Below are 57,671 nucleotides of genomic sequence, written 5' to 3'. Positions count from 1 at the left end.
AAGACGCGCAAAATCCAATGAGGCACAAATGCAAGTGGAACTAGCACAACTTCAATATATGCTACCGAGACTTGTCGGACTGCGAGCCTCCCTTGGTCGTCAGGGTGGTAGTACGGGCGGGGGAGTTAGTAACCGTGGTGCTGGGGAAACAAAGCTAGAATTGGATCGTCGTAAAATTGAAGACCAAATAGCAAAGCTGAAGAGAGAGCTAGAACTAGTTAAGGATCAAAGGGAAACGCAAAGAAAACAACGTAAAAAAAATAATATACCTGTTGTTTCTCTAGTTGGCTATACCAACGCCGGAAAGTCTACGATTATGAACCAACTGCTTCAAAAGATTGGACAAGAACAATCGAAGCAAGTATTTGAGAAAGACATGCTCTTTGCTACATTGGAAACTTCCGTCCGTCAAATTAAACTACCAGACCAAAAGGAATTCCTATTAACTGATACAGTAGGATTTGTCAGTAAACTACCCCATCATCTAGTGAAGGCATTCCGATCAACACTTGAGGAAGCAAGGGATGCTAATCTACTATTACATGTGGTAGACGTTTCTAATGATGAACACCGCTATATGATGGATGTGACGAATGAAACTCTACTTGAAGTGGGAGTAAAGGACGTTCCAACAATTTTTGTTTACAATAAATCGGATTTAGCAGACATGATGTACCCACACGTTGCAGGAAGTAATATCTGGATATCTGCAAAAGATGGGAAAGGTTTAGATGAACTGTTAGATATTATTAAAAAGTATATATTCTCTGACTATGTTCAGTGCGATCTGCTAATTCCATTTGATCGAGGAGATATCGTTTCATATCTTAATGAGAAAGCCACAGTTAAGTCGACCTCATATGAGGAAGAAGGAACGCTAGTGCACGTGGAATTAAAAAAATCAGATTATGATCGTTTAGAGGGATTTGTGTATAACCCATAAAAATAAGAAGCTCCGAAAAATTTTCGGAGCTTCTTTTTTATGCTGTTTTTTTCAAATTAGCTAAGTATATTTTAGTTTAAACTTGTTGAAACTGTATGTTATGAAGTCTTGCAAAAATACCTTCTTTAGCCACAAGCTCGTTGTATGATCCATCTTCGGCAATTCCGTCCTCAGTTACTACAATTACCCGGTCCGCGTCTCTAATTGTTGCTAAGCGGTGTGCAATTATAAGAGTTGTACGATCCTCTGCTAGCTCCATTAGTGATTGCTGGATAATTTTTTCTGTTTCTGTATCGAGAGCAGAAGTTGCCTCATCCAAAATGAGAATAGGCGGATTCTTTAAAAACATTCGAGCTATTGCCAGTCTTTGTTTTTGTCCACCTGACAATTTTAGTCCACGTTCACCTATTTGTGTTTCATACCCGGCTGGTAAGGAAGCGATTAAGCTTTCTAAATGTGCTTTCTTAGCTGCACTTCTAATCTCCTCTTCCGTAGCATCCTTTTTTCCATAAGCAATATTTTCTCGAATGGTGCCGGTAAACAAAAATACATCCTGTTGGACTATTCCGATTTGTGAGCGGAGTGATTGAAGAGATAAATCTTGTATATTGATCCCATCAACAGAAATTGCCCCGTCACTGACATCGTAAAAACGAGGTATTAAGGAACAAATGGTTGTTTTCCCTGCCCCGGAAGGACCAACAAATGCTACTGTTTCACCAGCACGTATGGAAAGGTTAATATCCTTTAACACAGTTTTATGCTCATCGTATTGGAAGCTAACATGACTAAAGGAAATATTACCGTTTAAATGATTTACTTGAATTGCATTCGGTTTATCTTCTATTTCCGGCTCTTGCTCCACTAATTCTAAGAAACGCTTAAATCCAGCCATTCCTTTAGGATATAATTCCAATAAAGCGGTAATTTTATCCACTGGCTTAATTAGTACATTTACATATAAAATAAAACTTACTAGCTCTCCATAAGTTATGTAGTTTTGAAAAGAGAACCATGCTCCTACTACCAGGACAACTAAAGTTACTAGCCTTGTCATCATATAGATGGTAGAATGAGTACCTGCCATGACTTTGTAAGCTTTTAGTTTCGCTATTCGGAATTGTGAATTATCTTCCTTGAATCTTGAAATTTCAAAATTTTCATTTGTAAAGGATTGGACAACTCGTACACCGGAAACGCTGTCTTCTACTCTTGCATTGACGTCAGCTATTTTCCCGTACATATTTTTCCAAGCTTTATTCATCATGATATTCCCATAGGTTGCTACAATAGATAAAAAAGGAACCATTATAATAGCAATAATAGCCAACTCGGGATTAATGTTGAACATAATAGTGAAGGTACCTATAATAGTCATTATGGCAATAAATAGGTCCTCGGGTCCATGATGTGCTAGTTCTCCGATATCAAACAGGTCATTTGTGATTCTACTCATAATGTGGCCCGTTTTCGTGTTATCAAAAAACCGGAATGATTGTCGTTGGACATGGTTAAATAGTTTTTGTCTCATATCCGTCTCAATGTTAATACCTAACTTGTGCCCCAAGTAGCTCACGATATATTGGAGTACAGTACTAATAATATAGACGAATAAGAGAACTATACCTACACGCACGATTGTTTCCCAATTTCCTGAGGGCAGAAGGTCATCGATAAACCATTGCACAGCTACTGGGAATGCTAGTTCTAAAATTGCAACAAAAACGGCACTGCTAAAATCAATAATAAATAATCGTTTATGTGGTTTGTAAAATGAAAAAAATTTCTTGAGCATTTCGTATCCCCTTTTCATTATCATAACGACTATTATAACGAATAATTTCAGTTGTCGAAATATTATAATGTTTCTTTTTTGAAAGAATAGGAAATATTTTAATTATTATTTTGTAGAAATGAGGCGTAATTAGATGTTATCGAAAGAAGAAATAGTAAAATCCGTACCACAAACAGGATTTTTTGGACAGCCGAAAGGTCTTCTATCCTTGTTCTTTACGGAGTTTTGGGAGCGTTTTTCATACTACGGTATGCGCGCAATTTTAATCTATTATATGTATTACGAAGTGACTCAAGGCGGTTTAGGGCTAGAACGATCAACAGCGAACTCTATTATGGCTGTTTATGGTTCCTTAGTTTATATGTCTGGGATTATTGGTGGTTGGATAGCCGATAGACTATTCGGTACTACAAGAACAGTGTTCTATGGCGGAGTATTAATTATGATCGGTCATATTGTACTGGCATTCCCAGGTGGTTTAACTACCTTATTCATATCCATGGCATTTATCATTATTGGTACTGGTTTATTAAAGTCTAATATTTCTACTATTGTCGGTGATTTATATTCCGCTGAGGATGCTCGTAGAGATTCAGGTTTCAGTATTTTCTATATGGGTATTAATATGGGAGCTTTCATTGCACCATTAATCGTTGGGACAATCGGCTTAGAGTATAACTTCCATTTAGGATTTGGTTTGGCAGCTGTAGGTATGGCAATAGGTTTAGTAGTCTTTTTACTAACTAAGAAAAAATATTTAGGCTTGGCAGGATCTTATGTACCAAATCCGCTTACTAAAGAAGGAAAGAAAAAATTCTTTACGAGATTAGTAATAGCCGTAGTAATTATTGCAGCACTTGGTTTTTATCTGATTCAAGCTGGTATTATGACGATTGACGTTTTCACTATGACTATCTCCATACTTGGTATTTTAATCCCAACTCTATACTTCATTATTATGTATAGAAGTGATAAGTCAACGGAAGATGAAAAGTCTCGTTTACTTGCTTACATTCCACTTTTCGTAGCAGCAATGATGTTCTGGGCAATTCAAGAGCAAGGTTCTAACATTTTAGCTCAATATGCAGATGAGCGTGTAGATCTAACTCTTGGGTCATTTGAAATTTCACCTGCGTGGTTCCAATCGTTGAATCCATTATTTATCATCGCCCTTGCTCCAGTCTTTGCATGGTTATGGGTGAAACTTGGGAATAGACAACCGTCAACCCCTCGTAAATTTGCATATGGGTTATTCTTTGCGGGTCTGTCCTTTGTAGTAATGATTTTCCCTGCTTACTTTAATGGTACTGATACGTTAGCTAATCCTATGTGGCTTGTTCTAAGCTTTTTCTTAGTAGTACTTGGTGAGTTACTTCTTTCACCAGTTGGTTTGTCTGCAACTACAAAGCTAGCTCCAGCTGCTTTTGCTGCGCAAACGATGAGTTTATGGTTTATGACAAATGCTTCTGCACAAGCAATTAATGCGCAGGTTGTAAAATTGTACAAGCCAGAAACAGAAATTATGTACTTTGGAGTAATAGGTGCAATTGCAATAGGGTTAGGGGTAATTCTTTATCTAATGACACCGATTATCCAAAAATACATGCGTGGTATTCGTTAATTGTTAAAAAAGTGAAACCTTTCAATAATTTGTTCGTATGTTAAGTGTGAAACAAAGAAGGGATGGGACTAACATGAAGAAATGGAAAATGCTATTAGCGGCTACTACGATGACTTTTGCATTAGCTGCTTGTAACGACACTGCTACGCCGGCTAATAAGGAAGTAAAAGAAACTACTGATATGACTTTGGAAGAAGTATATAACAAATCATTGGCGGTGTCAGAAGAACTGTCAAGTGTTTCTGCTAAAGTGAATCTACACCAAAAAATGAATATACCAAGTGAAGAAACAAACGTGGAGCTTAAGGCTGACATGGACATGGATATAGTTATTGAGCCAATGCAAATGTACCAAAAAGGAACAACTTCTATGAAAACAGAAGATGGTTCAATGGACGAGTCTATGGAAGCAGAGATGTACTTCAATGGAACTGAATTTTATATGTATGAGGGAACAGGGAAGCAATGGATGAAGGTACCAGTAGATGCGGTTGGTGACATCATGGCTCAAACAAATTCAGCTAACCCTGCTAGCTCGCTTTCTGAACTTGAAGACTATATTAAAGACTTTAAGTTTGAACAAGATGACAAAAATTATATTTTGACACTTGATGCATCAGGTGACAAATTTAATGAATTAGTACAAGCTCAAATAGATGAAACGCTTCAAAGCATGGCACAGGCTGGAGAAGACGTACAACTAGATGTGAAAATTAATTCAATCAGTTACTTAATTCATATTGATAAAGAGAGCTTCCAAACTACTAAGGTTGATGTTACTGTAGATATGGATATGGAAGCAGAAGGCGAATCTATTAATATGAATCAAGATATGAAGACAGATTTCTCTAACTTTAATGGAGTAGAAAAAATTGAAATTCCTCAAGAAGTTATTGATAGTGCGATAACTATATAAAAATGAGTAAAGCCTGCCTATAATTGTTGGATAATTCAACATTTATAGGCAGGCTTTTTATATTTCCTTCAAGCCCTTTAGTTTTTTAAAAGTTTTCTTAATAAAGTAATGTTAGGAAACATTGAATTTAGGGAACACTAAAAGGGGAAAATTATTTAATAAAAGGAAGGTTAGCATGCTAACCTCTTTGACTTGGCTTATGTAAGGAGGCAATATCAATGTATGACTGTATTATTATCGGAGGCGGCCCCGCAGGCTTGGGTGCTAGTTTAACTTTAGGAAGAGCACGAAGAAAAATTGCCTTATTCGACGATGGGACAAATCGTAATAGAGTAACTCATGAATCACACGGCTTTATAACAAGAGATGGCATAAAACCACATGAATTCAAAGGGATTGGGCTAAGTGAATTAAAAAATTACCCGAATGTAAGTTACTTTAATAAGACCATTATTGAAGTAAGGAGAGAGAAAGAGGAAGGTAATTTTATCGTAAAAACAAGAGACAATAATGAATATGTTTCCGAAAAATTATTGCTTGCAACAGGTATTCAAGAAGTGTTTCCGATTGAAAGTATTCGGAAGTTCTATGGAAAAAGCCTCTTTAGTTGTCCTTATTGTGATGGGTGGGAGTTACGGGATAAGCCACTTCTGATTCTAGCTGAAAAGGAAGAACACATCCTACATATGGTTAAACTCATTTATAATTGGTCAAATGACCTGTTGGTGCTAACTAATGGAAATAACTTATCAGAGGAAGGTATGCGCGAGCTTGCCAAGCATAATATTGAAATAAAAAATGATCGAATAGAGGAACTTGTGGGTGAAGAGGGTTATCTCAAAGAGGTAAAGTTGGCGTCCGGTGAGATTATTAATAGAACTCTTGGATTTGTTGCTCCCACGTATTATCGCCCAAACTACTTTGCTGAGAAATTAGGGTGTGAAATAGATGAGAAAGGAAGAGTGATGACTGACCCACGTTGTCGAACAACACAAAAAAATGTATATGTTGCTGGAGAATCTAGAAAGCCTATACCTTCATCTCTTTTGATTGCAGCTGCAGATGGAAATAAGGCGGCAGTCTCCATTAACACAGATTTGACAGAGGAACGATTCTAGTTTTTTTATAAATGCATCTTTGACTCATTAAAACCTGTCTATTCCCCTAATCGATTATCCTTAAAAACAGAGGTTGCTTAGAACCTCTGCCCCCTCTCTAAAATTAGCTTATGGATTTATATCATTCGCTAATTCTTTGTACTTGTAAGCTATCTGGCTTATAATTTTTATAACAAATAGGAGGGATTCTGTGAAAAAATGGTTTTATCCACTAGGACTTGTTACATTACTTGGGTTTACAATGCTGTTTTTGAATATAGCTAAAGATAAGGTAGTGTCGTTAGATCAAAAAATGGGCAATCTTCTTGAAGGTAATTCATTCATCACAGCATTTCACTATTTTGGTGATACAAAATTTATTTTACTTATCGCGTTATTAATTATTTTATTATTATGGATACGTTCTCATAATTATCGAGGCATGCTATATGTTTTATTTACGGTTGGGGTTGGAAATGCCTTGAACCAACTGCTTAAAAGAGTGATTCAACGAGAACGTCCCGACGTCCCTTCCCAATTAGAAACTTATAGTTTCCCCTCAGGTCATGCGATGGTTGGCCTGCTCTATTTGTTTACAATTGCTTATTTAGCTACTGAGCATCAGACTAATAGAAAAATCACCGTAACCATTTGGTTGGGGGCCATATTCATGTCTATCATGATAGGACTTTCTCGAATAGCAGAATCTCGCCACTATGCATCCGATGTGTTTGCTGGATGGATGGTCGGGTATACATGGTTTGTATTGGTGGCTCTGTGGTACGAATATAGAAAGCGTAATAGAAAAAATAAAAATAATAGATTATAAATCCTTTCCGATTCGTGGAGAGGATTTTTTGTAAGGAGGAAAGAAAGTGTTTGAGATACCGAACCATTTAATGGATATATGCATAAAAAGAATAGAGGGATCACCGGTTGAAGGTTTTGTAAAAGGTAAAGGACCGAGAAAGCCTACTCTTATGCTAGTGGGAGAAGCGCCAGGAGAGAACGAGGCGATACAAGGTCTCCCTTTTGTAGGTAGAGCAGGGGAGGAGCTAAAAAAATCGTTAGCTAGTATAGGGCTCACAAGAGAAGAAGTGTATATGACAAGTGCTGTAAGAAGCCGTCCATTTATCTGGAAAGAAAAAAAACAAAGAAATGGTGAGACAGTAAAAAAGAAGTATAATCGTCCTCCTACTCAAAGTGAAATCATTGCCCATGCTCCAATTTTAGATTTTGAACTATTAAATATTTCTCCATTACTAATTGTTACGTTAGGAAATGTGGGATTACAACGCTTACTCGGAAAAAGTGCGACTGTTTCTAAATTACACGGTCAATTATTGCAAAGACCTGTTCAAATTTTAGAGTCTTTAAACTCCACCCAGTATACTTGGTCTAGTGAAACCTATACAATTATTCCAACCTATCATCCTGCTTCTGTTTTCTATCGCCCTTCCAACAGAGAATTTCTAGAAGACGATTGGAAAACGATAGGGGATTACATTAAAAAGCAAAGATTTTGACACTTTCTTTGGTTGAAGAAAGTTGCTTAAAGGAAACTTTTTAAGTATAATAAGCTTAAATTAGAGAGAAAGAAGATGGGTCAATGGATGGAAATGTAGTTTTTGCATTATTACTTACTTTATTTGCTGGCCTAGCTACTGGGATAGGGAGCTTATTGTCTTTACTTACTACTAGAACAAACAAAAAGTTCCTATCTGTAGCACTTGGGTTTTCAGCTGGAGTGATGATTTATGTTTCCCTCGTAGAGATATTTGTTAAGGCCAAAGATTCATTAGTAGAAGAGCTAGGTTCTACTAATGGCTATTGGGTTACTTTAGCTGGTTTCTTCGGCGGGATGTTTTTCATCGCTTTAATAGATAGGTTGATTCCTTCACATGAAAATCCGCATGAAGTAAAAGGTGTTGAGGATATGAAACTCAAACCAGCGAATGCAGAAGATGCTCGTTTAATGAAAATGGGTATGTTTACTGCTCTTGCTATTGGTATTCATAATTTCCCAGAGGGGATTGCAACCTTTGCTTCAGCATTACAGGATCCTAACCTTGGTATAGCAATAGCTATTGCAGTAGCTATTCATAATATTCCAGAGGGGATTGCCGTAGCGGTTCCTATATTTTATGCTACGGGTAGTCGAATGAAAGCATTTAAACTTTCATTCCTATCCGGGCTGGCAGAACCAGTAGGTGCTTTAGTTGCCTTTCTAATATTGATGCCATTTTTAAATGGTGTAATGTTCGGGATAATTTTTGCGGCAGTTGCCGGTATTATGGTATTTATTTCGTTAGATGAGCTATTGCCTGCTGCGAAGAAGTATGATGAAACTCATTCTTCAATGTATGGGGTTGTAGCTGGGATGCTTGTGATGGCTTTAAGTTTAGTATTAATGGCATAAAAAAGGCAGTGAAGGTCTCCTCGTGATGAGAGACTTTCACTGCTTTTTATATGAACGGAGACTCCTATTTAAATAGAGGAAAGCTGAGGTGGCCGTTTTGATGCCTCTTTGCTTGGTTTTTGTTTTAAAGAAACAATTCCTGTTTTATTGATAGAGGTTGGTACAAATTCAAAGCTAGGAAAAGAGTCTTTCATTTGAGAAATGAACTCCATCTCCTTTCCTTTTTGTACAAGAGACAACAGGGTAGGGCCAGCACCACTAATACAAGTACCGAAAGCACCTGCTTTTTTTGCTGCAATTTTTAGAGCTCTACTATGTGGAATCAGGTCTAAGCGATAAGGCTCATGAAACAAATCCTCTTCCATGTATATACCTGCCTGCTCAAAGGACTGAGAGAGGAAGGCAGCTACCAATAAATTTGCAGAAGCACTAGCCTGTGTCGCGATTGGTCGTGTGTAATGCTCAGGTAAGACATTTCTAGCTAGTTCTGTTTTGAGTTCGAATGAAGGAATAGCTAATACAAAACTAGCATTTATATGGTATGAATGAAAAACGTGAATTTCTCCATAATCAGTACTAGAAGATATAGTAAAGCCTCCAAAAATAGAGGCAGCGGCATTATCAGGATGTCCTTCTATCATTGTAGCTATTTTTAGCTTGTCATGAGCAGTCAGCTGAAGCTGTAGCAATTGATTGGCTACCTCAATTCCAGCAACTACAGCAGACGCACTACTTCCCATACCGCGGGCTAGAGGGATTTCGCTTTTTAATCTTAATGCACAAGCTGGTAGTTCCAGTCCATGCATAGCTGCTGTTTTAGAAGCAGCCTGGACAATCAGATGATCCGCTGGGTCGGAGACGACTGGCAGATTCTCAGTAAAATTTTCGATAGAAAGCTGGGGGGCAAGTTCTACCTCAACCTCTAAATATTTGTCTAATGCAATACCTATTGAGTCAAAACCAGGACCTAAGTTTGCTGTGCTTGCTGGTATTGAAATAGTCCATGACATTATGCAAGCACCCCCTCTATAAATGCACTTAGTGCAGTTGCGTTACTTTCAATTTTATGTGGTGGTTCCACTTTTACATCAATTGCAGTTTGCGGATCCTTTAACCCATTTCCAGTTAGAATTGCAACGACCTTGCTGCCAGGTTTTATCTTACCTTCATTGACAGATCTTAAAACTCCAGCGATGGATGCACAGGATGCAGGTTCTGCAAAGATACCCTCTCTACTAGCAATTAGCTTATATGCCGCAATCATCTCATCATCAGATACAGCTTCTATAAGTCCTCCTGATTCATCTCTTGCGGCAACAGCATACTCCCAGCTTGCCGGATTACCTATACGAATTGCTGTAGCAATTGTCTCAGGGAATTCTATAGGTTTCCCTTGAACTATAGCAGCAGCACCTTCGGCTTCAAATCCATATATTTTGGGTAGCCCAGTTTGCTTTTTATCGTTGTATTCCTTAAAGCCCTTCCAATAGGCTGTGATATTTCCGGCATTTCCAACTGGAATTGCTAAATAATCTGGAGCAGCTCCAAGTACATCGCAAATCTCAAAAGATGCAGTTTTTTGTCCTTCTATTCTATAAGGATTTACAGAGTTTACTAGAGTAATGGGAGAAGATTCGCTAATAGTACGAACCATGTCTAATGCCACATCAAAGTTCCCTTCTATTTGAATTACCTCAGCTCCATACATATAAGCCTGAGCTAACTTGCCAGCCGCGACCTTTCCTTCAGGTATAACAATTACTGCGCGCATTCCTGCTCTTGCTGCATAGGCCGCTGCCGCCGCTGAAGTGTTCCCAGTAGAGGCACAAATTACTGCTTTGCTACCTTCCTCTTTAGCCTTTGCTACTGCGAATACCATTCCTCTATCTTTGAAGGACCCTGTTGGATTTGCTCCTTCTATTTTTGCAAATAATTCGATTCCTAATTCTTCTGATAAATTTTCTAATTTAATAAGAGGGGTGTTCCCCTCTAATAATGTAAGTTTAGGTGTATTTTCTGTAACAGGTAAGAATTCTTTATATTGTTCAATAAGTCCTTGCCAAGCCATGTGGATTTCCGCCCTTCTGTTTTTCTTGAAGAAACATTTGTATTTGTATAAAGGACATTTTACTCTAAATATTTTAAAAAAACAATAAGAAATTTGTATTGTAAGTTACCTAAACAATGAGTATACTAATCATGTAAACTAAAAACATTACATGTGTAAAGACAGGAGTAAAAGATGACTACAACTAAAGAAGAAAAAGTTAGTGTACAAAAGCCATTATCTAAAAATAAATTGCTTGGTATAGCAGGACTGGCATGGATGTTTGATGCAATGGACGTCGGAATTTTATCCTTCGTGATTGCGGCATTAGCTACAGAATGGGCGCTAACTCCAAATGAAATGGGCTGGATAGGAAGTGTTAACTCCATTGGAATGGCAGTAGGTGCTCTTGTATTTGGAGTATTGGCTGATAAGGTCGGTAGAAAGAAGATATTTATGATAACGCTAATCTTGTTCTCAGTTGCAAGTGGTTTATCTGCTCTAACTACCACGTTACTTGCATTTTTAGCTCTACGCTTTCTTGTAGGTATGGGGCTTGGGGGAGAGCTACCTGTTGCATCTACTTTAGTGTCAGAAAGTGTGGAGGCAAAGGAAAGAGGACGAGTAGTTGTCTTACTAGAAAGCTTCTGGGCAGCTGGTTGGATTATTTCCGCATTGATTGCTTACTTTATAATTCCTGACTATGGTTGGAGAGTTGCACTATTAATCACTGCGTTACCTGCATTTTATGCGATCTATTTACGTTTAAAGCTACCTGATTCTCCAAAATATGCTGAAAAAAATACTGAAACTAGATCTATCCTCCAAAATATGAAGGGTGTATGGGCAAAGAAGTATGCAAAAGCAACACTCATGTTATGGATTGTCTGGTTTACTGTCGTATTTTCTTATTACGGGATGTTCTTATGGCTACCGAGTGTGATGGTCATGAAAGGTTTCTCTCTAATCCAAAGCTTTGAGTATGTTCTAATTATGACCTTAGCTCAATTACCTGGTTATTTTTCTGCTGCCTGGCTAATTGAGAAAGCAGGGCGTAAATTTGTTCTTGTTACTTATTTGTTAGGGACTGCAGCTAGTGCTTTTGTATTTGGGTCTGCGGAAACAACAGCAGTCTTGATTGTATCTGGTATGCTGCTGTCCTTCTTTAACTTGGGAGCATGGGGAGCATTGTATGCATACTCACCAGAGCAATATCCAACTGTTATTCGTGCAACAGGATCAGGCATGGCTGCATCTGTTGGACGTATTGGTGGAATACTTGGCCCATTATTAGTAGGTTCTCTAGTGACTGCTGGGTATGAAATTGGATGGATCTTTGGTATCTTCTGTATTGCCATTATCATAGGCGTGATAGCAATTATATTTTTAGGTACGGAAACTAAACAAGTGGAACTAGAATAAGAAGGTAAAAAGCTGCTTCCTATGAGGCAGTTTTTTTATTGTTTAGGAAATTCTTCCTCGCTTTTCCCCATTTGCCTGTCGGGACAGACATAGGCGCTTGCGCTTTTCTTGTTTGTCTCTTGGTTAAAAAATAGTACAATGAAGTTATCACATATAAAGGGGGATATATAAAATGCCAGGCTCAAAACACAAAAAGATACTAATAATTGGGTCTAGTGGAGCAGGTAAGTCTACTTTTTCAAAGCAGCTCGCTAAAAAGTGGGATTTGCCATTGGTTCATTTAGATTCCCTCTATTGGAACGAGGGGTGGGTCCCAGTTTCAAAAGATAAGTTCATAGAAAAGGTAAAAAAGAAGCTAGAAGATGATCAATGGATTATAGATGGAAACTTCAACTCAACACTTGAGTGGAGAGTGAAGTATGCTGATTTAATCATATTTTTGGATTTCCGACGAACACTCTGTACATATAGAGTATTAAAACGGGTTTGGAAACACCATGGGAAGACTAGAGATGACATGGCTTCCGGCTGTAATGAGAAGTTGGATTGGGATTTTCTAAAGTTCGTCTGGGGCTTTCCAAGTAAAGTCAGGCCTACCATACTCAAGGTACTGTCTGAAGCTGGTAAGAGCAGGGACATATGCATATTAAGAAATCCTAAGGAACTAAAGACATTTTTAAATACTGTTTCACCAGTAAAATGAAATATATTAGGGGTGTAAAAAATGAAAGAAAAAATATTGAGTGACAGGCAAATAATCGAGTTAATACCTCCGAATGCAGATATCATTCTACCTTTAACAAATGGAGAACCACATAAGCTTTTAGATATATTAGAAGAAAATGCTCATGACTTAACGAATGTAAAGGTGCATCAGCTGTTGGCATTAAAGCATCGTCCTTATATGGAAGGTGCCTATCCTGGAAAGTTAAAGCATGTTTCTTACTTTCTAAGTGGAGCAACGCGAAAGGCATTCCATCAAGGTCTAGTCGACTTAGTGCCAAATCACTTTCATGAGATGCCTAGAATTCTACGGTCATCCACGAATCTTTCGATGGTTATGGCAGTTGCATCTCCTATGGATGAATTTGGGTACTTTTCCTTGGGGACACAGGCAGATATAGTGAGTGAGTTTATTGGAACAGTGCCATTCATATTAGAAGTGAATGAGCATATGCCAAGAACATTTGGTCAAAATCAAGTTCATATTAGTCAAATACTTGGTTATGTAGAAAATAATCGTCCTTTATTAGAAGATGTGGCGCCTCCGATCGGAGACAAGGACCTAAAAATAGCAGAGTATGTTACTGATATGATTGATAACGGAGATACGTTACAAATTGGAATAGGTTCTATTCCAAATGCAGTTGTAAGCCTACTAAAAAATCATAAGCATTTAGGAATCCACACGGAAATGTTTGTAGATGGAATTGTCGACTTAGTGGAGGCGGGTGCTATTGATGGTACACAGAAATTTACGAACAGAGGAAAAATAGTAGCTACTTTTGCGCATGGATCCAAGAAGTTGTATGACTTTCTAAACAATAATCCATCCGTAGAGTTTTTACCGGTTAGTGTTGTAAATGACCCACGTGAAATTGCAAAGGAAGAACGAATTGTATCTATTAATGCAACTACTGAGGTAGATCTGTATGGACAATGTGCTTCTGAGACAGTTGCAGGTAAATATTATTCATCTTCAGGTGGACAAGCTGATTTTGCAAGGGGAGTAAGATTTTCTAAAAAAGGAAAAGGCTTTGTATGTATGACATCAACCGCCAAAAATGACGAGATTTCTCGCATTAAGCTTTCGTTAACACCTGGGTCTATAGTGACTACATCTAAAAATGACATTGATATGATTGTCACCGAATACGGCGTAGCTAGTATGTTCGGCAAGCCGATTTCCAAGCGGGCTGAGCAGCTGATTTCAATCGCTCATCCTAAGTTCCGAGAAGAGCTCACATTTGAAGCGAAAAAGATGGGGCTAATTTTATAATGAAACCAATCGAGCCTACTTTTTTTCATCAACCAACATTAGAGCTTGCAAGGGATTTAATAGGGAAGTACATAATCCATGAGCATACTAGTGGTCTGCTAATTGGGAAAATTGTTGAGACGGAAGCATATATGGGGGCAGAAGATCGAGCAGCTCATAGCTTTGGTAATCGCAGAACGAAGCGAACAGAAGTAATGTTCGGGGAGCCAGGATTAATTTATACGTATCAAATGCACACGCATACATTGATTAATGTAGTTGCAGCTCCAACGGGCATTCCTCAGGCTATTTTAATACGTGCTGTAGAGCCAATAGAAGGTTTGGAACAAATGAAAGTGAATAGACGTGAGCTTCCAATAAAGCAATGGACAAACGGTCCAGGAAAGCTGACGAAGGCAATGTCTATTACAATGGATTACTATGGGCATCATTGGAGTGAAAAGCCTTTATATATGTCAGAGGGTGAGGCAGCTCCATCCATCTCTACTGGACCACGCATTGGGATAGAAAACAGTGGAGAAGCCGTTCATTATCCTTATCGTTTCTGGGAAACTGACAATCCATATGTATCGAAAATGCGATAGAACAACTAATACTGATTGATGGGTACTAAAAGTCCTCAACCAAATTTAAGCTAATTTTGATGACAATAAACGAGGAAATAATGTAAAAAGAAAGAAGGCAATTCTGTTCTAAATCGAACAGAAAGTGCCTTCTTTTTTTGAACATGAATACATTTTAAATATCGTAAGTTTTTTGTGCCTTCTTACAGCTAGTTAAATGCATGAAATACCGTTTGTATAGATATCTTTCAATTCTCTGACTCGATGACTCGGCCCATATAGTATTCATCTACGTATTGTCCTTTAATGAGCAAGGAGTTTTTTCTTAGCCCTTCGTTTTCGAAGCCAGCTTTTTGGTAAAGTCTGTATGCCACCACATTCTCTTTTACAACGGTGAGCTCTAGCTTAGTGACCCCATTTTGTTTTGCCCAGAGAAATGCTCGGTTAATAAGTGAAGAGGCAACACCTTTTCTAGAGAATTGCTTTTTTACTCCTATTACTAAAGAGGAGCGATGTCTTGCTCTAGGAGCAGAATGACCTTGAAGTAATATAAAGCCGGCAAACTGTCCATTCATAATGGCTAGGAAAAGGACCGAGTTAGGTGAGCTTTTCCAAACAGTCATCTGCTTTCTTATATGCTGAACGGTCATTTGAAAGTCAGACTCCCCATACAGCATAAAGTCTGTTTCTGAAAAAATAGCCTCTTGCAAAGTAATGAAGGGACGAGCATCCTCTAGTTCTGCTTCTCGGATAACTAATATATCTTGATCTATGTCGTTTTCCTCATCTTCTACTTCATTCATTGCCTGAAAGATAACCGTCTCTCCTAAAACTACATCCTTTACTGAATACCCATAATTTATCCACGCAAAGTAGTGTAAGGCAGGTGGTTTTGTTTTTTTCCACCAACTGCTGCTTAAGTAGGCTGCATTTGGTAGTGCTTGCCCTATGATTGCCTCAATTTCTTCATATGTAAGGATAAATTCTTTTTTAATGCACTTTTTAAAGTAGTTAGATAGGGGAATATACTTACTCTCAAATTGTTTAACCATTATGAATTTATCACTCATTTCTATCTTTAAAATAAAATATAGGCTAATTATAGCATTTCCTTTTAACTATTCATATATCTAAAAGCATATTAATTGGTAAAAAAATACCTAAAAAGGATGCTGCCCATAAATAGACAGCATCCTAGCTTAAAGATTTATTACACTTCAGTTAAATTTAAATTCAGTGCAGGTCCGAAGAATTCGTAATGAATATGACCTTTTGCAAATCCAAGCTCTAACAAATGATTGATCATCGCTTCCATAAAGCTTACTGGACCACATACATATACATCTCCATCTTTGTGAGCGTACTCTTTAATAATCTCTTTAGTTATATATCCATCTCCTTCTTCGGAATATAGAGATTTATATACGCCATTTTCCAAGGAATCTATTAAAGAGCGAATATCTTGGTCAAAGGGATGCAAATTCTTCTTACGTGTACTACATATAAAGGAAACAGAACGTTCAGGCTGATTGTTTGCTACTGTTTCAAGCATACTCATCATAGGTGTGATTCCTACTCCGCCGCTAATAAAAGTTACTGGAGCAGTTTCTTCCTTATTGAGCGTAAACTCCCCAGCAGGAGCGCTTATCTCCACTTTATCACCTATATTCATTTGTTTATGAAGATGTACGGATACTTTTCCTTCAGGATTGCTTTCGTCTTCTTTCTTTACGGAGATTCGGAATGCGTCTAAATCAGAAGCTTTAGATAGACTATATTGTCTGTTCATCAAATATTGTTCTCCTGGAATATTTACTCGTACAGTAATATATTGACCTGGTTCATAGGAAGGTAAGGCACCTCCGTCTGCAGGCTTAAAGTAAAAGGAGGTAATATTATCACTTTCCTTCACCTTATCAGTAATGATAAAGTCTTTAAAAAATCTCCAGCCTCCTTCTTGATTTTCGGCTGCTACGTACATATCCTCTTCAATTCCTATAAAAGCATCTGCGATCACTCCATATGCTTCAGCCCATGCATTAATTATTTCGTCTGTTGCCGCATCGCCTAATACTTCTTTTATAGCTCCTAATAGATGTTGACCGACAATCGGATAATGTTCAGGCTTAATCCCTAAACTTACATGCTTTTGCCCAATCTGTTTTACGGCAGGAATAATAGCAGCTAAGTTATCAATATGAACAGCTGCGGCATAGACCGTATTAGCTAAAGCATTTTGCTGGCGACCTTTCTCTTGGTTAGCATGATTAAAAATATTTAATAGCTCTGGATGAGCTTCAAAAAGATTTCTATAAAATGTAGTTGTGATTGCTACTCCGTGTACTTCTAAGACAGGGACAGTGGATTTTACTATATCAATTGTGTGTTGGGATAACATATGCATCTGCACATCCTTTTCATTTTCAGCGCTATCCGTATGTGCCTGCATGACTTATTCACAAGAGCATAAATAATAGCGCTTTGTTTTTATAAGTTCAACATACCCCTCATCAAAATTAAAAGCAATATTTAAAATACATCTTTTAATCTTTGTAAATAAACAGTCACATTTCTTTCACGAGTTTGTCATAGTAGGTATAATGGAATGAATGGCGGTGTTAGTATGAGAATGACAATGTATACAGACTTTTCGCTTCGAGTATTGATCTATCTAGGAGCAAAAAACAAAGGCGACCTATCAACTATTAAAGATATTTCAGAAGCATATGGTATTTCTAAAAATCATTTAATGAAAGTGACCTATGATTTAGGGAAACTTGGGTATATTGAAACGATTCGTGGCAGAGGTGGCGGTATTCGTTTGGCTATGGAACCAGGGGAGATTAACATAGGACAAGTTGTACGGAAGACAGAGGATGATTTCCATTTAGTAGAATGCTTTGATTGTCAGGCAAATCGATGTGTCATAACTCCAGCTTGCGGGTTAAGGAGAGCTTTAAATAGAGCACTAAAAGCCTATTTAACGGTGCTAGACGAATATACACTTGCAGACTTTCTTAATAACAAGGATGTATTAGCAAATTTACTTTTCAATGATAGACAAGATATATGATAAAATAAGGTCGGAAAAAGATTTTTAGGAGGATTATTCATGGAAAAGGTACTAGTTTTTGGACATCAAAACCCTGATACAGATACAATTACTTCAGCTATTGTATATGCATATTTAAAAAATGCGATTGGCGTAGAGGCTGAGGCAGTTCGTTTAGGCGAATTAAACAATGAGACTAAATATGCACTTGAGAAATTTGGGTTTGAAGCTCCACGAATGATAAAAAATGTAGAAACTGAAGCGACAAAAGTAATTTTAGTAGATCACAATGAAAAACAACAAAGCGCAATTGGAATAGAAGAAGTACAAATTACAGAGGTTATTGACCATCACCGTATCGCTAACTTTGAAACGGCAGATCCTTTGTATTATCGCGCAGAGCCAGTAGGGTGTACTGCTACGATCATCAATAAAATATTTAAAGAAAAAGGTATCGAAATACCGTCTAACATTGCAGGCTTGATGCTATCCGCTATTGTTTCAGATACGTTATTATTTAAATCCCCAACGTGCACGGAAGAAGATATTACGGCTGCGCGTGAATTAGAAAAACTAGCTGGAGTAAATGTGGAAGAGTATGGCCTAGCTATGCTAAAAGCCGGAGCCGACCTTAGTGATAAGAGCCTAGAGGATTTACTTTCGTTAGATGCGAAAGAGTTTACTATGGGTGAACATAAGGTAATCATTGCTCAAGTGAATGCTGTTGATGTGAATGACGTGATGGGACGTCAAGAGCAATTAGAAGAATTGATTAACATGGAAATTCAAGAAAAAGAATTAGATCTATTCTTTTTTGTTGTAACAGATATCCTAAATAATGACTCCGTAGCTTTAGCGTTAGGGAAAATGGCATTAAAAGCGGAGGCTGCATTTAATGTGGCGTTTGTTAATAATGTTGCATTATTAAAAGGTGTCGTTTCACGTAAGAAGCAAGTAGTACCAGCATTAACAGAAGCGTTAGCTGAATAAATATAAAACTTTCTAGTGTAGTTTTTAGGAAGTAACATTGGAAAGATACCCCAAGAGTAAAATCTCTTGGGGTATTTTTGTATAGTAGAAAACTTGAGAAACGGCCTTATGTCTTAGGCTGGGAGGTTACGATAACTGGCTTTATTAATCATTAAGAACTATTTAAAACAAATCTTTATCAGGAAAAAATAAAAAAGTTTACGATATCTTGTTATTTGTAGGACAAATAGGGTATATAGCAAAGAGTATAAAATTAGGAGGGAAATAATATGGGGTGGCTTGAGACCTTTGTTGATGGGTTCAATAATATTTTATGGACTTATATATTGATTGCCTTGCTCGTTGGAGCAGGTTTGTATTTTACGTTTAGTACAAAATTTGTTCAATTTCGTTTGTTTGGAGAGATGTTTCGTTTAATTACAGAGAAAAAAGAAGAAAAAGGTGGAGTCTCCCCCTTTCAGGCATTTACAATCAGTACTGCCTCTCGAGTAGGTACAGGTAATATAACGGGAGTGGCTTTAGCGATAGGTATTGGGGGGCCAGGGGCTGTATTTTGGATGTGGGTTATAGCTGTAATTGGTATGGCGACTGCATTTATAGAAAGTACTCTGGCACAAGTATATAAGGTAAGAGATGGGAAAAATTTTCGTGGCGGCCCTGCATATTATATGGAGAAAGCACTCGGGAGTAGAAAGCTTGGAATAGTATTTAGTATTCTTTTAATCTTGTGTTTTGGATTTATATTTAATGCTGTGCAATCCAATACAATCGCTGCTTCTGTAGGAGAGGTATTTGATATTCCTCCTTATTTAATTGGAATCGTTTTAGTTATATTAACAGCAATTATTATCTTTGGCGGTGTACATAGGATTGTCCGTGTTACTCAGATAGTTGTTCCTGTAATGGCCCTATTCTATTTGGCTATTACTCTTTTTGTAGTTATTACAAATATTTCTGAAGTTCCAGGAGTGTTCAAGTTAATTGTTACACATGCTTTCGGTCTAGAGGAAGCTGTAGGAGGGACAATTGGAGCGGCTATTATGCAAGGAGTTAGACGTGGATTATTCTCTAATGAGGCAGGGATGGGGAGTGTTCCAAATGCTGCAGCAACGGCAAGTGTATCTCATCCAGCGAAACAAGGTCTTGTTCAAAGTTTAGGTGTATTTTTTGATACAATTATCATTTGTTCAGCAACCGCATTTATTATTATTTTGGCAGGCCTTTATAGCACAGGTGAGGATGATGGGGTTGTTCTTACCCAGAACTCATTAGCTGTTCATGTTGGTGAATGGGCTCCTTACTTTGTAGCAATAGCTATTCTTTTCTTCGCATTTAGTTCTGTTATGGGTAATTATTATTACGGGGAAACGAATATAGAATTTATGAATGCAAGCAAGGGATGGCTTACGGCTTATCGTTTTGTAGTATTAGGTATGGTAATGTTTGGTTCTATTGCACATGTTCAGCTTGTTTGGAACTTGGCCGATCTCTTCATGGGATTAATGGCTACGCTGAATATAGCGGTTATAATCCTCTTGGGTAAAGTAGCCTTTAAGGTATTAGATGATTTTACAAGGCAACGAAAAAAAGGGGAAGATCCGGTCTTTTATGCTAAATCAATACCAGGACTGAAAAATACAGAGTGCTGGGATGAAGAGGATAGATAATCAGTAAAGAAGCTATATAAATATTTTAAAGAAGGCTGCGAAAATTTTACGAGTCAGTAAAATTTCGCAGCTTTATTTTTATCTAATAATTATTCTGCCAGGAAGTCTTATTATAAGGTGTCCTAGCCGTACCAACCTATTATAAAAACTAGTTGTATTTTTATCTAATGCGTTTTGTAATAATATGGGGCGGGTATCAAAGGCTTAAGAGAGTTACTATCAATCCATTTACGTTCTGTGAAGCAATTTGCATAAATAGAGTTTCATTTTAAATGCAGAATTATAACAATCGACAAGCTTCAGACATACGCTAGCCCTATGAAAAAGCATCCTCTAAATCAAAAATCCATTCTACTCTCTTGTTAAAAACAAATAAATTTTATTATTCTCTTTGAATTGTTCGTGTTTATCCATAAAAAAGGAATTATGAAATGGATTCTGTTGAATAAACTTTCATGAATAGATAGACACTAGTATAAATAAAGGAGGAAACATAATGACAGAAAAGATATTACCGGGAAACTTAGAGTCTTATTGGTTAGCTAATAATGAACTCCCATTGTTTCCTAAGTTAAATGAAAATATAGAGGTTGACGTATTAGTAGTTGGAGCAGGTTTAACAGGAATAACTGCGGCATATTTACTAAGTAAAAGTGGAAAATCAGTGGCCGTTATTGAGGGAAGTAAAATTTTAAGTGGAACAACTGGTTTTACAACAGCAAAGGTAACCGCCCAGCATGGACATGTATACCAGCAACTGATCAATACCTTTAATGAAGAAAAAGCAAAGTTATACTATGAGGCACAGGCAGACGCTCTTAACTTCGTGGAACGTACCGTCTCAGATTTAGGTATTAAATGTGATTTTGAAAAAGTACCTGCCTACATATATGCAGATACGGAAGCGGGAGTAGATACTGTTACAAAAGAAATGGACGCCTATCAGAAATTAGGTATTGGACCTGCTACTCTAACGGAAGAAACAGAGCTTCCATATCAGGTGAAAAAAGCACTTAGGTTAGAAAACCAAGGACAGTTTCATCCTGTAAAATATGCCAAAGCTTTAGTTGATCACTCAGTACAAAATGGGGTACATTTCTTTGAAGAGACTCGAGCTAAAGATCTTCTATCAGACAATATCGTTAAAACAGTAGACGGCCACAAGATAAAAGCGAAGAAAATTCTCGTTTGCAGCCATTATCCTTTTAATGATGAAAATGGTTTATATTTTACACGGTTAGAACCACACCGTTCTTATGTCATAGCCGCTCCTGCAGAAAAAAGCTCTCCGAAGGGTATGTACATTAATGTAGAGCAACCCACAAGGTCAATTCGTTCAGCCTTAGGATCAGACGGGAAAAGATATATTTTGTTGGGCGGAGAAGGTCATGTGACAGGAAGGCAGGAGGGAGATACCACTGCTAAGTATGAAACGTTAGCTGCCTTTGGTCGGGAAAAGTTTAACTTTCAATCGTATAACTATCGATGGTCTGCACAAGATTTAGAAACATTAGATAAAGTCCCTTATATTGGTGTAATGACCTCTGACAAACCAGATGTATTAGTGGCAACTGGATACCGAAAATGGGGGATGACTAACAGTGTAGTTGCTGCTCAAATTATGGTAGACAATGTATTAGGAAAAGAAAATCGATTTGCAGAATTCTTTGCACCTACAAGATCAAAAATGAAAAAAGAAGATATTACTAAATTCACAAAAGCTAACGCGAGTGTTGCTAAGGAATTCGTTAAAGGTAAGACCGAAAAAGTAGACCTCCAACTAGAGGATTTAAAAGTAGGTACAGGTGATATTGTAAAAGTAGAAGGAAAAAAGGTAGGCGCATACAAGGACGAGAATGGAAAAGTGTATTTAGTTAAACCAGTATGCACCCATATGGGGTGCGATGTTGCGTTTAATAATGCAGAAAGCTCTTGGGATTGTCCATGTCATGGTTCACGCTTTAACTATAAAGGTGAGGTGCTGGAGGGACCAGCGTTCGAACCATTAAAAAGATTAAACTAAGAAGGCTAATGTTATTAGCCGTTATATAAGGGCCAAGAAAGTTATTTATACCTTCTTGGCCCTTTTTGTGTTGTTTTCCTTATTCCGAATATCAGATATCATTAGTATTGTCTTTCTAAAGTATATCGATTAAAATTATCGATATACATAAAGGAAGTGATCGATATAAAAAGGAGAAGAGGGTTTGTTCAGCTAGCGATACTACATTTGTTGGAGGAAGGTCCAAAGCATGGTTATCAGCTGATGAAGGAATTAGAAAGGCGAGCTGGGGGATTTTATTCAGCCAGTGCTGGGACCGTGTATCCAGCTTTGCAGGAATTGCTGGAGCAGGAAATGATTGAGTTGTTACTTGAATCGGAGAAGAAAATTTACTCTCTGGGTGACAAGGGGAAGTCTCGACTTAAAGAATACTCTAAACAAAAAACAGAAGATTTTTGGGACAATTGGCAAGCGAGATGGGAATGGCAAAATTCTTCGGAGGCCATTCAGCTTAAAGAGACACTCGATCTATGGGAGGATGAGCTAAGGAAAGCAGTTAAAGCCTCTAGAAAAGATAAGGAAAATACAATTCGGTTAACAGCTTTCATGCAATCTATTACAAAGCAATTGCAAAAAGAAAATCTATAGAAGGGGGAGATAATATATGAAATCCCTACAAAAGCTGCTTCGTTATTTAAAACCATATACGGTTTTTGCTATATTAGCTCCTTTACTCATGTGTTTAGAGGTGGCAATGGATTTACTCCAGCCAACGATTATGCAGCATATTATCGATAATGGTATTGCGGAAAATGATAATGCCTATGTTATCCAGATGAGTATATTAATGCTCGTCACTGCATTTATCGGTTTAATAGGAGGAGCAGGTTGTACGGTTTATAGTTCCAAGGCTGCAGTCAATTTTGCTGCTGACATTCGGAGAGATGTCTTTCAAAAGACACAGCAATTTTCTAGTGGTAACACAGATACCTATGGAACGGGAAAACTTATCACGATTGTGACAAATGATGTCACTTCAGTACAGCAGGCATTAATGATGACATTACGTATTTTCGTACGAGGACCATTGTTGTTTATAGGCTCAGTTATTATCGTATGGGTCACTGCAAGAGAGTTATTTCCAGTATTATTAGTGACTATACCTATTTTAATGGCATTTATTTATTTCTTCTCATCAAGAACAGGCAAGCTTTTCGTCAAGGTACAGAAGGCAATGGATAAAGTAAATACGAAGTTACAAGAGACATTTTCTGGTATTCGAGTTATAAAAGCATTTAATCGAAAGCATCATGAAATAGAATCTTTTAAAAATGTGAATGACACTTTGACTAAAAGAAATATGGCTGCAGAACAAGTCATCTTATCGCTAATGCCTGTCATGTTATTTATCGTAAACGTAGGTGTTGTTTTTGGGATGTGGATGGGTGCCATCAAAGTAGATGAAGGGACTATGCAGGTTGGAGTTATTCTAGCTTTTATCAATTATCTTAATATTATTATGAATGGTCTTATCTCAAGTAGTCATGTATTAATGCAAATTACTCGTTCCTTTACCTCAGCAAACCGTATTCAGCAAGTTTTAGATACGAATATTGAAATACAAGAGCCAGTAAATCCGATACATCAAACTTACGTAACTGGAGAAGTAGAATTTAACCAAGTTAACTTTAGCTATAGTAAAAACGGTGAATATGTCTTAAAGGACATCTCATTTCACGCGAATCCTGGTGATACAATTGGCATAATTGGATCAACAGGAAGCGGTAAGTCTACCCTAGTAAAGTTAATCTCTCGGTTATATGACCCAGACACGGGAATGATTCGAATAGGTGGTAAAGATATTAAGGAATATCCTTTAAAAGAGCTACGAAGCCTAATTGGATTTGTCCCTCAAAAGGCTACCTTGTTCTCTGGTACCATCGAGGAAAACTTACGCTATGGAAATGAAAATGCAGATATAAGACAGATGGAAAATGCAGCTCGCTCCGCAGTAGCCTACGAGTTTATCGAGAAACTGGAGCAAGAATTTGAACATGAGCTGATGCAGGGTGCAACCAATTTATCCGGAGGGCAGAAGCAACGCTTATCTATGGCGCGGGCCTTTATTCGCCAGCCTAAGATTCTAGTTTTTGATGATTCTACATCTGCCGTAGATGCGTTGTCTGAAGCAGCAATACAAAAGACTTTAAAAGAACAATACGGAGAAGCAACGGTGTTTATCATTTCTTCTAAAGTATCTTCTATCATTGATGCTGATCAAATATTAGTCATTGACGATGGTCGTATAGAAGCTACTGGGTCACATGATGAGCTTCTGCAGACTAGTAAGGTATATAGAGAGATTTATGAAACGCAAAGTGGGAAGGGGGTCCTTTCAGATGAATAAAGCATCCACTCAACCACCCAATGCCATGGGAAGGGCTCGAGGTCCAAGAGGGTTCGGAGGCCCTGTGGTCAAGGCAAAGGATAGTAAAGGCACCATTAAAAGAATATGGGGTTACTTAGAGAAACAAAAAATAGCTCTAATTGCAGCAAGCGGCTTTGTTATTGTGTCCACCTTGCTAAATTTACTAGCACCATACCTTATCGGAGTCATAATTGATGACTATATTATTCCTAAGGATTTAAATGGAACTCTTCGTTTCTTAATATTTTTAGCATTAGTATATACAGCATCTTCGATATTCACTTGGCTACAAACATTTTTAATGGTGCGAGTGTCGCTAAAAACCATCCAAACACTGCGCCAGGAATTGTTTATTAAATTCCAAACCTTATCATTACGATTTTTTGATAAACGGACCCATGGAGATCTTATGAGTCGTGTGACGAATGATATAGAGAGCTTAAATAATGCATTGAGTCAAAGCGTTATCCAAATATTTTCCTCCATTCTGATGGTAAGTGGAGTGGCTATCGCGATGTTTGCATTAAACGGGATTTTAGCAATCGTATCACTGCTAATCATTCCGCTTATCATTTTTACTACGAAAAAAATTATCAAATATAGCAGCAGTAACTTTATAAAAAGACAGCGAGATTTAGGAGAGTTAAATGGTTTTATAGAGGAAGCAATCTCAGGTAATGAGGTTATTACTCTATTTGGCCAAGAAGAGAATACGTTTAATAAATTTTCAAGTGTAAATGAAAGGCTGCGAGGCTCTGCCATGGCAGCTGATACAGTATCCGGGTTTTTAGGCCCAATCAATAACTTCATCAATAATCTTGGACTTGCGCTAATTATCGGAGTAGGGGCAGTGATGACAGTACAAGAGATGGCGACAGTTGGAATTATTGCTGCTTTTGTTACCTATTCACGTCAATTCTTCCGTCCGATTAACCAGCTATCTAACCTGCTTAACACTTTTCAATCTGCGATAGCAGGAGCCGAAAGGGTATTTGAAATTATGGATGAATCACCCGACATGCAAGATAAGGACAATGCTTTAGATATAAAATCCTTCAAGGGGGATGTACAATTTTCTCATGTAAACTTCTCATATGAAAAGGAAGCCTCTATCCTAAAGGACATAACCTTTCAAGTAAAGGCAGGAGAGAAGGTTGCATTAGTTGGTCCCACTGGATCCGGCAAAACGACGATTATAAATCTACTGATGCGCTTTTATGATATTGATTCTGGAAATATTCAAATAGATGGAGTTAACATTCAAAACTATAAAATTAGCCAGCTTCGAGAAAAAATTGGAATCGTGCTTCAAGATACGTTCTTGTTTTCTGGAACAATTATGGAGAATATTCGCTATGGACGTTTAAATGCTTCAGATGAGGAAGTTGTAGCTGCAGCCAAAATGGCATCTGCTCATAGTTTCATCAAGCACTTACCAGATCAGTATGAGACCATCATCACCTCCGGCGGCTCAAGTCTTAGTCAGGGTCAGAGACAGCTCCTAGCGATTGCTAGAGTAATATTGGCGGATTCGGACATTCTCATATTAGATGAAGCAACTTCTAGTATAGATACGAAGACAGAGATTGAGATTCAGCGAGGATTAAATAGGCTATCAGAAGGACGAACCAGCTTTGTGATTGCTCATCGCTTAAAAACGATAGAAAATGCTGATCGAATATTGGTTATCCATCATGGGACGCTAATTGAATCTGGAACACATCAGGAGTTGCTACAGAAAAAAGGGTTCTATTCTGACCTATATGAAAGTCAATTTAATATTTAAAATAGAAACTCTGTGGGGCTTGTCAATGGCCTCACAGAGTTTTTTAAAATTAAAAGTATTTTAGAACTAATAACTTTAGGTGGCTAAAGTGAAATATAAGTCGAATTATACAACAAAAGATATAAACCTTAGTATGAAAGTAGCTAATTTTTTTTGCGTTTTAGAGCTATTTTCAATAGAGACTTTCACAACTTAAAGAAGTAGCTTTTAGTACAAGAATGTTCAATAATTAAGATAAGAAAAAAAAGGAATTGAGGTGAAAAGAATGGAGAGAACGTTTTCGGTCAAACTATTATTTGAACATATTTCCTCGCCTGAATCTATGCCTAATAAAACATTTGAAGAAACCATCAACATCGTTCGAGCACCTAGATTTGAAGATGTAGATCGTTTAGTAAAGGAGCATTTTAAAGACGTCACTTATACCAATGCCTTTGGAGAAAAGACAATAATAAAATTAGTGATGATTCTTGATGTTTTCGAAATGGTTGACAAAATTGAAGAATCACTAGAATTTGCAGAAGTCTACAGCCACCATATAATCCTCGATGAAGCAGCTCACCTAGATAGAACTTATTGAAAAGAATATAAAATAAGATGGTGGGACAAAACCTACCTCAAATTTAAAAGCAGTTCAAATTTTACGATAAGTAAAATTTGAACTGCTTTATTTTTATACCTACTTAGCCGTTGTTCTCCGTTACGGCGGACGCTTTCCTGGGGGCACGGGTCGAGCCTGTAGTCTCTCCCACGCGCTTGTCCCCTAGGAGTCGCCGCCTCCACTCCGAACAACTAGTATAATCGTATTCATGGTCACAAATTTAAGTGAATACACAGTACGAGAATAGATCTTATCGGATATTTCCCCAAATAAAACACAAAAAGAGAAATCCAAAGTGCAATTTCCCTTTTAGTGTAATGATAAAATATTATTCCAATCCTCTTTTAACTAACTATTTTAAAGGAATTTAGAACCAGGCTTGATTGAAGTGATTTCTGGTTTTGCATCTACAGCTATCTCAGTTACATTGGATACGCTTGCTATTAATAATGCAGAAAGACATAATACACCAATAAAAAATTTTTTCATGACAATTCCTCCCAACTAGATACTTTAGATTGTTTTATATGATAGTTAAAGCCTTTTTGATAATAAATAGTAGCTTGTTTATATTGTTTCTCTTTAGCTAACTTTTTTGCTAGAACATAGCAATAAATAGAACAATATTTGAACTCTTGTTTACCCTCGAAATAGTCCAAGACTTGTTTAAAGGTTGTAATAGAGTTAGGATCATTAAGCAATAATACTTTATAGACTGTGAAATGATTAGAATAAAAATCTCTATTACTCTCAGAGAGCTTATCTAATATTTCTAAACCACTATTTAACCAAATTAAGGCATTACTAATATCATTATTTTTATGATGTTCTTTTAAAATAGATAAAATAGAAATCACATTCTTATTGGGATCTGAATTAGCCTGTAAACTACTTTTAAAGTGAAAAAGCGCTAAATCACTCTCTTTCAAGAGAGAATAACATGCTCCAATATTTTGTTCTATCATTCCTTTAAATTTTGCAGATTCAATTTTAGAACTTATTTCTCTTGCCTTTTCATAAGATGCAATAGCATCTTTTAATACACCAGTATTTTTTTGAGCTATTCCTAAAATAACCAGACATTCAATTGATCTCTCTATTAAAATTTCTTGATTAAAATAGGATAAAGCAGATTTTACGTAATCAATAGCTAGTATATACCTAGACTCAGATAAAAAGGCTAAGCTAGAAATATAATAAAGTTCTGCCATTTCCCAGTCTTCCATGCGATAGCTTTTTATTAGAGAAAAGATTTGCAAGAAAATCTCAGAAGCTTGCCTAAATTCATTGTCTTGGTAGGCAATAATTCCTTGAATCGTAGACAGGTAAAATAATTGATCGGTAGACATTTCTTTCTTAAACTCTTCCAAGATAGCTAGGTTTGATTGCACCTCTTTTGTATAGTCAGGTAGCATAAGCATCAATCGTGTCTCCATCACAAGAAGTGTTAGCCTGTTAGGTTCGAAGGGATGATCTTCTATGTAGACATGGAGGTCGTGATAAAGAGTTTTTGCTTTCTCCTTGTCACGTGAATTTATAACACTTTTAAAAAGGTTTTTAAAGTATAATAACTTTTCTTCGTTTCCGGTCGTATTCAATGCATAACTCGGAATATTTAATCGTTTTAGTAAGTGTTGCTGAACATCCTCACTAGGGATAACTAACCCATTTTCTATTCTACTAAGATAAGATGGAACGCAAATACCTGAAGCTAAATATTCCTGCTTCATGTTTTGTCTTTGCCGTTCTAATTTGATTAGCTGCCCTATATTCACCTAATTCAACCCCCCTCGAGTAGGATCTAAATAGGAATCAGATACTATAATAAAGATAGCATAAAAAAACTGAAAAAAGTATAGAATTGAATTATTATGAAAGTGGTTGTTGAAAACTATCAAAAAAATGGTGTTTTTGTATATCACTTTCCTAAAATGGTTATGAATATTTTAAAAGTTGTAATTTAATGGTATCAATATGAATTTATTTTACTACTAAAATAAAGTTATAAAATAGTCTTTTGGGAACTTCAAAGTTAAAATTTTACATCCGAAACCTGTTATATAAGCAAAAAACTACGCTTGGCATTTACACTTTCTTAGGTGAATTTAGAGGGTTAAAGTTATCTTATTCTACATTAGAAAGAAATATGACAGATAGATTCTAAGATAATCCTTGTCCTTGTGTAAACTCTTTATATAATTCATGACTACTTAGTAATTCTTCATGTGTACCGGTGCCTGTAATTTCTCCCTGCTCTATAAAAAAGATTTGGTCAGCATGCATGATGGTTGCCAATCGATGGGCGATGATTAAGGTAGTACGACCATTCATTAATCGTTCTAGTGCTTCTTGAACAAAAGATTCTGATCCACTATCTAAGTTTGAGGTAGCCTCATCTAATAACAATATTTTAGGGTCATGTAAGAGTGCTCTTGCAATTGCTATTCGTTGTCTTTGCCCGCCAGATAGCTTCATTCCTCGTTCGCCTACAAGCGTATCGTATTTGTCAGGAAGCTCTTCTATAAAGGACGAGGCATTTGCAGCTTTTGCAGCCTCTATAATCTTTTCCAGCGGAGGGATTTTTGTCATACCATAAGTCATATTAGACAAGATAGTACCGCTCATCAAAGGGCTTTCCTGTGATACATACCCCATTTTAGAACGCCAATCCCTTAAAGGTAGTTCGTGAATAGGAGATCCGTTAAAATAAATTGAACCATGGTCAGGCTCGTAAAACCTCTCGAGTAACGAAAAGATAGTAGTTTTTCCTCCACCACTTGGTCCTACAAAAGCGGTAACTGTACCAGGCTTTGCTTCAAACGTAATTCCATTTATAATTTTTTTGTTTTCTCCATAAGAAAAATGAACGTCTTTAAAAGTTATTATCCCATCCTCCAACGCTGTTGATGATTGATCCTCAACAGGTTCACTGTCCATTGCAAATATTTCTTGAATTCGTTCCGTTGCTCCCACAGCCTTTTGGAAGGAGGTAAAGAACGTTGCCATTTGAGCGAAGGGAAAAATTATTTGAACTAAATAGAAGATAATTGCCACAAGGTCTCCAGCAGAGAGTGTGCCATTAGAAACCTGTAATCCTCCATAACCTAAAATGACAACTAGGATAGCCATCATAATAAGGGTCATAAAAGGGGATATGAATGATTGAATCTTGGCTTCCTTCAGTCCATACCGATAAAGTCTTTGGATTGCCTCTCCGCCACTAACGGTTTCATTTTCTTCTGCCCGGTAAGATTTTACTAGTCTTATCTCAGATAGAACTCTACCTAGCAATCCAGAAAATGAGGCCATTTCTTTTTGGGTTGCCTTCGCGACCTTATGCATCATAGAACCTAAAGGCATCATAATAGCCATACTTAGTGGAACGCTTATAAGCATGATTAATGTCATTTTCCAGTCTATAAAAAATAAAATGATAACTGAACCAATGATCGTTATGATACCTGATACAAAATTAACTAAGTGGTCAGTGATTAATGATTTTAATGTAGAAGTATCTTGAGTGATACGACTCATTGTTTCGCCGCTTTCATGTCGGTCATAGTAGGGGATCGGTAAATGAAGAACCTTGCTCCATAGCTTGTTTCTCAAATCAGCAACGACAAATTCTCCTATGTAGGACAAAAGGTAGTAGGAAAAACCACCGAACACGGCCTGCAATATAAATACAGCCAATAACAATAGGATAAGAGTCCAATTGAAGCTAGTTGAGGTCAATGAGTCAACTAGTGTTTTAGTTACTAAAGGTACTACTAAACTAATGACCGTGCTTAATAAGGAAAGGATGATAGCTAAAACTGCTATTTTAACTGGCCACCTTAAGCTTTTCAGTAATTGGAAAAAATTTTTAGTAGAAGAGGACATGCTAAATACTCCTTTCTCCATTTCTTATACCAAAAAAATCGTGCAAACTAAAGCTGCACGATCATTATAAAGCCTGAGTCTCCGCCTTAGGTCTTTTTTGCAACTCTACGACTAGGGGGTCTGCAGACATTTCTAAAAGACTAGCTTGCTTGTTTTGCAAATCTAATCGCATTTTTTCTGTTTCTAATAGGAAATTGTCGTATTTAAGCCGTTCTAGTTCAATTTCATCCTTTATTACCTTAGATTTCATAGACTGCATTTTGCGTAAATGGGTTGTCCAAATAGCCGTTAACGGAATCGAAAAGACCATTACTATAGCAACAAGGCCAATAAAAAGTCCAATAATATCTTCCATTTAAATACCTCCTCTTCTTTTTTCCCTAGTATATACGAAAAATACAGAAAATAGTTTCCAATTGAGTTAAATTTTAAAAAAAGACGTATATCTTAACGCTTTTCTTTAATGGCAGGCGACTTAAGAGGGGAGTAAATAGATAATTTTTAGAAAATGAAAAAGCTAATCTAAGGAATGTATTATCCTTTGGATTAGCTTTTCAAAAATCACGTTATTTATTCAAGTAGGCCCAAGCGTATTGAGCATAAAGCTCTGCTCCTGTTACAAGTGAATCTTCATCAATATTAAAGTTACCATGGTGATGCGCCCACTCTGTATCCTTTTCGGAGTTTCCGCATCCTACTAGTGCAAAGCTTCCAGGGGCTTTTGTTAAAAATGCTGAGAAATCTTCTCCACCCATAGTAGGCTTTTCATCATATACAGAGTCAGAACCAAATGCTTCGCTTGCTACCTGTTGAACAAGCTTTGCGCTTTCTTCCTCATTATCTACTGCATCTGTTCCACGAGTATAAACTACTTCTGCTGTTGCTCCGTAAATTGCTGCCACGTTTTCCGCATAGTCTTTAATACTCTGTTCCATATGATCACGAGTTTCGGGGTGGAACGTACGAACTGTTCCTTCAATTTCTGCATTTTCAGCAATAACATTGAACCTAGTACCAACAATCATTTTTCCGATTGTTAGTACTGCTGGACTTTGTGGATCGATAGTGCGAGAAACGACCGTTTGAACGTTCATCACAAAGGAAGAGGCTACAAGGGCAGCGTCAATACATGCCTCAGGAATAGCGCCATGCCCACCGCGACCTTTGAACTTTACAGTGAAAAGATCGGCTGCAGCAAATGAAGGTCCAGGGGTGCAGGATACTTTACTTGTCGGCATTTGTGACCAAATATGTATACCGAATACATTGTCCACACCTTCCATAGCACCTTGTTCAACCATAGCTTTAGCACCTTGAGCAATTTCCTCTGCCGGTTGGAAAAGCAAGCGAACCTTTCCAGGCAGCTGGTCCTTCACTTCAGATAATGCCTTAGCAGCAATTAGTAGCATAGACGTATGAGCATCGTGTCCACAAGCGTGCATTTTTCCTTCTATTTTAGATGCGTACGGCACATTATTTAGCTGCTGTACAGATAGAGCATCCATGTCGCCACGTAATGCCACAGTTTTTCCATCAGTTTTGCCATAGATTTCTGCGATAACTCCTGTAGGCTCTGTTTTACGATAAGAAATACCTAGCTTGTCTAAATAGTTACAAATAAATTCGGTAGTTTTAAATTCTTCAAAAGATAATTCTGGCTCACTATGCAATTTCCTACGTAATTCAGTTAGCTCCTCACTGTTGTTTTTTATGGATTCCTTAATTTGAGTGTTAATCATGCTGTTCCCTCCGTTAGTCGTAATACTGTTTCATATAAAATAGTTGCTCCCTTAGCAAGGTCCTTAGTATCCGACCACTCTTCCGGGCTATGACTTAGACCATTCCTGCTAGGGATAAAGATCATCCCACATGCAGTATAATCAGAGAAAATCATGGCATCGTGACCTGCTCCACTACTAATCTGGCAATAGGAAATGTCTAGTTTCTCGCATGCCTCTGTTAAAAGAGAGTGAACTTCTTTGTCCATAACCTTTGGCGTCGTGTGAAGCAGCTGCTCAGCGACGCTTTGCACGTTCGAATTATTTTTAGATTCAATTAGTGCCATTACCTTATTAATTGCTTGCTGAACTTTTTCCTCTTCTCCTGAACGTATATCTACTGAAAAGATTACTTTGCTTGGAATTACATTAGAACCGTTAGGGAAAACTTCTAATTGTCCTGTAGTAATAACGGTCCCATGTCCTACTTCTTCAGCAAGCTTTGGAAATGCGGAAATGATTTGTGCAGCTGTGACTAATGCGTCAGCTCTTTTGTCCATAGGCGTCGTACCTGCATGACCGGCTCTGCCTTGAATAGTAACCTCTAGCTGAGTTAGACCAACAATAGCATCCACAACACCTATAGATATGTTTTTTTCTTCTAAAATAGGACCTTGTTCAATATGTAACTCCAAAAAAGCTTTAATCGTTTTCGGGTCACGGTATTTTTCCTTAGTAAAATCTAAACCAATATTAGTCATGGCTTCTTTTACGGAAACCCCGTTTTTGTCTTTGATGGATTGGAAATCATCTTCAGATAATAACCCCATCATTCCTCTAGAGCCCATTAGCCCACCGCCAAAGCGAGAGCCTTCCTCCTCGACCATTGCAATGACCTCCAGCGAGTTAACTGGCTGGATTTGCTGTTCCTTAAATAAAGCGGCAACTTCTAACCCGACTACAACGCCAGCCGCGCCATCGTATGCTCCACCGTTTGGTACAGAGTCAAAATGAGAGCCTACTATAACCGATGGTGCACTTGGGTCGAGGCCTTCGAGTTTTCCAAAAATATTCCCGAGGCCATCCTCTGAAACAGTTAAGTTATAATTTCTCATCATGTCTTTTATATAGTTTCTAGCTTCCAAATCTTCTTTTGAATAAGTTAATCTTGTTACCCCTGCTTTGGGGGTAGCTGTATATTGACTTAAAAGGTTGATATGCTGCTCTATTCTTAGTTGATTGGCTATCATTCTATCACTCCTTATAAGAATCCTACGAAGATACCAGCGAGTACAACAGATACAATGGTTACACTAATGAATCCCCCAACTAGCATTGGTGGGAGCATGTGGCTAGTTAAAACTTCTCGTTCCTTCTCATCCTCGGTTAAGGCCTTGATCACTTCGTTTGTAATAATGTAGTCTGCAGGGAAACCGTAAAGTGCAGTTAAGGAAACAGCAAACGCCATGTTTTTACTTACCTTTAATATCTTTCCGATGATGAATGAGAATATGTACATACCAATTACTCCTAAGATGATTGTACCGACTAACGGATATAGGATTTCCATAATCATAGAAGGAGTTGCATTTTTTAAAGCGTCGAAAACAAAAAGCATTAAAACTAGTATACAAATACCGAAACTGTTTGCCTTTTGAAGTACATTGCGTTCTAAGAAACCGATGCTTCCTGAGATAATACCGAATAATAAGCAAAGAACAAAGGGACTAATTTCAATAATAGGGTTTAAAAGTGTAGAAACCCCATAGGCTAGGAACCCGACAAAGGCCAGTCTAAATAGCTTGAAATAATCCGTATTGTATTTGGCAGGTAGCTTTTTAAACATTTTAAGTTCTTCTTTTGTATCCACCGTTGAATTTTCCACATTTCCGTCAATAGTTAGTTCTCCCTGACGGAATTTGTTTAAAAGATACTTACCTTCTTTCTTGAGAACAATTGACGTGAGGGGATACCCTGCAAATCCTTGCATGACATAAATAACGATGGCAAACACAGATAAAGTAGTGAGCCCTGCATTTGCGGCACCTTCTGACATGATTAAAGCAGAAACAACACCACCAACCAAGGGTGGAATCGCCACAACAACTGTTTCAAAATCGAACAATAGAATACCAATTGTGAATAGTGCGACAATTATACCTAGAATTCCAGCTAAAGATATTAAAATAGTTTTCCATTGTTCCTTTAACTGTTTAAGAGAAAGAAGTGTCCCCATATTTGTAATTAGCAAATAGATCATCATAGTTGCAACTACGGGTGGCACTCCTGCTATAGATACAATTTCTTTTGGGAAAAAAGTCCAATAGCCAATGATAAAAAGGACGGCTGAAACGAAAACAGAAGGGATCCAAGCCTTTGTCCGAGTGGAGACTAATTCTCCAATAAATAAAATAGCGATAACGAGAACCAAAGCGACCATTTGTGGCATAATTTTCCGTCCTTTCAGATAATAAAGAATAATCAATAGATTAACATAAAACTTTACTAGAATAAAGTATATAATATATTTCAGAATAATTAATTTATTGAAGTGAAAATGTAAGTGTTTTCATATAGCAATAGGAAAAGGGCATTCCATTTTTAGTGGAATGCCCTTTAATATTAAAAGTTATTCAGCAGGATTTAGCTCTAACTCTACTGAAATTTTGATATCTTCGCCGACTAACACGCCGCCTGTTTCAAGTGCCTGGTTCCAAACTAAGCCAAACTCTTTACGATTTACCTTAGTCTCCGCTGAGAAAGCAACTACTTCCTGTCCCCAAGGATTTTTACCTTTACCACCGTATTCCACTTCAAAAGTCACAGGCTTAGTTACATCTTTAATAGTTAAGTTACCAGTTACATCGTATTCGCCTATGTCAGTGTTTTGAATTTCAGTAGCCTCAAATGTTATAGATGGGTATTTCTCTGCATCAAAGAAATCCTCGCCACGTAAGTGATTATCACGATCCTCGTGGTTCGTATTGATTGAATTAACATCAATATTAAAAGTGATAGATGCGCCAGTTAAATCCTCGGCCGTACCCTCTAAATCAGCAGTAAAGTGAGTAAAGCTACCTTTTACTTTAGATACCATCATGTGTTTTACAGAAAAATCGATACTAGAATGTGCAGCGTCCAAATTAAATTTTGTCATTTTCATTTCCTCCTACATTTCTGTTTTTAATAGCAAATTCAAACGTAATAGTTTGAGAGTAACTTTTGGTTACTTTATGTAAGTAACTATAAATTAATAATATAATTACGTCAAGTAATTTAATTACTTTGGTTTTACAAAAAATATGAACAGGCGTATAATACTTAGTGATAGAGGTGATTAATATGAAGGAATTATCATTATGTCCGCGACTTTCCAAGGCAATGGAATTGTTAGGTAAAAGATGGACAACTTTAATTATTTATCAATTATTAGACGGTTCTAAGAGGTTTAATGAGATAGAGTCTTCTCTTCCTATAAGTGGACGTTTGTTGTCCGAGCGATTAAAAGAATTGGAAAGAGAAGGGATTGTTCAAAGAACACTTTTTTCTGAGGTTCCAGTTCGAGTAGAGTATAATTTAACGGATAAAGGTATGGCTCTTAAGGAAGTTATAACTGGGATTGAAACCTGGTCCAAGGATTGGTTATAATAAGACACTTGAAAGTTTATATAGGTAAACGCATAGTATGTAAGGTGATAGGTTAAAGAAGAAAGGATTGTCTTTTTTGAACAAACAAGTATGGTACAAAGAATTAATTACAAAGCTAGATCCAAGTAATGTGAAAATAGACGAAGCTCTTCATGTACACACGATGACTCGCATGGGTGGCATGGCTGACTTATTTGTTACACCTGAAAACGAGCAAGAAGCAGCTTTTATAGTTGACTATACTCATAAAAACAATATCCCACTGTTATTGTTAGGTAATGGTTCTAATATGGTTGTCAGAGACGGTGGAGTACGTGGCGTTGTTCTTTGCTTAGAGAAACTAGATAAAATTGTTATTGAAGGTAATCATGTATATGCTGAAAGTGGAGCTGCTATTATAGATGTCTCCAAAGCCGCTGCAAAGGAATCGTTGACAGGTTTGGAATTTGCTTGTGGAATTCCTGGAACAGTTGGTGGAGCAATGGCAATGAATGCAGGAGCTTATGGCGGAGAAATCAAGGATGTAATTTTGCAGTGTACTGTTCTTACTCCTGAAGGTGAAAAACTGGTACTTTCAAAGGAAGAGCTGGAGTTAGAGTATCGTAAAAGCATAATTACAAAAGAAGGTTACTATGTCTTATCGGCTGAATTTGAGCTGAAGCCTGGAAACCCAGAAGAAGTAAATGCTAAAATTGCTGATTTAACCTTCCAACGAGAGTCTAAGCAGCCATTAGAGTATCCTTCTGCTGGAAGTGTGTTTAAACGACCGCCTGGATACTTTGCTGGTAAGCTAATCCAGGATAGTGGTTTACAAGGGAAGGGCTTTGGTGGAGCAGAGGTATCTACTAAACATGCAGGTTTTATCGTCAATAAGAATAATGCAACTGCTACAGATTATATAAATACAATTGAAATGGTGAAAAAAGCAGTGCATGATAACTTCGGGGTTGAGTTAGAACTAGAAGTTAAAATAGTTGGGGAAAATAGTAAATAATATAAATCTAGTCCTATGAATATACATTATTCATGGGGCTTTTTTTATCTTCAAGTATCAGGCTCTATTCCAAGAAATTTAAAATGATGGGCAGGGGTTTACCTTGTTTTGTCGAATTATGACATAGAAATACAAAGGGGGTAATTATTTGAAGAAAGGCAGGAAGGTACTTCTTTGGATATTAGGAATACTAGTGGCTATTGTAATTGTGGTTGTAGTAGGCTTAAATGTTTTTTTGTCTAACACTAAGCCTATTATTCGAGGAGAGCTGGCAGTAAAAGTATTGAATGAAGACGTTCAGGTTGTACGGGATCAGGATGGGGTTCCTCATATTAAAGCTCAGAGTGATGAAGATCTTTATCGTGCTCAAGGATTTGTGCAAGCACAGGATCGTTTATTTCAGATGGATTTAGCTAGGAGGCAGGCGAGCGGCCAACTAGCAGAGGTAGTTGGTAAAGGGGCATTAGATACAGATAAATTCTTTTTAACCTTTAGCCTTCGAGATGCAGCTGAGAAATCCTACGCCGGCTATAGTGACGAAGCAAAGCAGGTTTTGAAGTGGTATACAGAAGGGGTAAATGAATTCATTGATTATGCTATAGAAGAGGGAAAGCTCAGTTATGAATTTAAACTATTAGGCTATGAACCGAGAGAATGGTCTCCAATTGACTCTTTGGCTGTCGGTAAATTTATGGCATATGATTTAGGTGGAAATTGGTCAAGCCTAGCACTTCGCCATTGGGCAATTAATGAGTTTGAGCAAGAAAAGGCGGAAGAACTATTTATCACTTATCCAGAGGATGCACCTTCTATTATTGAGGCAAATTTAAGTAATCCAGTTGCTGTTAGTGGTAGATTTGATGCAGCTATTCTACCTAATGAATTTAATGGAAGTAATAACTGGGTTGTTATTGGAGAAAAGACTGCTAGTGGAATGCCGCTTCTGGCAGATGATCCACATTTGGGTTTAAGCACCCCGTCGATTTGGTATCAAATGCATTTAGAGTCACCGAGTCAAAATGTAAGTGGTGTAATATTCGCCGGAATACCTGGTATTATTTTAGGACATAACGAAGAAGTGGCATGGGGAGTAACAAATGTTGGGCCCGATGTACAGGACTTATATATTGAAACACCAAACCCAGATGATCGCACGAAATTTATGTATGAGGGTAAATGGGAACAGGCAGCTATTCGTAAAACGAATATCAAAGTAAAGGGAGAAGAGGACGTGCCATTTGAGGTGTTGGTGACACGCCATGGACCAATTATTTCTGATGTGCTTTTCAAGGAAGAGGATCCTTCTGCATTATTTTCTATGCAGTGGACAGCGTTAGAGCCTACTTTAGAATTACAGGCTATATTAAAAATGAATAAGTCCTCTAGTTGGGAGGAGTTTGAGAGTGCTTTAGAGGACTTTCATGCTCCAGCACAAAACTTTGTATTTGCCGCAAAGGATGGGACAATCGCTTATAAAGCTAATGGTAGGATACCGGTCCGTAAAACAGGTGATGGACAGCTTCCGGTTCCGGGCGATTCTAACGAATTTGGCTGGACTGGTTATGTACCTTATACAGAACTGCCTAAGGTTGTTAATCCTGAAGAAGGTTTTATTGCAACAGCAAATAATGAGGTTGTCGATGAGTCCTATTTATACCATATAACTGATTTTTGGGCGCAATCTTATCGTTACGAAAGAATTGCTGAAGTGTTGGCAAGTAAAAGTGAGTTAACTAAGGAAGATATGATGACACTACAGATGGATCAAAAAAATTTATATGCGCGTGAATTTTTAGCTTCCATGGTAGAGTCGGTAGAAAAGCAAGATAGCGATGATAAATATAATGAAGTTCTAAATGTGTTAAAGAAATGGGATCATGTTGATGATAAAGATCAGTCAGCACCATTAGTTTTTCATAAATGGATGAAGCAGCTTCCAAAAACAATGTTTAAGGAGCAAATGCCTGAGGACGTTTATGCCATGTTACCTGGAAAGGGCAATATTTCAGATCAATTATTACGGAAAGGGTATAAAAGCGAAGCAAGTGCTTGGTTAGAGGAGTACGGTGGAGTAGATAAGTGGGTCTACGATTCTTTCACAATTGCAATAAATGAAATTAAAGAGGATTTTGGGAAAAACGAAGCCAAATGGAAATGGGGAGACTATCATCAATTAACGTTTGATCATCCAATTTCAGGTGCCTCTCCTATACTTGGTTACTTTTTAAACCCTAAACCAGTACCAATAGGTGGATCTAACATTACCGTTCAAGCAGCAGGTTATAAAGAAGACGGAAGCGTAAATCACGGTGCATCCTGGAGATTTGTAGCTGATTTAGCTGATCTCTCCAAGGCCTATCACATTGTAGGGCCAGGGCAAAGTGGACACATTAAATCAGAGTGGTACCATAGCCAGGTAAGAGATTGGGCGAATGGTAATTATCACACTACGGTGATTAACGGCGACATAAAGGATGGCTTTGAATTAATATTAAAGGCAGATTAAAGAAATGAAGTAAGAGCGTCGTCAAATGAAATCTAGTAATTTTATTAAGGGTTTGGAAACTCGAACGTATGTGGTTATCCAGACAATTAGAAGGCACTTCTGTTCAATTTGAACAAAAGTGCCTTTTTAGTTGTTTAGGAAACTATAAAGTTCTAAACCTGTGGATAAATTGATGTCTAGCTCCACCGCCTTGCCCCTCGGGGTCAAATGGATAAAAGCTCCGGTGGCTGAGGAACTGCCTCCTCGCTTTTCTCCATTTGGCTGTCGGGGCAGAGATAGGCGGTTGCGCTTTTCTTGTTTGTCATTGTGGAACAAAACATTTATTCATTCAAATATATATTTGAATGATGGTTGATTTTAGAATTATCCGAACATATAATAGAGGAACAATCAAACAACTATTTGAATGAGGTGCTCAAATGCAGTCTAATGATGTATGTGAAGTAACAAAAGTTAATGAAACAATAGTAGAAGAGGTAAAACAACAGATTCCAGATTTAACAAAGTTAGTCATGCTTTTTAAAGCATTAGCGGACGAAACAAGACTTAAAATTGCCTATGCCTTAACGGTTGAAGAGGAGTTATGTGTTTGTGACGTAAGCGAAATAATTGGCTCATCAGTGGCAACTGCATCCCATCATCTTCGTTTTCTTAAGGACTTGTCTTTAGCGAAATCTCGACGTAAGGGAAAACTCGTTTATTACTCTTTAGCAGATGATCATGTTAATGAGCTTGTTAAGATCGCATATGAGCATTCTCTAGAAGAGGTGGGAACATGAATAACGTAGAAAAAAAGGAATATCGTTTAGAAAACTTATCCTGCGCCAATTGTGCGAGGAAGTTTGAAAATAATATAAAAAGTCTTCCAACTGTACAGGAAGCAACCGTTAACTTTGGAGCAGCTAAAGTTTCTGTCATAGGTGACGTAACTGTCGAGGAAATAGAAAAGGCTGGTGCATTTGATGGCATCAAGGTTGTACCTGTTTCGCAACGAAAAATAGAAAAGACCCCTTTTTTAAAACGTAAAGAGAATGTTGTAACATTGATATCTTTAATTTTTTTAATAGGAGGAGTCGTTGCTTCTTTTGTTTATGAGGAATCTCATCCTGTAGCTCTTTCCTTATTTGTATTATCCATCGCAATCGGTGGATTTGACTTATTTAAGGGAGGGTTTATCAACTTAACACGCTTTTACTTCGATATGAAGACACTAATGACAATTGCAATAATTGGTGCTGCCATCATTGGGGAATGGCGCGAGGGAGCGGTTGTTGTCTTCTTGTTTGCGTTAAGTGAAGCTTTAGAGGCATATTCCATGAATAAGGCTAGGCAATCGATTAGTGAATTAATGGATATCGCTCCACCGACAGCAATTGTACGTCGGAACAATGAGTTAATCGAATTAGATACCGAGTTTATACAAATTGGTGATGTGCTGATCGTGAAACCCGGACAAAAAATTGCAATGGACGGGATTGTATTAAAAGGAAGCTCAACAGTAAACCAGGCATCCATTACGGGGGAATCTGTTCCTGTAGTCAAAACAAAAGGGGAAGATGTTTTTGCAGGTACGCTAAATGAAGAGGGCTCATTAGAAATCGAAGTAACGAAACGTGTAGAAGATACCACCATAGCCAAAATTATTCATTTAGTGGAAGAAGCGCAAGCAGAAAAAGCTCCTTCTCAACGTTTTGTAGATAAGTTTGCAAAGTACTACACCCCTGCGATAATTGGTATCGCATTTTTGGTGGCGATTATTCCTCCACTTCTAGGTGGCGACTGGAAGCTGTGGATTTACCAAGGTCTTGCTGTTTTAGTTGTAGGCTGTCCTTGTGCCTTAGTAGTATCAACGCCAGTAGCAATTGTTACAGCAATTGGAAATGCGGCAAAGCATGGCGTGTTGATAAAGGGTGGGGTTCATTTAGAGGAGATTGGACGAATCGAGGCAATTGCATTCGATAAAACGGGTACTCTTACGAAAGGCTATCCAGAAGTAACATATGTGGAAGCAGCCTCTTCAAAGGATTTTATCCAAAATATAATGTCTATTGAAGCGTACTCTCAACACCCACTAGCTAAAGCCATTGTGGAGTATGGTGCTAATAACAGTATCCATCCAATTGAAGTGGACGAATTTAAATCGCTAACAGGGAAAGGTGCGGAAGCAGTCGTAAATGGTATAAAATGGTCAGTAGGTAGCGTTGCTTGGATAAAAACGATAAGTTTAATTTCAGAGGATGTTCTTCGAAAGGTTGAGAAACTTCAAATGGAAGGAAATACGGTAATCCTTGCAACAGAGGAAGGGACTTATAGAGGCTTCGTTGCCATTGCAGACCCAATACGTTCTACCAGCAGTAAGGTGTTACAAGATTTAAAGGACATTGGGATAAAGCATACTGTTATGCTAACTGGTGACGATCCAAATACGGCAAATGCTATTGCTGCTCAACTGGGTATAACCGATGTGAATGCAGGGTTAATGCCTGATCAAAAACTAATGGCTATTGAGAGATTAAAAGAAAAGTATGGAGCAGTTGCTATGATTGGAGATGGAGTAAATGATTCCCCTGCTCTAGCCGCTGCCAATGTCGGCATAGCTATGGGTGGAGCAGGAACGGACGCTGCGTTGGAAACGGCGGACGTTGCCTTAATGGCCGATGACTTAGAAAAATTACCTTATACTATTAGCTTGAGTAGAAAAGCATTGCATATTATTAAAGAAAATATTATGTTTGCATTAGGGTTAAAGATTATAGCTCTTCTTCTTATTATTCCTGGTTGGTTAACGCTATGGATTGCCATATTTGCAGATATGGGGGCTACATTGCTAGTAGTCTTAAACTCTTTACGATTATTAAATAAGTTTAGCAATGGAAAAGAGCTTGAAGAAGCAAAGAAGTAAATAAGACAGTACAAATAGGCTCTTTGGTGCTCGCTTATCGCTCACTCATGCGGAAAGCGTCCACCGAGGCCGAAAGTCAATTCTACTTTATTTTTTAAAATATATAAATTTCATTGTTTAAAAGAGGACGAGATATATTATTACTAGGTTTGGAGGGTTATCAATATGAAGCTTACAGAATGGACGATGGAAGAGCAAGAGCAACTGATACATTTTATGACAACGAATACATGGCCATATCATGGGAATTCTCATCCTGTACGAGAGTTGATTGAAAAGACAATTGAAGAGGGTGGATATCAATCTGATGAAGTAAAAACTTTTTGGGTGGAGAACGATCAAGATGAAAAAGTTGGAATTGTAAAAATCTATGATTTACAGGATGAAATTCCTCTCTTTGACTTAAGAATAGCGGATGAAGCCAGAGGAAGAGGATATGGGCCACTTGCTTTAAAAAAGATTACTGAATATGTATTTAATCTTCCAGAAGGGAAAATTCGCTTAGAGGGTCATACGCGCCAAGACAATTTTGCTATGAGAAAAACGTTTGAGCGTGCAGGCTTTGTTAAAGAAGCACAGCTGCGTCAGGCATGGTTTTCACCTAAAGAAGGATCGTACTATGATGCAGTTACATACGGAATGACGAGAGACGATTTTATAAAAGGAACTTCGACTCCAGTAAAGTGGGACGATGACTTTCATATTATCGAAAAGGTAAAAGAAGAATTGGTCTTCCCAGAAGAATTTTATACGGAAAGATTAATCATCCGAGCACCTAAAGTCGCGGATGCAGAGGCAGTTCAAAAAGCAGTGCTAGCTTCCCAGCATGCATTAAAGGACTGGATGCCTTGGGCGCAAGAAAAGGAGTCGCTTGAGCAAAGAGTTCAAAATCTTCGACAGGCAGTAGCAGATTTTATCACTCGCAAGGATCTTCGACTGCATTTGTTTTTAAAGGAAACAGGAGAATTCGTCGGGTGTTCTGGACTTCATCGAATTGATTGGGATGTTAGAAAGTTTGAGATTGGCTATTGGATTGATAGTAAATTTGAAGGTAAGGGCTTGATGACTGAAGCAGTTGAACGTATTACTACGTTTGCCTTTGAGGAGTTAAAAGCTAATCGAGTTGAAATCCGTTGTGACAGTGAAAATGTAAGAAGTCGTTCAGTTGCGGAAAGATTAAATTATACACTAGAAGGGACTCTTCACCATGATTCCTTATCTGCTGATGGTAAGAGATTAAGAGATACTTGTATTTATGCAAAGACAAAAAGATAAGGGGTTGCCTAATGGCAACCCCTCAGAGTGTAGACAAAAGGGTTGGAAATCGAAACGATTTCCAACCCTTTTGCTATTATCACAGTTTACATTCTGGAAAAAGAGCTAATTCAACTCTCGATTTTTTTGTTTTACGCCATTTTTGGCATTTTCCAGGTCCAGCTGGCCAACTTCTTAAGATTTAAGGCAGCAAAAGTTAGCATCGCCTGCATGGACAATTTTTTAAGACCCTTTAAGGTTGTCCATCGCATACCATGCTTTTCTTTGGCATCGGCAAAGACACGCTCGATCGTCTCTTTACGCTTCCCATAAATTTCTTTCATTTCATAGTTATGACGTAAGTCCTCAGCTACATCCAAATAATCTTGCCAGATATGACGTTGAATCATCTTTTGTTTATTCTTACTCTGCGTGCATTGGTCAATCACTGGACACGTGGCACAAATAGAAGGAGTTGAGGCATACTGGCGATAACCTTCCTTCGTTGTTGTTCGGTAGTTAAGAACCTGTCCTTCGGGACAGAGATAGCAGTCATAATGTTCGTCATAAACATACTCGTGTTTTTTAAAGAAGTCTTCTTTTGTCATTGGTCGTTTGTACGGAAGTGCAGGAAGGACATGATTCTCTAAAAGGAAATTCGCAATAGCTGGTGTCTTGTAGGCTGCATCAGCGGCAACAACGACTGGGCGTCCCACCCGGTCGATGACCTTCTGAACCAGTGGTTCAAGCATATGGCTGTCGTGAACATTTCCAGGTGTGACAATGTTTGCAAGCACAAAACCCTTCTCGTCTGTTGCAGCATGAAAAGAATAGGCGAACTGCTTTGTCCGTTCATCTTTTACGTAGTAACCACTTTCAGGATCTGTTGTCGATTCCTTAATCTCCTTGTACTCTTCCTTTTCAAACTTTTCAGGTGGGAATGGTTTCTTCCCATGCTTTTCCCGGTCGAGGTTGAGCTCCTCCTGGAGCCTCTTTTCATAAGCCCGCGTCTCTTTACGAACAACCTTCTTCTCAAACTTTCTCTTATTCGCACTAGCTTTCACATGGGTCGAATCAATAAAGACATGATCCGGGCTTAGGAGCCCACGATCTGCGACCTCCTTTAATACTCTGTAGAAAATCTGCTCAAATAGATCTGTGTCTGCAAAACGACGGACATAGTTTTTCCCGAAAGTTGAGAAATGGGGAACCTCGGTATGGAAACCAAAGCCTAGAAACCATCGGTATGCCATGTTGGTTTCAATCTCTTTAATGGTTTGGCGCATGGACCGTATACCAAAGGTATATTGGATAAAAGTCATCTTGATAAGTACCACTGGGTCGATACTAGGTCTCCCTATTGTCGAATAAAGATTTTCAACCAATGGATAGATAAAGGAAAAATCAATTGCCTCATCTAACTTACGAACAAGGTGGTCTTGTGGTACCAACTGTTCAATAGTCAAGATTTCTAATTGTTCGCGTTCATTGGTTTGATTTTTCGTCATCATATCCATCACCTCATTCATTTTTTAGAAGGCCCCGTTGATTGGAGCGAAGAACGGCGACTCCAGCGGGAACAGCGCGAGCTGAAGACCCTGGACTGAGCGCAGCGAGGGAAGCGGCTGAAGCCGTGCCCGCGGAAAGCGTCCGTTCGTAGCGGAAATCAACTCTTCCTCGCGTTACTTCTATTTTAAAAGAAAAAAGACTGTAGGCAAACTCCAAAATTTTTGGAGTTTGTCTACAGTCTGAGGGGTTGCCTAATGGCAACCCCTTTTGTCAGACGGCTCGTCTACCAGTGACAAGTTGAATTACGAAAATAATACCTGCAATAATTAACAGCGTATGGATTAATCCTCCGCCAAAGTCTAAAAGTAGGCCTAACAACCATAGTACAATAAGTACTACGACAATGCCCCATAAAATTCTACCCATTATAAGTCATCCTTTCTTCTTAAAATTATTAATACGTGTTATTATTAATTAGATACCCCGGGGTATTACAGGTTAAACATAAATAATAATTTTTGAATAATGAAAGAAGGATAGAATTGTTAACAAACGTTATGGAAGAAATCGTTCAGAGCCTTGTGAGAGTATTGATGAGAGGGTCAGAATATCAAACGTTTTGTAAGTGTCCTCAATGTGAATTAGACATTATTGCATTAAGCTTAAATACACTTCCGACCCATTATGTAACAACCGAAAAAGGGAGAAAGGCTGTTTTTGAACGGATGAATACATTAGAAAACTTAGAGTGGATTAATAAAAGAATTATCCATTCTATTCATGTCGTTGGAAAATATCCTCATAGATAAAAAGAGCCTTGTCTTATGATAAGGTTCTTTTATACTTTAGTCCGAGGATTGAGTTATTCTATGTGAGAGTATAATAAAAGAAGTGAACTAGTTATACTAACGGTAGTAATTTTATTTACTTAAAAGCTATGTTAAAGTTATTGGTTGATTTTAACTAAACATTTCTTTTGATTCCGACTGTACAATTTAAATGACTATTCATAAATAATTTTTGAAGTGTGTTGGAGTTATTTTTACGGCTTTGTTTATACGAGTGATTTATAAATAGAACTATATAAATTAAAGCCGTTCTCCATTTATTGATTGGAGCGCCAGACGGCGACTCCTGCGGGATGGGTGATGGCTTATCGCTCACCCCGCGAAAAAGCGTCCGGTTGGCGCGGAAATTAATTCTACTTGCCTTGCCGATTTAGAGCACATCATAAATCAACCCTAGCCTTTAACATAGCCTACTTAAAAAGGTAAGAACCTAACTTAAATTGAGAAGGCCAGCCTATTGTAGTAAAATAAGTAAGAACGGATGAAAGGAAGATTAATATGCCAACACCAAGCATGGAAGACCATATAGAACAAATTTATATACTTATTGAACAGAAGGGTTATGCTCGTGTGTCTGACATTGCAGAAGCATTATCAGTACTACCATCTTCAGTAACCAAAATGGTTCAGAAATTAGATAAAGATGGGTTTTTAATATATGAAAAATATCGTGGACTTACTCTAACAAACAAAGGGATGAAGCTAGGGAAAAAGCTAGTAAAGCGTCATGAATTGTTAGAGGATTTTTTACGTTTAATCGGTGTAGAAGAAGAGAATATTTATGCAGACGTGGAAGGAATCGAACATCATTTAAGCTGGAACTCAATAGACCGGATTTCAGACTTAGTTCTTATATTAGAAGATGATACTTCTATTCAAACAAAGCTACTAGAGCTAAGAAGAGACTTAAACGACTAAATGGAATGACTATAAAAGTTTACCTTGCAATTGAATAGGTTATAAGGGAATTAAGAAAAGGTACATAAACTCACAACTTAAGCGAATTCAAATTATATATTTGGAAAAGAATATAAGTAAGCTACACTAAATCTCCTTGAACTAGGAGAACAATCTAATTTTACAGAATTAACAAAACTATAGATTTATAAATAGTAGGTAAAGACCAACTAAAAAGTATGGTCAGAAGGAGAGCGGTAACTTTGACAGAATTATTATCAGGTGAAATTTTAAAATTACAAGTAAAATCCAAGGAAGGATCCAAATGGATTCTTCAGCATAAAGACACGGAAATAGCTTTAAATGCTTCGGAGGCGCCAGAAGAACTCAAAGAGGATGACACACTTGAAGTTTTTCTATTTGTGGATAGAAGAGGTAATCTATCTGCAACTACTCAGCTACCTTCCATTCAAAAAGGAACATATGGCTGGGCAAGAGTGATTAAGGTTTCAGAAAAAGAAGGTGCATTCGTCGATATTGGTACTTCAAAAGAGGTTCAGGTAAAGGCGGAGGATCTACCTAAGATAAAAGAGTTATGGCCTGCTCAAGGAGATCATCTCTATATGACCCTACGAACGGATAGAGAAGGGGAGCTTTTTGGTCGACTGGCAACAGAGGACCGAGTAGAGGAGTTGTACATTGATGCACCAACAACTCTTTTAAATAGTAACCTGCAAGCTAGACCATATCGACTCCTACCTGTAGGCACATTTTTGCTAAGTGTCCCGGAAAACTATCGCGTTTTTGTTCATGAATCTGAACGTGTAGAAGAACCAAGATTAGGACAAGACCTAACTGTTCGTATCATAGATACTAAGGACGATGGCTCGCTAAATGGATCATTATTGCCTAGAAAGCATGAACGTTTGGGTGACGATGCGGAGTCAATCTACCGTTATTTAAATGATGTTGGTGGTAAGATGCCATTTACGGATAAATCATCACCTGAGGAAATTAAAGAAATGTTTTCGATGAGTAAGGCAGCCTTTAAACGTGCCCTAGGTAAACTAATGAAAGAAAAGAAAATTATTCAACAGGACGGTTGGACTGAATTGAAGCAATAGGATTAGATAATAAGGAGGAAAAAGCATCGATAATTATCGGAACTTTTTACTCCTTTTTACGTACTAATGATAGTACCAACCAAGAGAAAGGGGTTTTAGGGGAATGAAAAAAATGGTACAAGTATGGTTAGCTATTTTTCTTGTTGTAGGAGTTTTAGCCAATTCCAATGTAGCGTTGGCAGATACAAATGGAGAAACAGGAACCGAAGTAGTCAATGAAAAATTTGGTGCACCGATTGTTGTATACGGAGGTAACCTGACTGACGACCAAAAGAAAAGTGTAAGAGAAAGCTTGAAAATTACAGATAAATCAGATGTACAAGAAATTGTTGTGACAGGAAAAGATTTAGCCACCTATTTAAAAGATGGTGATGCCTCAGCAAGAATGTTTTCATCTGCAAAAATAACTAGAAAAGATTCAGGTTCGGGTCTTGTTATTAACATAGTGACACCTGATGACATTACAGAAGTAACTGCTGATATGTATGCCAATGCAATGCTTACAGCAGGAATTGAGGATGCGGTGGTAGATATTGCAGCTCCAAAGCCGGTAACAGGACATTCTGCTCTAGTTGGTATTTATAAAGCCTATGAAGTTACTGGGGGAGAGCTTGACCCAGAACGGACAGATGTAGCAAATGAAGAGTTATCAGTGGCAACGATTCTTTCTAAGGATGCTGGAGTAAACGAAGAAGAGGTTACAGAGCTTTTAACAGAAATTAAAAAGCAAATTGCTGAACAAAACCCTGCCTCTCGTGAAGAAGTAGAGAAAATAGTTTCGGAACAGCTTTCCAAATTGAAGATTGAGCTATCTGATAAAGATCGCCAATTGTTAATTGACCTGATGGACCGTATACGTCAGTTGGACATCGATTTTAGTAAATGGTCAGATCAGTTAAATGACTTTAGTAAAACTATTGAAGAGAAGTTTAATCAAATAAAAGATAACGAAGGATTTTGGCAAAGTGTAAAAGACTTTTTCAATAATCTAATCGATTCTATTCGTTCTGTTTTTAGTTAAATGGAACCCTAGTAGTCGCCGGCTCCTCTCTAAACAATGAGAATAGAGAAATTTTTAATTAGAAATTAGTTACCTTTAAAAGAATGAAAGACGTGAAATCAAGTTGTTGCTGATTTCACGTCTTTTAATTTATCTATTAGTTAGTCCGATTCTCTTACTATAAATAAGTTGGAAATTTGCATTAAAAAATTGTATTTGATAAAATAGGTATAATAAATATCTCGAATTCGAGATAAATGGAGGTTATCATATGAAATTGGCTGGAATTCACCATGTTTCTGCTGTAAGCGCCGATATAAGTAAAAATCATGATTTTTTTACAAGAATATTGGGGATGCGTTTAGTTAAAAAAAGTGTAAACCAGGATAATCCGTCATCGTATCATTTGTTTTATGCTGATGCAGTAGGGACTCCTGGAACGGATATGACGTATTTTGACATACCAATGGCAGGAAGAACATATCCTGGAGTGTCAAGCATTAGTAACACGGGGCTTCGTGTAAAAAGTGAGGCAGCTTTGCAATTTTGGAAAAAGAGATTACATGATCTTGAAGTTCCTCATGATGAAATTTCCGAAATGTTCGGTAGAAAAACTCTATATTTTGAGGATTTTGAAGGATCAAGGATGAGACTAGTTGTAGATGACGGCAATGGAATTCCATTTGGGGAGCCATGGATAAAGGAAGAGATAAGCGGAGAAAATGCTATAGTAGGCTTAGGTCCGGTTACACTTACTTTAAAAAATCCAGAGCCTACAAAGAAAGTTTTAGAGCAAGTATTAGGATTCACTTTAATTGGTTCTTACCGCTCTGCTATTACGGATGCACCTGATATTCAAGTGTACTCTGTAGGAAAAGGTGGCCCAGCAGGAGAAGTTCATATTGAAACAAGAGAAGATTTACCAAGAGAGAGACCAGGAAGAGGAAGTGTTCATCATGTGGCATTTCGTATTCCTCATATGGATGATTACCCTAGATGGGAAGAACTCCTTCGAGCAAAAGGCTATACAACTTCGGGCCTTGTAGATCGGCATTATTTTAAAGCGATCTATTTTAGAGAGCCTAACGGAATCTTATTTGAGCTTTCTACAGATGAACCTGGATTTGATACAGATGAAAAGTTGGAAACGCTAGGTGAAACTTTGGCTTTACCTCCTTTTTTAGAGCAACGACGTACAGAAATTGAGGCAAAGTTACGTCCGTTGTCAATTAATAAATAGTTGTGTTAAGATTCATAAAAAGGAGTGTGTGATAATGGATTTTCAATATAAAGAACTTGGCAATGATGTATTTGCCTATCAAGTAATAGACGATGGGGAAAGACTTGGTGAAATTACGTGGACCCTGCTAGGAGACGTGATGGTTATGGACCATACTTTCGTTTCAAGTAAGCTTAGAGGCCAAGGAATTGCAAAAAAACTATTAGACAACGCCGCTTCCTATGCACGAGAAAACGATTTGAAAATGGAGCCTGTTTGCTCATACGTAGTAGATGCATTCGCTAAATCTGATGAATACGACGACTTAAAGGCATAATAAAAGGCAATCCTCTTTAACTTAGTTTAAAGTGGATTGCCTTTTACGTTTTCACAATTAAATGGAAGTGAATAGAACTAGAATACCAGTTAATGCGGATGCACCTGCCAATGTATATAAGAAGTCTGTTTGATTAAAGATCAATTTCTTTTCCATGTTAATCTTCCTTTCTATTTGGTGTTAATAATAAAATACCCGTTTTTAGTAGAGTGAAACAGGTTTATTAAAAATAACTCAGGGAAATTGATGATTAATGAAACTTTTTTAATTTACTTTCGTACAATAGCTATGTCAATTAATAATAGGGGGTAGGAAAATGATATCAAGAACAGGAGAAGTAGTATTAGGAATTATCGGAGCAGTTTTTAATGTAATTGCAATCATACTAGTTTCTTTACTTGTCATTAACGGCAGTACAGCACTACAAGATGAGGAATTTTCAACTATCATGGAACAAGAAATGCTTAATGATCCGCAACTAACTGCAGAAGAAGCAGAACAAGCTTTAGGTTTTGTTGAAGTATTTGTAGACTTATTTGGGGTTATTGGCTGGGCAGCTGTTGTTGCATTCGTAATCAGTTTAATCTTTAACATTTTAGGAATTGTATTTGTTTCTAAAAATAAAAAACCAAAGCTAGCAGGTATCATGTTCATTTTAGGTGGAATTTTTGCAGGAATTATTTCCTTAACATCTATCATTTTATATGTAGCTGCAATCATGTGTTTCGTCAGAAAATCACCAGTTAAATTTGAAGACGAATATACTACGGAACAAACATACTAAAAAAACACCGGCTTAATAAGCCGGTGTTTCAGACTGTAGACAAACTCCAAAAATTTTGGAGTTTGCCTACAGTCTTTTTTCTTTTAAAATAGAAGTAACGCGAGGAAGAGTTGATTTCCGCTACGAACGGACGCTTTCCGCGGGCACGGCTTCAGCCGCTTCCCTCGCTGCGCTCAGTCCAGGGTCTTCAGCTCGCGCTGTTCCCGCTGGAGTCGCCGTTCTTCGCTCCAATCAACGGGGCCTTCTAAAAAATGAATGAGGTGATGGATATGATGACGAAAAATCAAACCAATGAACGCGAACAATTAGAAATCTTGACTATTGAACAGTTGGTACCACAAGACCACCTTGTTCGTAAGTTAGATGAGGCAATTGATTTTTCCTTTATCTATCCATTGGTTGAAAATCTTTATTCGACAATAGGGAGACCTAGTATCGACCCAGTGGTACTTATCAAGATGACTTTTATCCAATATACCTTTGGTATACGGTCCATGCGCCAAACCATTAAAGAGATTGAAACCAACATGGCATACCGATGGTTTCTAGGCTTTGGTTTCCATACCGAGGTTCCCCATTTCTCAACTTTCGGGAAAAACTATGTCCGTCGTTTTGCAGACACAGATCTATTTGAGCAGATTTTCTACAGAGTATTAAAGGAGGTCGCAGATCGTGGGCTCCTAAGCCCGGATCATGTCTTTATTGATTCGACCCATGTGAAAGCTAGTGCGAATAAGAGAAAGTTTGAGAAGAAGGTTGTTCGTAAAGAGACGCGGGCTTATGAAAAGAGGCTCCAGGAGGAGCTCAACCTCGACCGGGAAAAGCATGGGAAGAAACCATTCCCACCTGAAAAGTTTGAAAAGGAAGAGTACAAGGAGATTAAGGAATCGACAACAGATCCTGAAAGTGGTTACTACGTAAAAGATGAACGGACAAAGCAGTTCGCCTATTCTTTTCATGCTGCAACAGACGAGAAGGGTTTTGTGCTTGCAAACATTGTCACACCTGGAAATGTTCACGACAGCCATATGCTTGAACCACTGGTTCAGAAGGTCATCGACCGGGTGGGACGCCCAGTCGTTGTTGCCGCTGATGCAGCCTACAAGACACCAGCTATTGCGAATTTCCTTTTAGAGAATCATGTCCTTCCTGCACTTCCGTACAAACGACCAATGACAAAAGAAGACTTCTTTAAAAAACACGAGTATGTTTATGACGAACATTATGACTGCTATCTCTGTCCCGAAGGACAGGTTCTTAACTACCGAACAACAACGAAGGAAGGTTATCGCCAGTATGCCTCAACTCCTTCTATTTGTGCCACGTGTCCAGTGATTGACCAATGCACGCAGAGTAAGAATAAACAAAAGATGATTCAACGTCATATCTGGCAAGATTATTTGGATGTAGCTGAGGACTTACGTCATAACTATGAAATGAAAGAAATTTATGGGAAGCGTAAAGAGACGATCGAGCGTGTCTTTGCCGATGCCAAAGAAAAGCATGGTATGCGATGGACAACCTTAAAGGGTCTTAAAAAATTGTCCATGCAGGCGATGCTAACTTTTGCTGCCTTAAATCTTAAGAAGTTGGCCAGCTGGACCTGGAAAATGCCAAAAATGGCGTAAAACAAAAAAATCGAGAGTTGAATTAGCTCTTTTTCCAGAATGTAAACTGTGATAATAGCAAAAGGGTTGGAAATCGTTTCGATTTCCAACCCTTTTGTCTACACTCTGAAACACCGGCTTAATAAGCCGGTGTTTTTAATGGAAATAAATATTTAGCTGTAGACAATGGGTGGCCTTCAAAGTATTCATCAAACTCTTCGAGACATTCAAAGCCATAGCGTTCGTAAAAAATACGAGCACGTTCATTTTTACTTTCTACATAAACAAATAATTGTTTTCCAATAGACATATGGTTAACGCCAGCTTCTAATAGCTTCCTACCGTACCCCATTTTTTGAAACTCTGGAAGTACGTAAATAGCTGTAAGCTCAGCATCACCATCTTCGTCCACATAAGTAAAGTTAGCAAAGCCTATAGCCTCACCTTTATATTCAGCAATCAAAAAAATTGTTTTTTCTATACGTTTGGCTATCATCATCGGAGAATAAGCTTTTTCTAAAAATAGTTTCTGAATGTTTTCTGGTATTATATCTTTATAAGTATCATTCCAACTGACCTGTGCGATCTGTTGTATAGTAGGAATATCATTTAACGTAGTCGCCCTTATCATTTGAAACACCTCTTTTAGCTTTTTGTAATCATAACAAAATATCGATCAATCTTCTATACGTAATAACAAAATAATTGAAAATAAACATTTTTACATAGGAGGCAAACATGTCCTGGGAGTTAAAGAAATTTAGTGAATTAGATACGCATAATCTTTACGAAATACTAAAACTTCGAGTAGAGGTTTTTGTTGTTGAGCAAAACTGTCCATATCCAGAACTAGACGACTGTGATCAACAAGCTCTTCATCTTTATCTTAAAGAAAATAACGAAATTCTTGCTTATTGTCGTATTCTACCTGCAGGTCTCAAGTATGACGATTGCTCAATTGGAAGGGTAATTGTTAGGGAACAGGCAAGAGGAAAAGGTTACGCACGGGTGCTTATGCAAAAAGCTATAAACATAATTGAAACTTCTTGGAACGTTCCGTGTATAAAGCTATGCGCTCAAAGTCACTTACAACATTTTTATCAGTCCGTCGGCTTCGAAACAATTAGTGATGAATTTGATGAGGATGGTATACCTCATGTCTATATGATTAGGTCAAAAAATTAATAAGTGTTATATTGTCCTTATTAGGGTATACAAATCTTATAAATATATAGGAGGTAATAAATATGGCGAAAAATAGATCACTCTTATTGGCGGGACTTGCAGCTGGGGCTTATGCCTATTTCAGGAAAAAAGAAAATCGTGACAAGGCAATGGAAGCATTTAATAATACGAAAGATAAAGTAAATTCTTTCATGGAAGCTCAAAAGCAAGGCACGAGTGAGGAAGAAACAGGAAATCCTAATCCTTACTATGAAGAAGATAATAATATGGTGAATGAGGGAGCCATGACAAGCGTCCAGTATTACAATGAGGAAGAAGCTGAAGCTACTCCAAACTCAGTTTCTGACAAAGATATAAAACCAGAAGACAATAAACTTTAAAAAAAGGTGCCTAATAGGCGCCTTTTTTATTTTACATATATAGATATTACTGTATAATTTCTAAAAAATACCTTTAAAATTAATATGGTGAATAATGGTACTTACGTTCTATCCGGTTTCTCCTCAAAGGAATTTCTCATTTCTATATTGTTCCTTTGGTTGAATTAGCATTTATCTATCACTGCCGCAGTTTCAAGATAGGATATTTAGGGTACGAAAGAGAAACGAGTATATTTTAAAGGAGGAAGCAAAAAAATGAAAAGGGCAATGTTAATTTATAATCCTTCTGCTGGGCGAGAAGAAGCAAAACAATTTAAAGATAGAGCAATTGAAGTATTAACGAATTTAGGTTTTGATGTGACGGTAAAAGAAACAAAAAAACAGGATGATGCTACACATTTTGCGGAAATGGCTTGTACTGAAAAAATGGACTTTTTGTTAGCCATGGGTGGAGACGGAACGATAAGCGAGGTAGTGAATGGTCTTGCTGAACGAGAAGACCGACCTTTATTCTCTTTTGTCCCCCTCGGTACAGTGAATGATTTTGCAAGGGCTCTAGGCATTCCGCTTGAACCAGACATTGCAATAGAAGCACTTAAGATGACCAATACGGAACAAGTTGACGTAGGAAGAATCGGTGATAAGTACTTTGTTAATGTAGTGGCAATAGGGGATATTGCTAGTAGTGTGGCAGATACTCCTGTGGAACAAAAAACGAGGTATGGATCTATGGCATACTTAATGGCTGGGGCAAAGGCAATCATCTCCAATGAAGAGGTAGAGATGACAATTACCCATGATCACGGTTCATGGAAAGGGACATCTATATTAGTTTTAGTTGCCCTAACCAATTCTGTAGGTGGATTTGAGAACTTGGTTAAATCTGCTAAAATTGATGATGGGAAAATGCATGTCTTTATCATAAAACAAGCAGGATTAGCGGCAATCGCGCGCATGGGAACAAAAGTAATGCTAGGAACACTAGGGAAGGATGAGGGAGTAGAGACATTTACTACCGAGAAGCTCCGAATAGAATCGAATCGCCCATTATTTTGCAACGTAGATGGTGATCAAGGAGACTGTACTCCTCTTGATATACACATTCTTCCTAGGCATTTGGAAATGCTTTTACCTAAAAAAACAGAAAGCAATTAAAAGTCTAGTTTTTTACTATAAAATGTTATAAAATGATTCTACATCCCTATTTAAAAGATAGGTACAAATGGACTATAAAATTGACTGGAAAGATGAGGTACTTATGGATAATACAGAAAAAATATTCTTAGATTACTTCACAAAAGCCTATGCCAAAGAAATGGGTATTACTAATAGAGTAGAAGGTCTTGATAAATTTTTTGAATTAGAAAAGAAACTATTCTTAGATATGTATTCTTTTGAAATTGAGAGAGCGAAAAAGGTATTAAGAGAAATCATTGACTTAATTATCGCTACTAATAACAAGCAAATGATTCAAAATGTAAAGTACTATTACATACAATTATCCGCTGTAATGGCTAGAAAGTTGTATGAGAGCCAGGTTCCGCTTGATAAGGTAATGGCCTTTAATAATGCTAGCGTGGAAATTATAGATACGAAGATGAGTGATGCACAGTTTTTGCAGTGTGCAGATGAGCTAGTAGAATTCTTTGTTATGGTAATTACGGAGAGGAAAAAACCTTCCTTTGGGCACCAGACAGTAAATAAGGTAATTCTTTATATTAATGATGAAATTGAAACAAATCTAACAGTAGAAGATATCGCCAAACAATTTAATATTAGTACTAGTCATCTCTCTAGAATTTTTAGAGAACATACTGGAGTAACGCTGGTAGAATACTTAAATATTAGAAAGGTAGAAGAGTGTCAATACTTTTTACGCCATACAAACAAATCAATATCAGAAATCTCTAATTCATTCCACTTTTGTAATCAGAGTTATTTCACGCGTATTTTCAAAAAATACACGAGTCTTACTCCTAAGCAGTTTAGAGACCATCAAGAACATCCTAATTTTAAGTATAATTTTCCAAAAGAGCCCAAAACTTATTAAAGGTTTGTTTAAGTAATATTTGAAAAATAGCTTCATAGAGGGTATACTCGATATAGTTTGAAAAATGAAGGTGAAGCGATGAAGAAGAAAATCAGTTTATTCACTATCCTTATTTTTGCAACAGTCCTACTAAGTGGCTGTTCAGGAATAGAAAACAAAGAAGGCACTTTTTACAATATATTTGTTCGACCTTTTGAGTTTTTAATTGAATTTTTTGGAGACATTTTTAACGGTAGTTACGGGATGGCAATCATTGCTATTACTATTCTTATTCGTTTAGCCTTAATGCCCTTGATGCTTAAAAATTATAAGAATCAACAAGGTATGAAAGAAAAAATGGACAAGCTCAAACCAGAGATGGATGAGATCCAAAAGAAGCTAAAAGAAACAAAATCAAAAGAAGAACAAATGGTACTACAACAAGAAATGATGGGCTTATACCGTAAGCATAATGTGAATCCATTAAACATGGGTTGCTT

General features: G+C 37.5%; 54 protein-coding genes (2 of these 54 running past the window's edge). 38 read left to right on the top strand and 16 right to left on the bottom strand.

The genetic code is table 11. From position 1 onward, the window contains the following. On the top strand, nt 1-943 hold the 3' portion of the coding sequence (gene hflX, locus MKY09_RS17270) for a GTPase HflX (RefSeq protein ID WP_342567184.1). Its footprint begins 329 nt before the window's first position; only the last 943 of its 1,272 coding nucleotides appear in the window; the start codon falls outside the window, past its left edge; the stop codon is at nt 941-943. Nucleotides 944-1,019: 76 nt separating this feature from the next. Here the strand turns inward: hflX and MKY09_RS17265 are convergent, their stop codons facing one another. Next, the gene (locus tag MKY09_RS17265; RefSeq protein WP_342560013.1) at nt 1,020-2,738 is read right to left on the bottom strand and encodes an ABC transporter ATP-binding protein; all 1,719 of its coding nucleotides are present in this window, start codon (nt 2,736-2,738) and stop codon (nt 1,020-1,022) included. Between the two features lie 133 nt (nt 2,739-2,871). Here MKY09_RS17265 and MKY09_RS17260 point away from each other — a divergent pair, with 133 nt between their 5' ends. The 6 genes from MKY09_RS17260 (at nt 2,872) to zupT (ending at nt 8,791) form a co-directional block, all read left to right on the top strand. Continuing rightward, nucleotides 2,872-4,359, top strand: coding sequence for a peptide MFS transporter (locus tag MKY09_RS17260; protein ID WP_342567183.1), 1,488 nt, complete (start codon nt 2,872-2,874; stop codon nt 4,357-4,359). Nucleotides 4,360-4,432: 73 nt separating this feature from the next. After that, entirely contained in the window at nt 4,433-5,275 is an 843-nt protein-coding gene (locus MKY09_RS17255; protein ID WP_342567182.1) for a DUF6612 family protein, read from the top strand. 212 nt (nt 5,276-5,487) lie between these two features. After that, nucleotides 5,488-6,393: an NAD(P)/FAD-dependent oxidoreductase gene (locus tag MKY09_RS17250; protein ID WP_251553351.1), complete on the top strand. Its 906-nt coding sequence runs from the start codon at nt 5,488-5,490 to the stop codon at nt 6,391-6,393. A 190-nt stretch (nt 6,394-6,583) separates the two neighbouring features. After that, the gene (locus tag MKY09_RS17245; protein WP_342560012.1) at nt 6,584-7,201 is read left to right on the top strand and encodes a phosphatase PAP2 family protein; all 618 of its coding nucleotides are present in this window, start codon (nt 6,584-6,586) and stop codon (nt 7,199-7,201) included. Between the two features lie 70 nt (nt 7,202-7,271). Continuing rightward, the gene (locus MKY09_RS17240) at nt 7,272-7,898 is read left to right on the top strand and encodes a uracil-DNA glycosylase (protein WP_342568265.1); all 627 of its coding nucleotides are present in this window, start codon (nt 7,272-7,274) and stop codon (nt 7,896-7,898) included. An 83-nt stretch (nt 7,899-7,981) separates the two neighbouring features. After that, entirely contained in the window at nt 7,982-8,791 is an 810-nt protein-coding gene (gene zupT, locus MKY09_RS17235) for a zinc transporter ZupT (protein WP_169358489.1), read from the top strand. A 68-nt stretch (nt 8,792-8,859) separates the two neighbouring features. Here the strand turns inward: zupT and thrB are convergent, their stop codons facing one another. Next, on the bottom strand, nt 8,860-9,801 hold the full coding sequence (gene thrB, locus MKY09_RS17230) for a homoserine kinase (RefSeq protein ID WP_342567181.1): 942 nt from the start codon (nt 9,799-9,801) through the stop codon (nt 8,860-8,862). Continuing rightward, entirely contained in the window at nt 9,801-10,859 is a 1,059-nt protein-coding gene (gene thrC, locus MKY09_RS17225; RefSeq protein WP_342567180.1) for a threonine synthase, read from the bottom strand. Before thrC ends, thrB begins: the two co-directional genes overlap by 1 nt. A 174-nt stretch (nt 10,860-11,033) precedes the next feature. On the opposite strand from thrC, the gene MKY09_RS17220 reads away from it, so the two are divergent. The 4 genes from MKY09_RS17220 to MKY09_RS17205 all read left to right on the top strand — a co-directional run bounded on the left by MKY09_RS17220 (nt 11,034) and on the right by MKY09_RS17205 (nt 14,843). After that, complete coding sequence (locus MKY09_RS17220) at nt 11,034-12,260, top strand: MFS transporter (protein ID WP_340881707.1); 1,227 nt, start codon at nt 11,034-11,036, stop codon at nt 12,258-12,260. A gap of 172 nt (nt 12,261-12,432) precedes the next feature. Beyond that, entirely contained in the window at nt 12,433-12,963 is a 531-nt protein-coding gene (locus tag MKY09_RS17215; protein WP_342567179.1) for a DNA topology modulation protein, read from the top strand. Nucleotides 12,964-12,984: 21 nt separating this feature from the next. Further along, on the top strand, nt 12,985-14,259 hold the full coding sequence (locus tag MKY09_RS17210) for an acetyl-CoA hydrolase/transferase C-terminal domain-containing protein (RefSeq protein ID WP_251553312.1): 1,275 nt from the start codon (nt 12,985-12,987) through the stop codon (nt 14,257-14,259). Beyond that, entirely contained in the window at nt 14,259-14,843 is a 585-nt protein-coding gene (locus MKY09_RS17205; RefSeq protein WP_298470884.1) for a DNA-3-methyladenine glycosylase, read from the top strand. Before MKY09_RS17210 ends, MKY09_RS17205 begins: the two co-directional genes overlap by 1 nt. A 227-nt stretch (nt 14,844-15,070) precedes the next feature. On the opposite strand, the gene MKY09_RS17200 is transcribed toward MKY09_RS17205, so the two are convergent. Together MKY09_RS17200 and hmpA are read right to left on the bottom strand one after the other, a co-directional pair. Beyond that, a complete protein-coding gene (locus MKY09_RS17200) occupies nt 15,071-15,874 on the bottom strand; it encodes a GNAT family N-acetyltransferase (RefSeq protein ID WP_342567178.1) in 804 nt (267 codons plus the stop codon). 158 nt (nt 15,875-16,032) lie between these two features. Continuing rightward, nucleotides 16,033-17,220 carry an NO-inducible flavohemoprotein gene (gene hmpA, locus MKY09_RS17195; RefSeq protein ID WP_342568264.1) on the bottom strand — a complete coding sequence of 396 codons (1,188 nt, stop codon included), beginning with the start codon at nt 17,218-17,220 and terminating at the stop codon, nt 16,033-16,035. A gap of 225 nt (nt 17,221-17,445) precedes the next feature. On the opposite strand from hmpA, the gene MKY09_RS17190 reads away from it, so the two are divergent. From MKY09_RS17190 to MKY09_RS17155, 8 genes are all read left to right on the top strand, one after another. Further along, on the top strand, nt 17,446-17,895 hold the full coding sequence (locus tag MKY09_RS17190) for an Rrf2 family transcriptional regulator (RefSeq protein ID WP_298470888.1): 450 nt from the start codon (nt 17,446-17,448) through the stop codon (nt 17,893-17,895). A 39-nt stretch (nt 17,896-17,934) separates the two neighbouring features. Next, nucleotides 17,935-18,864, top strand: a complete 930-nt coding sequence (locus MKY09_RS17185; protein WP_342567177.1) for a manganese-dependent inorganic pyrophosphatase — start codon at nt 17,935-17,937, stop codon at nt 18,862-18,864. Nucleotides 18,865-19,133: 269 nt separating this feature from the next. Continuing rightward, entirely contained in the window at nt 19,134-20,531 is a 1,398-nt protein-coding gene (locus tag MKY09_RS17180) for an alanine/glycine:cation symporter family protein (protein ID WP_251553318.1), read from the top strand. Between the two features lie 496 nt (nt 20,532-21,027). After that, entirely contained in the window at nt 21,028-22,554 is a 1,527-nt protein-coding gene (locus MKY09_RS17175; protein WP_342567176.1) for an FAD-dependent oxidoreductase, read from the top strand. Nucleotides 22,555-22,710: 156 nt separating this feature from the next. Next, nucleotides 22,711-23,181 carry a PadR family transcriptional regulator gene (locus MKY09_RS17170; protein ID WP_169358502.1) on the top strand — a complete coding sequence of 157 codons (471 nt, stop codon included), beginning with the start codon at nt 22,711-22,713 and terminating at the stop codon, nt 23,179-23,181. A gap of 16 nt (nt 23,182-23,197) precedes the next feature. Continuing rightward, a complete protein-coding gene (locus MKY09_RS17165) occupies nt 23,198-24,940 on the top strand; it encodes an ABC transporter ATP-binding protein (protein ID WP_342567175.1) in 1,743 nt (580 codons plus the stop codon). Continuing rightward, the gene (locus MKY09_RS17160) at nt 24,933-26,747 is read left to right on the top strand and encodes an ABC transporter ATP-binding protein (RefSeq protein ID WP_342567174.1); all 1,815 of its coding nucleotides are present in this window, start codon (nt 24,933-24,935) and stop codon (nt 26,745-26,747) included. The genes MKY09_RS17165 and MKY09_RS17160 overlap by 8 nt, the downstream gene beginning before the upstream one ends. Before the next feature lie 265 nt (nt 26,748-27,012). Further along, a complete protein-coding gene (locus MKY09_RS17155) occupies nt 27,013-27,327 on the top strand; it encodes a DUF4288 domain-containing protein (RefSeq protein WP_169358504.1) in 315 nt (104 codons plus the stop codon). Between the two features lie 378 nt (nt 27,328-27,705). On the opposite strand, the gene MKY09_RS17150 is transcribed toward MKY09_RS17155, so the two are convergent. The 8 genes from MKY09_RS17150 to MKY09_RS17115 form a co-directional block, all read right to left on the bottom strand. Next, nucleotides 27,706-27,837, bottom strand: a complete 132-nt coding sequence (locus tag MKY09_RS17150; protein WP_340881724.1) for a hypothetical protein — start codon at nt 27,835-27,837, stop codon at nt 27,706-27,708. Further along, nucleotides 27,834-29,123 (bottom strand): helix-turn-helix transcriptional regulator, encoded by a 1,290-nt coding sequence (locus MKY09_RS17145; protein WP_342567173.1) that lies wholly within the window; start codon nt 29,121-29,123, stop codon nt 27,834-27,836. The genes MKY09_RS17150 and MKY09_RS17145 overlap by 4 nt, the downstream gene beginning before the upstream one ends. A gap of 385 nt (nt 29,124-29,508) precedes the next feature. Then, on the bottom strand, nt 29,509-31,230 hold the full coding sequence (locus MKY09_RS17140) for an ABC transporter ATP-binding protein (RefSeq protein WP_342567172.1): 1,722 nt from the start codon (nt 31,228-31,230) through the stop codon (nt 29,509-29,511). A gap of 64 nt (nt 31,231-31,294) precedes the next feature. Continuing rightward, entirely contained in the window at nt 31,295-31,585 is a 291-nt protein-coding gene (locus MKY09_RS17135) for a hypothetical protein (RefSeq protein ID WP_169358507.1), read from the bottom strand. 211 nt (nt 31,586-31,796) lie between these two features. Further along, entirely contained in the window at nt 31,797-32,969 is a 1,173-nt protein-coding gene (locus MKY09_RS17130; RefSeq protein WP_169358508.1) for an amidohydrolase, read from the bottom strand. After that, a complete protein-coding gene (locus MKY09_RS17125; RefSeq protein ID WP_342567171.1) occupies nt 32,966-34,198 on the bottom strand; it encodes a Zn-dependent hydrolase in 1,233 nt (410 codons plus the stop codon). The genes MKY09_RS17130 and MKY09_RS17125 overlap by 4 nt, the downstream gene beginning before the upstream one ends. Before the next feature lie 11 nt (nt 34,199-34,209). Further along, on the bottom strand, nt 34,210-35,397 hold the full coding sequence (locus MKY09_RS17120; protein ID WP_298470912.1) for a hypothetical protein: 1,188 nt from the start codon (nt 35,395-35,397) through the stop codon (nt 34,210-34,212). 180 nt (nt 35,398-35,577) lie between these two features. Continuing rightward, nucleotides 35,578-36,105 (bottom strand): YceI family protein, encoded by a 528-nt coding sequence (locus MKY09_RS17115; protein WP_298470914.1) that lies wholly within the window; start codon nt 36,103-36,105, stop codon nt 35,578-35,580. A gap of 185 nt (nt 36,106-36,290) precedes the next feature. Here MKY09_RS17115 and MKY09_RS17110 point away from each other — a divergent pair, with 185 nt between their 5' ends. From MKY09_RS17110 to MKY09_RS17085, 6 genes are all read left to right on the top strand, one after another. Further along, nucleotides 36,291-36,596 carry a helix-turn-helix domain-containing protein gene (locus tag MKY09_RS17110; RefSeq protein WP_169358511.1) on the top strand — a complete coding sequence of 102 codons (306 nt, stop codon included), beginning with the start codon at nt 36,291-36,293 and terminating at the stop codon, nt 36,594-36,596. Between the two features lie 76 nt (nt 36,597-36,672). Beyond that, nucleotides 36,673-37,590 carry a UDP-N-acetylmuramate dehydrogenase gene (gene murB, locus MKY09_RS17105; protein WP_169358512.1) on the top strand — a complete coding sequence of 306 codons (918 nt, stop codon included), beginning with the start codon at nt 36,673-36,675 and terminating at the stop codon, nt 37,588-37,590. 148 nt (nt 37,591-37,738) lie between these two features. Next, on the top strand, nt 37,739-40,096 hold the full coding sequence (locus tag MKY09_RS17100) for a penicillin acylase family protein (RefSeq protein WP_342567170.1): 2,358 nt from the start codon (nt 37,739-37,741) through the stop codon (nt 40,094-40,096). A 419-nt stretch (nt 40,097-40,515) separates the two neighbouring features. Then, complete coding sequence (locus tag MKY09_RS17095; RefSeq protein WP_298471483.1) at nt 40,516-40,875, top strand: metalloregulator ArsR/SmtB family transcription factor; 360 nt, start codon at nt 40,516-40,518, stop codon at nt 40,873-40,875. Next, the gene (locus tag MKY09_RS17090; protein WP_342567169.1) at nt 40,872-42,998 is read left to right on the top strand and encodes a heavy metal translocating P-type ATPase; all 2,127 of its coding nucleotides are present in this window, start codon (nt 40,872-40,874) and stop codon (nt 42,996-42,998) included. Before MKY09_RS17095 ends, MKY09_RS17090 begins: the two co-directional genes overlap by 4 nt. 165 nt (nt 42,999-43,163) lie before the next feature. Further along, nucleotides 43,164-44,273: a GNAT family N-acetyltransferase gene (locus MKY09_RS17085; RefSeq protein ID WP_298471477.1), complete on the top strand. Its 1,110-nt coding sequence runs from the start codon at nt 43,164-43,166 to the stop codon at nt 44,271-44,273. A gap of 131 nt (nt 44,274-44,404) precedes the next feature. Here MKY09_RS17085 and MKY09_RS17080 read toward each other — a convergent pair whose 3' ends face one another. Next, nucleotides 44,405-45,763, bottom strand: coding sequence for an IS1182 family transposase (locus MKY09_RS17080; RefSeq protein ID WP_342568221.1), 1,359 nt, complete (start codon nt 45,761-45,763; stop codon nt 44,405-44,407). Nucleotides 45,764-46,031: 268 nt separating this feature from the next. Then, nucleotides 46,032-46,187 (bottom strand): lmo0937 family membrane protein, encoded by a 156-nt coding sequence (locus tag MKY09_RS17075; protein WP_169361363.1) that lies wholly within the window; start codon nt 46,185-46,187, stop codon nt 46,032-46,034. Between the two features lie 116 nt (nt 46,188-46,303). On the opposite strand from MKY09_RS17075, the gene MKY09_RS17070 reads away from it, so the two are divergent. From MKY09_RS17070 to MKY09_RS17035, 8 genes are all read left to right on the top strand, one after another. After that, entirely contained in the window at nt 46,304-46,570 is a 267-nt protein-coding gene (locus MKY09_RS17070; RefSeq protein ID WP_340881746.1) for a late competence development ComFB family protein, read from the top strand. 537 nt (nt 46,571-47,107) lie between these two features. Next, on the top strand, nt 47,108-47,527 hold the full coding sequence (mntR, locus tag MKY09_RS17065; protein ID WP_169361364.1) for a transcriptional regulator MntR: 420 nt from the start codon (nt 47,108-47,110) through the stop codon (nt 47,525-47,527). Nucleotides 47,528-47,769: 242 nt separating this feature from the next. After that, nucleotides 47,770-48,630 carry a S1-like domain-containing RNA-binding protein gene (locus MKY09_RS17060; RefSeq protein ID WP_169361365.1) on the top strand — a complete coding sequence of 287 codons (861 nt, stop codon included), beginning with the start codon at nt 47,770-47,772 and terminating at the stop codon, nt 48,628-48,630. Nucleotides 48,631-48,733: 103 nt separating this feature from the next. Next, nucleotides 48,734-49,651, top strand: a complete 918-nt coding sequence (locus MKY09_RS17055; protein WP_169361366.1) for a DUF1002 domain-containing protein — start codon at nt 48,734-48,736, stop codon at nt 49,649-49,651. Between the two features lie 250 nt (nt 49,652-49,901). Continuing rightward, nucleotides 49,902-50,870, top strand: coding sequence for a ring-cleaving dioxygenase (locus tag MKY09_RS17050; RefSeq protein WP_342567168.1), 969 nt, complete (start codon nt 49,902-49,904; stop codon nt 50,868-50,870). Between the two features lie 10 nt (nt 50,871-50,880). Further along, nucleotides 50,881-51,186: a GNAT family N-acetyltransferase gene (locus tag MKY09_RS17045; RefSeq protein WP_342568263.1), complete on the top strand. Its 306-nt coding sequence runs from the start codon at nt 50,881-50,883 to the stop codon at nt 51,184-51,186. Between the two features lie 316 nt (nt 51,187-51,502). Next, nucleotides 51,503-51,970, top strand: a complete 468-nt coding sequence (locus MKY09_RS17040; RefSeq protein WP_205964167.1) for a DUF4064 domain-containing protein — start codon at nt 51,503-51,505, stop codon at nt 51,968-51,970. Nucleotides 51,971-52,239: 269 nt separating this feature from the next. Further along, on the top strand, nt 52,240-53,598 hold the full coding sequence (locus tag MKY09_RS17035) for an IS1182 family transposase (protein WP_342568221.1): 1,359 nt from the start codon (nt 52,240-52,242) through the stop codon (nt 53,596-53,598). A 118-nt stretch (nt 53,599-53,716) separates the two neighbouring features. Here the strand turns inward: MKY09_RS17035 and MKY09_RS17030 are convergent, their stop codons facing one another. Next, on the bottom strand, nt 53,717-54,208 hold the full coding sequence (locus MKY09_RS17030) for a GNAT family N-acetyltransferase (protein ID WP_342567167.1): 492 nt from the start codon (nt 54,206-54,208) through the stop codon (nt 53,717-53,719). 107 nt (nt 54,209-54,315) lie between these two features. On the opposite strand from MKY09_RS17030, the gene MKY09_RS17025 reads away from it, so the two are divergent. The 5 genes from MKY09_RS17025 to yidC form a co-directional block, all read left to right on the top strand. Beyond that, on the top strand, nt 54,316-54,762 hold the full coding sequence (locus MKY09_RS17025; protein ID WP_169361370.1) for a GNAT family N-acetyltransferase: 447 nt from the start codon (nt 54,316-54,318) through the stop codon (nt 54,760-54,762). 62 nt (nt 54,763-54,824) lie between these two features. Continuing rightward, nucleotides 54,825-55,142, top strand: a complete 318-nt coding sequence (locus MKY09_RS17020) for a hypothetical protein (protein ID WP_298471460.1) — start codon at nt 54,825-54,827, stop codon at nt 55,140-55,142. Between the two features lie 255 nt (nt 55,143-55,397). Beyond that, nucleotides 55,398-56,297, top strand: a complete 900-nt coding sequence (locus tag MKY09_RS17015) for a diacylglycerol kinase family protein (RefSeq protein ID WP_342567166.1) — start codon at nt 55,398-55,400, stop codon at nt 56,295-56,297. Between the two features lie 160 nt (nt 56,298-56,457). After that, entirely contained in the window at nt 56,458-57,192 is a 735-nt protein-coding gene (locus tag MKY09_RS17010; RefSeq protein WP_298471556.1) for an AraC family transcriptional regulator, read from the top strand. 78 nt (nt 57,193-57,270) lie between these two features. Continuing rightward, nucleotides 57,271-57,671: the 5' portion of a membrane protein insertase YidC gene (gene yidC / locus MKY09_RS17005; protein WP_169361374.1), read on the top strand. The gene runs 367 nt beyond the window's last position; only the first 401 of its 768 coding nucleotides appear in the window; its start codon is at nt 57,271-57,273; its stop codon lies off the right edge, out of view.

The organism is Psychrobacillus sp. FSL K6-4046, from assembly GCF_038624605.1.
Lineage (GTDB): Bacteria > Bacillota > Bacilli > Bacillales_A > Planococcaceae > Psychrobacillus.
The sequence above is the reverse complement of the archived record's forward strand: the minus strand, read 5'-3'. Positions and strand labels throughout refer to the sequence as shown.

Bases quoted from the DNA above. Each gene is read 5' to 3' on its own strand.
- MKY09_RS17255 (WP_342567182.1), top strand. From the start codon at position 4,433: ATGAAGAAATGGAAAATGCTATTAGCGGCTACTACGATGACTTTTGCA.
- MKY09_RS17180 (WP_251553318.1), top strand. From the start codon at position 19,134: ATGGGGTGGCTTGAGACCTTTGTTGATGGGTTCAATAATATTTTATGG.
- MKY09_RS17020 (WP_298471460.1), top strand. From the start codon at position 54,825: ATGGCGAAAAATAGATCACTCTTATTGGCGGGACTTGCAGCTGGGGCT.
- MKY09_RS17265 (WP_342560013.1), bottom strand. From the start codon at position 2,738: ATGCTCAAGAAATTTTTTTCATTTTACAAACCACATAAACGATTATTT.
- MKY09_RS17260 (WP_342567183.1), top strand. From the start codon at position 2,872: ATGTTATCGAAAGAAGAAATAGTAAAATCCGTACCACAAACAGGATTT.
- MKY09_RS17185 (WP_342567177.1), top strand. From the start codon at position 17,935: ATGGAAAAGGTACTAGTTTTTGGACATCAAAACCCTGATACAGATACA.
- MKY09_RS17075 (WP_169361363.1), bottom strand. From the start codon at position 46,187: ATGGGTAGAATTTTATGGGGCATTGTCGTAGTACTTATTGTACTATGG.
- mntR (WP_169361364.1), top strand. From the start codon at position 47,108: ATGCCAACACCAAGCATGGAAGACCATATAGAACAAATTTATATACTT.
- MKY09_RS17085 (WP_298471477.1), top strand. From the start codon at position 43,164: ATGAAGCTTACAGAATGGACGATGGAAGAGCAAGAGCAACTGATACAT.
- thrB (WP_342567181.1), bottom strand. From the start codon at position 9,801: ATGTCATGGACTATTTCAATACCAGCAAGCACAGCAAACTTAGGTCCT.
- MKY09_RS17190 (WP_298470888.1), top strand. From the start codon at position 17,446: ATGAGAATGACAATGTATACAGACTTTTCGCTTCGAGTATTGATCTAT.
- MKY09_RS17210 (WP_251553312.1), top strand. From the start codon at position 12,985: ATGAAAGAAAAAATATTGAGTGACAGGCAAATAATCGAGTTAATACCT.
- MKY09_RS17215 (WP_342567179.1), top strand. From the start codon at position 12,433: ATGCCAGGCTCAAAACACAAAAAGATACTAATAATTGGGTCTAGTGGA.
- MKY09_RS17090 (WP_342567169.1), top strand. From the start codon at position 40,872: ATGAATAACGTAGAAAAAAAGGAATATCGTTTAGAAAACTTATCCTGC.
- MKY09_RS17165 (WP_342567175.1), top strand. From the start codon at position 23,198: ATGAAATCCCTACAAAAGCTGCTTCGTTATTTAAAACCATATACGGTT.
- thrC (WP_342567180.1), bottom strand. From the start codon at position 10,859: ATGGCTTGGCAAGGACTTATTGAACAATATAAAGAATTCTTACCTGTT.
- MKY09_RS17125 (WP_342567171.1), bottom strand. From the start codon at position 34,198: ATGATAGCCAATCAACTAAGAATAGAGCAGCATATCAACCTTTTAAGT.
- zupT (WP_169358489.1), top strand. From the start codon at position 7,982: ATGGATGGAAATGTAGTTTTTGCATTATTACTTACTTTATTTGCTGGC.
- MKY09_RS17110 (WP_169358511.1), top strand. From the start codon at position 36,291: ATGAAGGAATTATCATTATGTCCGCGACTTTCCAAGGCAATGGAATTG.
- hmpA (WP_342568264.1), bottom strand. From the start codon at position 17,220: ATGTTATCCCAACACACAATTGATATAGTAAAATCCACTGTCCCTGTC.
- MKY09_RS17130 (WP_169358508.1), bottom strand. From the start codon at position 32,969: ATGATTAACACTCAAATTAAGGAATCCATAAAAAACAACAGTGAGGAG.
- MKY09_RS17010 (WP_298471556.1), top strand. From the start codon at position 56,458: ATGGGTATTACTAATAGAGTAGAAGGTCTTGATAAATTTTTTGAATTA.
- MKY09_RS17175 (WP_342567176.1), top strand. From the start codon at position 21,028: ATGACAGAAAAGATATTACCGGGAAACTTAGAGTCTTATTGGTTAGCT.
- MKY09_RS17220 (WP_340881707.1), top strand. From the start codon at position 11,034: ATGACTACAACTAAAGAAGAAAAAGTTAGTGTACAAAAGCCATTATCT.
- MKY09_RS17150 (WP_340881724.1), bottom strand. From the start codon at position 27,837: ATGAAAAAATTTTTTATTGGTGTATTATGTCTTTCTGCATTATTAATA.
- MKY09_RS17095 (WP_298471483.1), top strand. From the start codon at position 40,516: ATGCAGTCTAATGATGTATGTGAAGTAACAAAAGTTAATGAAACAATA.
- MKY09_RS17135 (WP_169358507.1), bottom strand. From the start codon at position 31,585: ATGGAAGATATTATTGGACTTTTTATTGGCCTTGTTGCTATAGTAATG.
- MKY09_RS17160 (WP_342567174.1), top strand. From the start codon at position 24,933: ATGAATAAAGCATCCACTCAACCACCCAATGCCATGGGAAGGGCTCGA.
- MKY09_RS17140 (WP_342567172.1), bottom strand. From the start codon at position 31,230: ATGTCCTCTTCTACTAAAAATTTTTTCCAATTACTGAAAAGCTTAAGG.
- MKY09_RS17035 (WP_342568221.1), top strand. From the start codon at position 52,240: ATGATGACGAAAAATCAAACCAATGAACGCGAACAATTAGAAATCTTG.
- MKY09_RS17080 (WP_342568221.1), bottom strand. From the start codon at position 45,763: ATGATGACGAAAAATCAAACCAATGAACGCGAACAATTAGAAATCTTG.
- MKY09_RS17200 (WP_342567178.1), bottom strand. From the start codon at position 15,874: ATGGTTAAACAATTTGAGAGTAAGTATATTCCCCTATCTAACTACTTT.
- MKY09_RS17055 (WP_169361366.1), top strand. From the start codon at position 48,734: ATGAAAAAAATGGTACAAGTATGGTTAGCTATTTTTCTTGTTGTAGGA.
- MKY09_RS17120 (WP_298470912.1), bottom strand. From the start codon at position 35,397: ATGCCACAAATGGTCGCTTTGGTTCTCGTTATCGCTATTTTATTTATT.
- MKY09_RS17050 (WP_342567168.1), top strand. From the start codon at position 49,902: ATGAAATTGGCTGGAATTCACCATGTTTCTGCTGTAAGCGCCGATATA.
- MKY09_RS17205 (WP_298470884.1), top strand. From the start codon at position 14,259: ATGAAACCAATCGAGCCTACTTTTTTTCATCAACCAACATTAGAGCTT.
- MKY09_RS17240 (WP_342568265.1), top strand. From the start codon at position 7,272: ATGGATATATGCATAAAAAGAATAGAGGGATCACCGGTTGAAGGTTTT.
- MKY09_RS17155 (WP_169358504.1), top strand. From the start codon at position 27,013: ATGGAGAGAACGTTTTCGGTCAAACTATTATTTGAACATATTTCCTCG.
- MKY09_RS17015 (WP_342567166.1), top strand. From the start codon at position 55,398: ATGAAAAGGGCAATGTTAATTTATAATCCTTCTGCTGGGCGAGAAGAA.
- MKY09_RS17025 (WP_169361370.1), top strand. From the start codon at position 54,316: ATGTCCTGGGAGTTAAAGAAATTTAGTGAATTAGATACGCATAATCTT.
- MKY09_RS17030 (WP_342567167.1), bottom strand. From the start codon at position 54,208: ATGATAAGGGCGACTACGTTAAATGATATTCCTACTATACAACAGATC.
- MKY09_RS17040 (WP_205964167.1), top strand. From the start codon at position 51,503: ATGATATCAAGAACAGGAGAAGTAGTATTAGGAATTATCGGAGCAGTT.
- MKY09_RS17115 (WP_298470914.1), bottom strand. From the start codon at position 36,105: ATGACAAAATTTAATTTGGACGCTGCACATTCTAGTATCGATTTTTCT.